This window comes from Paenibacillus sp. FSL R7-0026 (genome assembly GCF_038004485.1).
Lineage (GTDB): Bacteria > Bacillota > Bacilli > Paenibacillales > Paenibacillaceae > Paenibacillus > Paenibacillus xylanexedens_A.
Window position 1 is genome coordinate 3,516,277 of sequence record NZ_JBBORG010000001.1, and the last position, 57,671, is coordinate 3,573,947.

Below are 57,671 nucleotides of genomic sequence, written 5' to 3' on the forward strand. Positions count from 1 at the left end.
CTCTGTCATGATAGCAGCTTTCATGGTCTCGGGCAGTTGATGTTGTCCCATACGGTTCTCCTCCTCATGTATGTCCATGCTGTCTATTCTACATCAAAGAAAACAAGGTATCTTCTTACTTCCTTCCTAATTACCAAGTTCATCTGCATCCGCAATTCCACTCAATAGATTGTTCGACCCTGTTCATCCGCAATGCCGCTCTTGCGATAGAAGTACGTATTGATCATGTCCCGCCATTCCTTCGCATGTTCGGCCTGGTTGTCCTGTAATGAAGCAACTTTACTGAAAATGACCGGGTCGATTTTGCCCTCCAGCCCTCTCCATGTCTCCGCTAACGCCTCCGCCTGCACAACACCTTCAAAGTGTGTATCATAAATATGCTGAATGACCGTTTTACCCGAATGCAGAACATGGGTGTACGGCACATGATGGAAAAATAAGATCAGCTCATCCGGACAGGTGTCTACGGACTCATAGCGATCAGCATTCTCAGGGTGATACTGTGAAGTGTATCCTGTACCGCTGTTCACGGTTCGATCTACACCAATGCCATGACAATCGGCAAAGTGATACGTTCCCCATTTGGAATACTCATACCCATCTACATTCGGCCCATAGTGATGCTCCGGATTAACCATCCAGCCTACACCGAGAGGCGCCGTATAATTCTCATAGATATCTAGTGAAGTCAAAAGCATGCCCGTAACCTGCCGCACAACTTCGTCTTCATGTCCAAATGTGAGTCTCACCCACTCATCGGCAATCTCTTCCGCGGTTAGCTCCGGATTCCACGCAAGTCTTCCGTATCCATATAGATTCGCCTGCGCGAGTGGATGTCCTGTCCAACAGGCATCTGCACCAATATTGGATACTGCGGCGAAGCCACTGTATGGTCGTTTATACAGAGAACCGTCCGCGATCCGCTTGATCTCTGAACCTTCGCCTTTGGCGTATGTGTCAAAGTCCAATACTTCTTTCCACTGGGGAACCAGATAACAGAGATGACGTTGTTGCCCGGTATACTCCTGTGTAATCTGAAATTCAATCACCTGATTTGTATTTTCCATGGCGCCGAACAGCGGGGATACCGCCTCTCTCACCTGAAAGTCCATCGGCCCGTTTTTGATCTGCAAAATGACATTTTCGGCAAAACGCCCGTCCAGCGGCGTAAAGTGGTCATAGGCTGCACGTGCACGGTCTGTGGAACGATCCCGCCAGTCCTGCTTGCAGTTATAGACAAAGCAACGCCAGATGACCAATCCACCGCATGGCCGAAGGGCTTCGGCCAGCATGTTCGCACCATCGGCATGATCACGGTTATACGTGAACGGTCCCGGACGGTTCTCGGAGTCTGCCTTGATCAGGTAACCGCCAAAATCCGGAATCGCTGCGTACACCTTGGCCGTTTGAATGTTCCACCATTCCCGTACTTGCGCATCCAGCGGATCAGCCGTACGCAATCCACCAATCTCAATTGGACTCGCATAGTTGGCGCTCAGGAACAATCGAATACCATACGCTCTAAATTCAGCGGCAACCTTCGCCACATCACTAAGATAACGTTCTGTCAGAAACAGACTCTCACGGCGGTGTACATTAACGTTGTTGATCGATATGGCATTGATGCCCGTGGAAGCGAGTAACCGTGCGTAATCCCGGATGCGTCCCAAGTCCAGCGTGAATTCCCCGTTATCATAGAAAATGGATTCTCCTGCGTAACCACGCTCAATGCTGCCGTCCACGTTATCCCACTGATTAATCATCCGTAGCGCATTGGTTGGCTGCTCTGTAATGAAGCTCCACTTATTCACAGCATCATCTGCCTCATGTGCACTTCCTTGATCCATTGTCAGCTCACGAAGCAGATGGAATGCACCATACAGCACACCTTGGGGAGTCTCTGATCCAATGACCAGCACACCCTCGGTCTCGTTCTCACGAATGATGTACCCTTCCCCTTGAACAGTTGAACGCTCTGTCTCGCTGAACAATCCAGCCACGGAATCGCTCCCTGTCCAAGTGCCGATTCGTATTGCGGGAGCGGAAGCATGATTGTCCCGTTCACTTTCCTGAGCATCAGACAGATGCCTGACCGACGGTTTCACGCCATATAACCTCTCCAGTCCCCGTGAAAGTTCGGTCAGAGCTGTTGTGATCACTCCATGGTTCTCTTCCGCCAGTATCAGTTTGCTCCATGCAGGAGCCGTCTTTTGGGCAAGCCCATTCGCTCCTGGCAATTCAGAGTGATACCCCAGCCACGCATCATATTGTGGACCTGACAAGGCAGCTTGAACGACGGATTGGCTCATTGTACCGCCTCCTTGCTGGCATAGATCTGTGCAAGGCGATTCCCTTTTCCTTCGAGTAACCATAGGATCGACGTTACACCGCGCGGGTAGTACTTGCTGCCAACCGCTACACCAGACAGAATCTGGTCACTCCAGCACCAGTAGGATTCCTCCGGATGCAGCAGCCAGTTGACATGAGCCGCGTCTGCTGCCTTGCCTGTCTCATCCCATTCCACATCCAGCAGCTCTCTAGCGATAAACTGGGACAAATAGATTTTGCTTAACCACGAGTTATTGCTTGTTGAGGACAGTTTCCATCCTCCATCTTCGAACAGGCATGTTCCCGGTACAAGAACCGTCTTCAGATGAGTTTGGAGAGCTTTCAGATAAGGTCCAAAACGACCATTGACATCCAGTGCTGCTTCACAGCCTGTAAAGTACGGGAACACCAAACCTTCAATCGCCGGAATGATTCGAGAATCATTATTTTCTGCAATTACAGCTGGAATGTAGCCGCCATCAGTCAACTGTGCAGCAATGCTGGCAGCGCAGCGATCCGCTTGAAGCCCTGCTTGGTGGGACAGATCGGCCAACTTCTCAGTTGCGAACAGCTTCTCCAATGCAACATAGACCGCCCAACATTTACCCGCCAGATAGATATTATTGCGAGACTGTCCAAGTGACACATCCAGGCTGTCATAGGTTGTAATCTCCGCTCCACCTTGGGTACGGCTGCTATCCAGACCCATCAGACCGTTACGCTGCTCAGCGTCGGGATGGTCACGATTAAGCATGCTTTCGAAGCAATCTTGGATAACAGGCAACATGTTTTTCACAAAAGCTTGATCCTGTGTCTGTTCAATGTATACTGTCGCGCAGCAGAGCCAGTTCACCAGCTCCTCGTGGCTCATCTGTGAGAAACAGTCGTCAATGCCAACCAGTTCATATGCCGAGTGTCCAGGACGTGAGAACACATTGGCAACACCAATATCATGGGTAAAGGTAATTCCTCCCGGATACAACTTCTCTTCCCCCGGGAAACGAACCTGATCCGTATAACTGTATCGTTTCACAAACCACTCCAGCTCATTACGCACCGTCCATGGATTCAAGGCAAGCTCGAAGTACAACTGGTCAGCCGTCAGATCAAGTGTGTTCATCATCCGATACTCCCCTTCGTTCACCACCCAGAGTGGCTCACCATCGGCATCCAGCAGTTGAGTACTGGCATAATAGCTGTGAATGGAATGAGCAAGCATGAATGATTGATCTTCGGTCAAAGCAGCCGATCCAAGGCGTTGTTCAACCTCTCCACAAGATGCGGTCAACTCACTGAAGCGTTGTAGTGCATACTCTCCTGCTGCCTGAATATCGGAGAAGTACCGCGTATACCAATACGTTGTGTCCATTCCGGTCGTCACAATGCCCCCGCGATAGAAACATACTGCGAATTGATACGTACATTTCTCTCCAGCCGGAACCTCCATCAGTAGTGCAGCGGTTGAGCCAAGTCCAAATGCCAGATTCTCCCGATGTTTCTCCTGCAACAGTTTCTCCAGCGTAAATCCGCGTGCGGGCCACAGTCCGTCATTTGCTGACATAATTGCTGTAAGTCGACCTTGTCCCACACCTGTGATCGAGCCACCTTCCGGTCCCCCAATCAGACGCATCGCAGAGTACGGATCATTGCCCTGATAGCCAAAGTAGGCTTTGCGGGGTTGTTGACCTTCCGTATTGTCAATCGTCATCTCAACCAATACGGCAGGTACGAGTGCATCCATTAATTCTTCACGATCCCCATTCGTTGGATCAGGTACTGGACGTACAGGAGAGTAGATACGGAACGTCAGATCTCCAGCAGTCCACGTATCCGTACCTGAAGTAAATTCACGTGTAATATCTTCATCGCGAAAAGCCGTAATAAGAGGTTGTGGAACTTGGGTCGCTGGTGTCGATGCCGGGTCCCCATTCTCCAACTTCTCTACATCATAGCGGCTGCTCTCATCCTCGGAAGCTTCATAAAAAGGAAGCGCCTGATAATTGTCGCCATCGCGAGATTGTAATCCAATATATACATTCTGGTCTGCCGGCTTGCCGAGTTCAAGACCCAGCCCGCCTTTGGCTCCTTTGTATCCCAGTGTAAAACTCGCAAAAGCTCCGATCGGTGCGTGATGTGCATTATAAAAGATGGATTTGGATGTGCTCATGAATCATAACCCCTCTCAGAATGGTTTGCATACGTTTTCATTAGCCCCATCCTAACACGTGGTTCCAACTCAGACCATGATCAAATCAATCGGATATTTACCCAAATCAAGCTGATAGACTATAATAGATTAAAGCGGTTACACAAAACCATGCCATTTGATATACGTGCGTAATCAAAATCACTTTTACTGAACAACCTCTAAATAAAGGGGGATCTTCCATGTCTTCAACGTACTTGCCTCCTACTTTGGGAGAAAGTGTCCATGAAGTTTTTTATCCAGATGTGCAAACAACGGTCAATCTGTTCGCCATTCATTTACGAAGTGTCGGTATGGACTGGGATTATCCGGCGCATGAGCACCCTCAATATGAATTGAATTATGTCACGGAAGGCGAGCAACGCATGATGGTGAATGGTACCCTATACATTCAAAAGGCTGGCGAACTGCTCCTGATTCCTCCGGGAAGCATTCATTCCAGCCAGAGCCATAACGGCAAGGGATTCACGTATTTTTGCATGCATTTTGACATTGATGATCAGTTGTTCTTATCACTACTGGCGCGCATCAAACAAGTGCGATTCAGTGCGGATAGTCCGGTTACACAGCAGATTGAGCCGGTTTTACGCAAATTGATGTCATCTGCGGATGATGAAACAGCCAATACGATGGTACAGCGTATGCAGCTTCAATCTGCGGTATTTGAACTATTTGGCCATCTGTGGGAGGCGGTCTCGCAAGAGGCAGCGCAGTGGTTTACCGACGGACACGAGAAGATCGAACTCGCCCACCAGATTCGTAATCGATTGCAAGGGCTGATGAGTCAGCAATTCAAACAGGGACACGAGTCCAACGGTCACTATGGCATTGATGATATTGCAGCAGAGCTGGGCATCAGTTCTTCTCACTGTAATCGCGTGTTCAAGCAGGTGTTCGGTCAATCTCCACGTGCTGTATTGTCCCAGTTGGTTTTGCATGAAGCGAAGCTTCTTCTGGGCAATCCGAAGCTGTCCGTTCAAAATATTGCTGTCATGCTTGGTTATAAGGATATTGCCCATTTCAGTCGTCAATTCAAGCGCTGGTCCGGCATGTCACCATCCCGTTACCGACAGGAAAAGCCTGCTCTGGAATAAGGTCCAGTAGCAGGCTGTTCATCTTTCTTATTTATTTCAACAAACGCTTAATCAACTTCAGCTTGTTATCATATGGTGGATATAGAATCGGCAGATTCAACTTGGTGCTTTTTTTCAGTACACTTTTGAGATGGGAGAAAGTCTCGAAGCTATACTGCCCATGATACGAGCCAACGCCAGAATGACCAACACCACCAAACGGCAGACGCGGATTCGCTACATGCGTGATGGTATCGTTAATGCAGCCGCCTCCAAAAGAAACTTCGCGCAGTACTTTGTCCTGAACCCGGGTGTCGGAAGTAAACAGATACAAGGCGAGCGGTTTCGGCCGCTTTACGATTTCTACAATGGCTTCATCAATGTTACGGTAGCTAATGATCGGCAGAATCGGTCCAAAAATCTCATCTTCCATCGTTGCTGCATCCCAGGACTCCGCATCAATCAGTGTAGGTTCAATGAAGCGATCTTCCTCATCCGAAGCTCCCCCATATATTACTTTGGCCTGATCCCGCTCAATCAAAGTCGTCAGACGTTTAAAATGTCCCTTATTCACGATTCGCCCATAGTCCTTGTTGTGCTGGATATCCGAACCAAAGAAGGACACAATCGCTGCTTTCATCTCCGTGATTAACGGTTCCTTAACACGCTCATGCACGAGCAAATAATCGGGTGCGATACAGGTCTGTCCTGTATTGAGCAGTTTGCCCCATATAATGCGCTCAGCTGCTACTTTGATATCCGCCTGTTCATCCACGATGACCGGACTTTTGCCTCCCAGTTCTAACGTAACGGGAACGAGATTTTTGGCAGCTGCCTCCATCACAATCTTGCCAACCGGTACACTGCCTGTAAAAAAGATATAGTCGAATGGCGCGTTAATCAGCGCTGTCGTTGTATCTTTTGCACCATCAAGCACTTGTACGTATGCCGGTTCGAACACGCTCGCAATCATCTCACGTACAACAGCCGACACCGCAGGTGTATTCTCTGACGCTTTGAGCACGGCTGTGTTACCTGCCGCAATAGCACCTACCAATGGTTCGATTAAGAGTTGAAAAGGATAATTAAACGGTCCGATAATCAGAACCGCCCCGTATGGTTCGGGTATAATATAACTTTTGGAACCCAGGAGTGCCATTTGCGTTTTTACTTTAACGGGTTTCACCCATTTATTCACTTTACGAATGGTGTGTGTGATGCTGTCCATCATAAATCCGATCTCGGTTGTGTAGGATTCGAACTCACTTTTGCCCAAATCCTGATAGAGAGCTTCTGTCAGTCTGGCTTCGTACTTTTGAATGGCCTGCTTCAGTTGGGTCAGACGTGCAATTCGAGCTTCTGCCGATCTTGTGGCCCCGGAACGAAAGAACTGTCGTTGCTGCTCCAGAATCTGTTCAACTTCCTGACTGGTTACTTCCTGTATAGTCGTTGTCATATATACATACTCCTCTATTTATTATTGATCAAGCGTTTAAACTTACGAACCTATACGGCACATGCAAAAGCATGTTTTATCACGATTAATCTACAGACACTCTTCTTCCAAAGCAGCTACCAGTTCCTTCAACAGTTCCACCGATGCATTCAATGAAGCCGAATAATAGCGCTGTGTGCCCTTCTGTTCCACAGATATAAGCCCCTTCTCTAACAACAACTTGAGATGATGAGATATGGCTGGTCGGGATAGGCTGGACTGTTCGGTAATTTCATTCACTGTCATTCTGCCCTTCTCGGTGAGTGTCAGCAAAATGGATTGACGATGGTTGTCACTTAACACCTGAAATAACGGGATACAGGTTTGAAAAACGCTAATTGCTTTTTGTCCCATGGTTTCACCTCTATACTATTTCTTCAATATTTCTACGTATATTTTCTCTATTTGATGTCTGTTGGTTTAAACATTCGAACCTAATGACTGAATTGTACTCTTTAATCACTTGAACTGCAAGTGAACCATCAACTAAATTTAATATAATACCGATAAAGCGCTTCCATACTACCATACAAGTATGGTAGTATGTCATTGAAGGAGTTGAAGTTGTGGAATATACCCCAAAGTTATCATCCAAAGCCGGTTTGTTGCCTGTTGCGAGCAGTATGTCTTCCATGAATAAGCAGTCTTACTCAACGCGAGATGTCGTTTACTTCACGCTGAAACAACTCATTTTGAGTCTGAAAATGCCTCCGGGAACAGCTATTTCTGAGAAGGAAATTTCGCTGGAGTTTCAGGTCAGCCGGACACCTGTTCGAGAAAGTTTTGTAAGGCTTGCTCAGGAAGGTCTGCTGGAAGTGTATCCACAGCGTGGCACTTACGTCTCTCTGATTCAGGTTGATCTCGTTGAGGAAGCACGGTTCATGCGTGAACAGCTCGAACGAGCCGTCATCAGGCTAGCCTGCGAGAACTTTCCGAACGAACAGATGGTAGCTCTTGAACAGAACCTTGCGTGGCAACAGGAATGCAGGGTCAAACCGGATGATGAACGAATGTTCCAATTGGATGAGGAATTCCATAGCACTCTTTTTGCAGGCTGCAACAAAAGCAACACCTGGACTGTTATCCAGCAGATGAATGTACATTTGAATCGAAGTCGCATGTTACGCCTGTCCTCGGACCACCAGTGGGATCACCTGATTGAACAGCACCGATCTATGGTCAAGGCCATTCAGCAGCATGATGCCGACACAGCAGAGCGACTGATGCAGGAACACTTGCATTTAACTGTCACCGATTTGGCTGTCCTGCAGGATACATATCCGTCCTATTTTCAATGACTGAATTTTTCTTCCTACTATTCATGATGAGGTGAACGTGATGAGAATGGTTTTTCGCTGGTTCGGCGAAGGCAATGATACGGTAACGCTGGATCATATCCGGCAGATTCCGGGTGTTGAAGGTATTGTGTGGGCACTGCATGATGTTCCTGCTGGCGAGGAATGGCCGATGGACAAAATACTCGCTGTCAAAACAGCAGCAGACAAGGCCGGGTTACATCTGGATGTCGTTGAGAGTGTGAACATCCATGAGGATATCAAGTTGGGCCTGCCATCAAGGGATAAATACATTGCGAACTATATTAAAACAATGGAGAAACTGGCTCAAGTTGGTGTTAAGGTCATCTGTTACAACTTTATGCCGATCTTCGACTGGCTTCGCACGGATATGCACAAGGAAATGGAGGATGGCTCAACTGCCCTCTTCTATGAGCACAGTAAACTCGCAGATATAGAACCTCTAGAACTCGTTCGACGCATTACGGAGAACTCCGCACTCACCATGCCAGGTTGGGAACCGGAACGATTGCAGTATTTAACAGGTCTGTTCGAAGCCTACAAGGATGTAACCGAGGATCATATGTGGGAGCACGCACGTTATTTCCTGCAAGAGATTATGCCTACAGCCGAACGGCTGGGGATTCGAATGGCCATCCATCCGGATGACCCGCCATGGCCAATCTTTGGATTACCAAAGATTATTACAAGTCAGGAGAATGTTCGGAAATATTTGAATCTTTATGATAGCCCTTACAACAGCGTGACATTATGCAGTGGCTCTTTGGGAGCGAATGCTGATAATGATATTATCGGGATGATACACGAGTTCAAGGATCGGATTCCATTTGCCCACATTCGTAATGTCAAAATCTACGATAATGGCGATTTTATCGAAACCTCACATCGCAGTCAGGATGGCAGTGTTGATATTGCAGGGGTTGTTGAGGCTTATCACGATATCGGTTATGAAGGTTATGCAAGACCCGACCACGGTCGTCATCTCTGGGGAGAACAGTGCCGACCTGGTTATGGACTCTATGACCGGGCTTTGGGGATCATGTATCTCTGGGGCGTCTGGGATTCCCTGCAAAGGAGGGCAAAAGCATGAGTGAACGTCAATATGAACGCTCATCTCGTCTCGAAGGTAGAACAGCTGTAATCACCGGAGGTGCTGGAGTATTATGCCGCTCCATGGCGGAAGAACTCGCTTGGCACGGTGCAAGTGTAGCCATCCTGAACCGCACTGTGTCCAAGGGGCAGGAAGTTGTATCTGCGATAGAAGCTGCGGGTGGCAGAGCGATTGCTATTGCCTGTGACGTAACCCAGGCCGATAGTGTGCAAGCAGCGGCAGATGCGGTGCTGGAACAGCTCGGACCATGTGATATTCTGATCAATGGCGCCGGTGGCAATAACGCCAGTGCCAACACCACAAATGAAATTTTCAGATTGGAAGATCTGGAACAGCAGAACGTCACGACGTTTTTCGATGTGAGTGTAGAGGGATTTCGTCAGGTGATGGATTTGAATTTTGTCGGTTCTCTCATCCCCACTCAGATCTTTGCAAAACATATGATAGAGCGCGATATTCCCGCCACTGTCATAAACATTTCTTCCATGAGCGCCCCATCGCCCATGACGAAAGTTCCAGCGTACAGCGCTGCAAAGGCAGCCATTAACAACTTCACGCAGTGGCTCGCCGTTCATCTGGCCGAATCCGGAATTCGTGTCAATGCTATTGCACCCGGGTTTTTCCTGACCGAGCAAAACCGTAATCTATTACTGCAACCAGACGGCTCACCTACGGAGCGTTCCAGTAAAATTATTGCTCATACACCCATGCGCCGCTTTGGCAAACCGGAAGACCTGCTTGGCACATTGATGTGGCTTGCGGATGAAAGACAGTCCGGCTTTGTCACAGGTACAGTCATTCCGGTAGATGGCGGATTTATGGCGTATTCTGGTGTTTAATGATTTCTTACACAGACACTCCGATGAAAGACCTCCGTTACGTGCAAATGAATCAGTTCAACTAATATAAAGAATTATAGAGACCGAAGCTTGGGATACATACCTAGGTTTCGGTTTTTTGCGTTCAAGCATAAGATCATCCAGTGTAGGAAAAGCTTGTTATAATACGTGTTCAAAAGCAAACTTTTCAAACTACCTCTTAATACAGCTACGGTGAACTAAAGGAAGGTGATACATATATGATGGAAGAAACATGGGTTGTTGCCGTACGGTCTATTATTGCTTTTCTGACCCTGATCATCTATACAAGGGTGCTGGGCAAACAGCAGATGGGTAACTTGACGTATTTTGATTACATTAACGGCATTACAATCGGTTCCATTGCGGGTACGTTTGCAACCGATCTCTCGTCCAAGGCGTGGATTCATTTTGTGGCCTTAACCATCTTCACAATCATTACGATCATCTTTCAGTATATTACGCTGAAGAATCGCACCATCTCCAAACTGATGGACTCTGATCCCACATTGATCATTCAGAACGGTAAAATTCTCGAACAGAACCTGAGTAAAATGCGAGTCAAATTTGATGAATTGACCATGATGCTACGGCAAAAGGATGTATTTGATATTACGACACTGGATTATGCGATTCTGGAACCGGATGGCAGCCTCTCGGTTGTTTTGAAACCCGAGAATCAACCGGTAACCGCCAAAGACATGCATATGCATCCTCCCAAGAGTAAGCTGATGACCGAGATTATCATTGATGGCCTGCTGATTAAGCAAAATTTGGAGGAAAGAAACAAAGATACTAACTGGCTCAGTGAACAGCTGAAAAAGCAAAACATTACGATACAGGATATCGCTTTTGCCGCCATATTACCCAATGACAAATTGTATGTGGATCTGTTCAAGGATAAGATCACCGAAAAAATCGATATGGGCGATTATGAGGGGCCTTTCTAAACTCTTTACATCAAGGAGGCGGTTGAATGAAAACGCGTTTCTGGCTGTTATATGTGCTTCCGATCTTCCTCATTCTTGTATTTGTTGCGATTATGGCTAGCGGATCCTTTCTCAAAAAGCCCTTTGGTACCGATGATCGCTTGCTTGAATCTGTACAGATGTTGGAGAAACAAGTCGAGGGAAAACAATGGACTGAAGCCAAGTCCCAAATCAATTATGCAATGCAAGCTTGGGATAAAGTCGTCAACCGCATTCAGTTCAGTGTGGAGCGTGAATCAATTTATGATATTCTGGGGACCCTTGCTCGGATGAAGGGCGGCGTTGCGGCAGAGGATGATAAGGCGATTATGGAAGAGATTTATTACTTTTATGTGTTATGGGATAATCTTGGAGATTAGGTTCAATATCTTTAATATCAGGCTTGAATATCAGAAGTAAGTCCATAAACAAAAGGCACTTTCCTTTTATGAAGAAAGGAAGTGCCTTCTTTGCTTTGATATAACTTTATATCCGTTACGCTCTTCGTAATCCCCGAGACCGTGACGATCGCGAAGTGCCTTCTTTGCGGAAAAAGAGAGTGAGTGCTCTGTTCGCACACCACAGTGCAAATAGAGCAAACAGCGTGCCCCAGAATAGCGCGGGAAGGAATGTCTGCTGAGCGAGATTCGCTGCATCCCCTGCCCGTGAAGGCTGAGTCCAGGACATAAATCCAACGTATACCGCACTAACAACCGACTCTTCAAGCGTAAGAAACGCCAGTAACAGATAATAGAACTTCACGATCTTGGCACCAAAAATCATAATAACAACATTCAGTACGATGAACCCGGTCAGCCATAACATGCCGAACTCCCCTCTTACATATAACAGGAGTGACACCAGAGCTACAGCCGTCATAATTCCAAGTCCCCACATATGCAAGCCTTTGCGGTATAAGTAGAACAATAGCCAGGCGAACAGTGATGCACTGATATATCCCGCCAGAGAAACCAGGATCGATCTGCCTGGCGTCAGCATGGAAGAGTAAGTTACACCACTATGATCAGCGTACAATTCAATGCGCAGCACTTTGCCCGACAATACCAGTGTCATTAGTGCATGACCGAATTCGTGAATCATCGTATCCAGGTTACGGAACAAGGACGAAAATGGGATGAATCGTGTAAGAAAGACGGAGCCTAGTAGAAAAAGTATCGTTTTGACCCACTTATTCAATCGTGCCATACCTCCTTTACCTTCAAATAAACAATCAAGTAAACAAGCCTATCCTTTATACTACGCTTTTTTCACTCGATTCGTTTCGGCTTCCAAACTGTAGGGCACAGTGCTCCATCCACCAGCAGAAGCTCCGATTGTGTCCAATGAAAAAAGAAGATAGATCATAGCGGCCCTTTTCGGCCTCTAGCGTAACGAGCAGTCGATTCCGCATCCGACGGAGAGCATAGTGCACGAATTGATCTGCAACCTCACTTTGTATCAGGGTAACATAAGCATAAAGGGAATGATCGACAGGTTCATCAAGCGGACTCACCCCTGCACATGAAAATTCCGTCCTCACGCCCGCACTCTGAAGTATGGACAATGCGTTCACGAGTTCGGCATCAACTTCAACACCGTTCCAAATCTCTGTTTTCTTCGCGGATACTGTATGTTTATCACGTTCCGTCCAGTGCATCAGCTCCAGCTTACGCCGTCTCCACAGATGGGCAGGCTGTTCACTTAACAGCACTTCAGGTTCCTCATTTAAACTCATGCAATGTGTCCTCCTGTTCTCCTCGATCCGGTCACCTTATCAACAAAGAGAGAGCACATCACTGTACTCTCTGCTTTGCAAAAAGGCAAAGGAATGGCGATCCATTCCTCAGCATGTTGTATTATTGTACCTTTTTCGGTGATAGGCATCAAACTGATTTTTAATTATTCGTTCAGCGCCAGTTTCAGTGCCTCCAGATTCTGTCTCATCACGCTAATGTAGTCCATTCCCGCCGCAATTTCTTCCTCGGTGAGTCCCTCAATCGGATTTAATACAGCCGTCTTGGCCCCCACTTCACTTGCGATCGTCTCAGACACTTTGGATGAAACCAGTGTTTCGAAGAAAATCGTTTTCACCTGATGCTCTTTCGCAAAATCAATGACAGATGCCATCTGCGCTGCTGAAGGTTCTTGCTCAGGAGACAATCCTGCGATTGGAACCTGTTGCAATCCATATTCCTGTGCAAGGTAGCCAAATGCAGCGTGTTGTGTGATGAAATCCTTGCGTTTGCTATCCGCCACAGCCGCCTTGAAGTCTTGATCCAGTGACTCCAGTTGAGCAACGTAAGCATCTGCATTCTTCTTGAACTGTTCAGCATGTTCCGGGGCAGCCTGTGCCAATCCCGCTTCAATATTGCGCACTTCTTTTACAGCCAATGCAGGTGACAGCCATACGTGGGGATCGAGTCCACCGTGATCGTGATTATGTGCTTCTGTAGTCGCTTCATTCGCATGCTCATGATCGTGGTCATGTTCTGTTGCCTCTGAATCTTCTTGATGGTGTTCATGCTCTCCACCTTCAAGAAGGTTAATTCCTTTGCTCGCTTCCACCTGAATGAGTGAAGTATTGCTCAGACTTCCGGTGACCTGATCCATCCAAGATTCCATGCCCGCACCGTTGTATACAAGCACATCTGCTTTTTCAATGCTGGCAATATCTTGTGGTGTTGGCTCCCAATCATGAGGCTCCATTCCTGCTGGAACGAGTGTATGCACCTCGACCAGATCACCTGCCACATTTTTGGTGAACTCATACATCGGGTAGAAGCTGACCTGCACGTTTAATTTAGATGCTTCACTCTCTACGGGTAACGTATTACCGGCACCCGTAGAACTTGTATTTGCATCAGAAGCGGATTTTTGTCCGCAGCCTGCAACGATAAGTGTGAGACTGAACAACAATCCAAGCGTAGCTTTTTTACTGAATTTCATTTGATGTATTCCTCCTAGAATGGTTGACCAGAATGACGTGCTGTGATTTCGTTTCTTTGCGGTGACACTTGCGGTTATATCGTGCAATCAGCTTTTGCGCTGATATTCCAGTCAATAGGATGACCAACAGGATAAGTGCAATTGTTCCTCCCGGTGGTGTATTTAGATGATAAGATGTGGTGAGTCCGCTAAAAATACCGATTAGACCTGTAATTACCGCGACAATAATTGCTGCCGTAAAACTGCGAGACACTCTTAGTGCCAAGGCAGCAGGCAATACAATGAGAGCAGAAACCAGCAACACACCGACGATCGGCATGGCTGAAGCTACAGTCATTCCTGTCAGAATGGCAAAGGCAAACGATAAACCTCTTACCTGAACGCCTCCAATGGAAGCAGTCTCTTCATCAAACGTAAAGCTATACAACGGTCTTCGGAGCAGGATGAAAAAAAGTAAACCCATGAAACATACTCCTGCCATCATCCACAACTGTATATCGCTAACCGCGACAATAGATCCAAATAAGTATGAGCTGAATGTTTTGGACAGATTGGTTTTGAGACTCATCAACACTACAGCAAGAGCCAGCCCCGAAGTCATGATGATTGCCACAGGTATCTCGCTGTAGGTTCGGTAACTTCGCCGCAGTTGTTCAACCAGTAATGCACCGATAATTGCAATGGCGAATCCGCAGATCACCGGGTTAAGATTCATGACCGAACCGAGCGCAACCCCTGCGAGTGAGACATGGGATAACGTGTCTGCCATTAATACCTGCCGCCTGAGCATCAGATAGACCCCGAGAATTGAAGCGATGACTCCAATCAGTCCACCTGCCCAGAAGGCACGTTGCATGAATTCGTACTCAAACACTGCCATTCCTCACTTTCTTGCCGCTCCAGAGTAATCGTTCGGTCCAATCGATCCCCCATCTCTTCCAGTCCATGAGTAACCATAATAATCGCTATCCCATGAGCATCAACATAGTGGCGCATCAGATTGTAAAATCCTTCACGGCTGTGGCGGTCCATTCCCGTTGTTGGCTCATCCAGTACCAAAACCTGCGGTTGCCCAGCCATAGCTCTTGCAATACAGATCCGCTGCTTCTGTCCACCAGACAGCTCACCGACTCGTGTATTCCGATATTCCCACATGCCAACTTCACGCAGACTGCGTTCAACGATGGCATCCTGCTCCAATGTAAATCTGCGGAATAGTCCTAGTCTGGTATAACATCCCGATCGGACCAGCTCATTCACCGTGCTGGGAAATCCACTATTGAACGATGCCACCTGCTGGGGCACATAACCGATATTGGACTTGTTCCCACGTTTCAACTGCGGATTCATATGTATGGTGCCGCTCCAGGGCTTCAACAGCCCGAGCAGCAGCTTTAACAGGGTCGTTTTGGCAGAACCATTGGGGCCAGTAATGCCTATGAACTCTCCCACATGGATATCCAGCGACAGTTGATCAATGACCGGCTCTTTGCCATATCCAAATACAACATCACGCATGGAGGATAGTAACATGTCTTTCCCTCTTTTCGTAAATATTACGATTTAAAATGAACAAAAAAATTTATCGTGTTTCCCGGTGGATCGTCATTTTCTTCAAACGTGGGGAGTACTTCTTCATCTCAAGTCTCTCTGGATGGTTACGTTTGTTCTTGGTTGTTGTGTAATTGCGGTCCCCGCACTCGGTGCAGGCTAAAGTTACAATGACTCTCATCGTTGTTGCCTCCTCTTATTTAATCGTAATAATTACTATTTAATGATATTAGCCTATGCTTTTTCGTTTGTCAACTCCATCTCTGCGAAAGTAAAATTTTGTATCCATAATATAATTTCATATGATATACTGCTTTGGTACCATTATACTTTACCTACGGAGGAACTAGATGAAGATCAAAAAATCAACTTTTATTGGGTCATTGGTAGCATGCAGTTTGGCTTTCGGTGCCCTGGGTGTAGCAGCTTCAAACGGAATTCAAGATATTGAAGCAGCACTCGACAGCAACATTAGCTTTAAAGTAAACGGTCTGTCTTGGACACCCAAGAATGAAGCTGGAGACAAACTGAATGCACTGGTATATGACGGTGATGTATACTTGCCTGTAAGTACCACAGCAGAAGCACTCGGAGCCAACGTATCTCTGAATGTTAGCAACAAAGTTGTAAGTATCACTAATTCAGGTAGCGGTAAGTCAAGCAGTTCGAGTAGTAATAACAGCAGTACAGGTACCAAAGGTTCTGAAGATTCAAGTAAACCAAGTAGTTCAAGTAACTCAAGCACTTCTGGCTCAATCAAGATGACTGGAACTGACGCTCAGATGATAGTCAAATTGCAGAAAGAATCTTTAACATTGATCAAAATGTATGGTAAAGCACTTAAAACAGGTAGCACTAGTGAATTTGATAAATACATAGATGCTAAAGTTATTGAAAATCCCGAGATCGACATTTTTGATCTGGGTAAGCAATCCCAGAAAGATAAATTTAAGACTACAGTCAAAGGTATCATTGCAGCAAATGATAAAAAAACGCTAACTAAATATGCAGATCAGTTGATTAATGTGAAATCAGCTGATGTTAAAGTGATTGCAATGAATGATAAAACCAAAACAAGACACAGTTACAAAGCCATTTATTATCCACAAGGATGGACGGGTTCCTATGGAGTGTACCTTACCTTTGTGTTTAGTCCGCAAAAAAGTGGCAACGGTGATTTTTATCTTGGCGATTTGTACTTTAGCTAAAACCCTTAATACAATATCAGCATTGATCTTCAGGGGCACTATTGCACTTGAAGATCTTTTCTTTTCACTTCAACTCCACGCGGGAAAAGGATCTTTCAGTTCACGCCAGTTGATCAACATCTCTTCCTCCGTAAGAAGGGTCTCATCCAATGTACGTTCAATTTCCGCCCGGTCCATATCAATGCCGATAAATACTAATTTGGTTACGCGATCACCCCACTCATCATCCCAGTCCGGTATGCTTGGCAATGTATCGCCAAAATGAAGTTGCCTTTCCTCCTCACTCATCGCACCTACCCATATTCCTGCTGGCGCAAGCTGCTTTGATGTACCTGCGTGACTGAAAGAGATCGCCATATGGTTCCTTGTCGCTAGCCACATCAAGCCTTTGGATCGCACGACGTTATCTGGCCATTTCGCAATCCAACGCAGCAACCGCTCCGGGTGAAATGGACGTTTACGATGATAGACAAATGAATGAATTCCATATTCTTCAGTCTCCGGGATATGTTCCTCTTTCATTAATTCGCGGATCCAACCCGCGGACTGGCTTGCTTTTTCAAAATCAAAACGTCCCGTATTCAATATCTCTCTCGGATCAATCTGACCATGTGTCGTGCGAATCAACTTAGCTTCCGGTTGCATGGCATGTAGTGCCTTCTCAAGCTTCGAAAGTTCTTCCTCCGATACCAAATCACATTTGTTCAGAATCAGCACATCACAGAATTCCACCTGATCCGTCAGCAGATGAACGATTCCGCGAACATCGTCCTCCCCCGCTTCCTGTCTGCGATCCTTCAGTGTTTCTTTGGAATAAAAATCACGCCAGAACTGGGCAGCATCGACAACTGTAACCATCGTGTCGAGACGAGTGAATTTCGTCAAATCAATGCCGAGTTCCTCGTCGATATACGTAAACGTCTGCGCAACAGGTACTGGCTCACCAATCCCAGTGGATTCAATCAATATGTAGTCAAAAGAACCATCCAAAGCCAGCCGCTCGACTTCTTTCAGCAGATCCTCCCGCAATGTGCAGCAGATGCAACCATTGGACATCTCTACCAGCTTCTCATCAATGCGCGATAACCCTCCACCATCTCGTATTAAACCTGCATCGATGTTAACCTCACTGAGATCATTGACGATAACAGCAACCCGCATCCCCTCGCGGTTATGAAGCACATGATGATGAAAAATCTTGATTAATCGTAAAAATGTTGATTAGAACATAGGAATGATGTATGTTGCCGCACGTACAAGCATATATTTTAGCAAAGTCCTAGTTGTGGAGGTCTGTTTCATGAAAATGGCAGCCAATCTGAAGCTCCTGTCCTTCCTGATCCCTTGTGCATTTCTTGTTCCCGTGTTGATCACAATGGCTCCAGACTTGAAGGAAGCATGGAACAGTGAAGCTTTGCAAAATATGAAAACCGTATTCATAGGTATTTTCCTTGAAGCCGCACCTTTTCTGCTCATGGGTGTGTTATTATCCTCGCTCATGCAGTGGTTCGTATCCGAAGAAATGGTCCGCAAACTCACGCCCAAGAATCCGATCGGTGGTGTGCTGGTTGCTGGGCTACTCGGTATTATTTTTCCCATCTGCGAATGTGGCATGATCCCCGTAGTGAGAAGGTTGATGCACAAAGGCATGCCAGCCTATATCGCAGTTACGTTCATCTTGAGTGGTCCCGTAGTCAATCCCATCGTATTTACGGCAACTTTGCTTGCCTTTCCCTCCCATCCTGAGATTACCATTGCCCGCATGGGACTGGCCTTTGCTGTAGCAGCTTCCATAGGCATGCTTGTGTATGTGTTTGTTCGTCGAAATCCCCTTCGGATGCCAAAAGTCGCAGCGACAGAGGTTAAGACACATCCTGGGTTTAAAATGGCGCAACCTCACGCACACGCAAATGCACATGATCACAACCATGTGAAAAACTGGCGCAGCTTCTTCATTCATGCCGGAGATGAATTTGTCGATATGAGCAAATATCTGGTGATCGGTGCCTTGATTACAGCCTGCATCCAGACATTCATTAGCCGCAGCGATCTGATCTCACTTGGCAATGGTCCTGTTGCCTCCTATGTGTTCATGATGGGATTTGCTTATGTACTGTCTCTCTGCTCCACGTCCGATGCTTTTGTGGCTTCTGCGTTCTCACATACGTTTGCACTGGGGCCGCTGGTATCCTTCCTTGTGCTTGGTCCAATGCTGGATTTCAAAAGCACACTCATGTTGCTCTCCACCTTCCGTACCCGGTTTGTTATAGGTCTGAGTTTAGCGATTATCACACTCGTCTTCGCCGGCTCATGGTTGATCAACCTACTGGTATAAAGGTTGAACAACATACTTCATGACCTGAATGGTTAATCACATGAATTTTCATCCTGACGATTAATAGAAATGAGGTGATGTTATGAACCACACTGTCTATACGATGAGCAAACCTCCCGTTCCAAAATCACACTTCATTCAATGGCATAACCTGATACGTGCGGTATGGATCGGCGGGCTGGCCGTATACATTATTCAGTTGAATTCAAGTGATTCGCTTCATTATTATTTGGCGCCGACCATGCAAAAACTGCTATTATGCTGCCCTGTTCCCTTATTGTTCATTGCCGTTATCATGGCCTGGCATGGACTGTTCGGTAGAAATGAGGTTCATTGCGACTGTGAGCATCCACCGCCCTCAGGGTTCCTTCGCAGCTCAATGGTATATGGTTTGATTGCCATACCCTTGTTGCTGGGATTTCTGTTACCTGATCGGGCTCTCGGCAGTTCCATGGCCAGTCAGAAAGGAATGTCTCTCACTTATGCCCCTCCCGAAATTCGTCGCAAAGAGCCTTTACCTGATCCGGCAACGCAATTGAAAGTACAAGATCTCACGCAAAAACCAACGACCGTTCAGCCTGCATCGGCCACCAAAGTACAGTTCATTCCCCCAGACGAGTATAGCCGCGAATTCGCTGAACTGGCGGAGAAGTTGTATGCAGAACAGGTCATTCGAGTCTATCCTGAAATTTTCTCTGAAACCCTCGGCACGATTGATATGTTCCAGCGACAATTTGCAAACAAAGATATCTCCTTAACCGGGTTCGTTTATCGGGACAAAAGCATGGATCATGAATCACATTTTGCGCTGGGACGATTTCTCGTCATGTGTTGCCCTGCTGATGCGGCTCCCTTTGGCGTGATGATTCACATCCCAGAAGCAGATAGCTTCCCTACAGATAGTTGGGTGCAAATCGATGGCAGCATCGGCTCTGCACAGGTGAACGGTAAGGATACGATTGAGATTCGGGCAACAAAGGTGACACCTGTAGCCGAGCCATCCACGCCTTATATTTACACCAATGCAAACTCGGTGATGGCGTATGAGAAAATAAAGAGCCCGTAGTTGCTCGTAATAACTAACAGCGTACTTTTCAACGATAAAAAGCCCCAAAGCTATGGATTACATAGCTTCGGGGCTTTCATGTTCAGTCAGGCATGAGATTACATCTCGTCTGCTCCGATTGTATTATTCTGTTACGATATCATGAACTAATACAGGAGCATCAGCATGATCCGCAATCGTAATGTTTTCTTTGATCTTCGCGATGACGTCTGCTACGTCTTCGCGATTGGCATGGATCGTTACGAGGGACTCACCAGCTTTGACTGGGTCACCCACTTTTTTGTTCAGCATCAGACCAACCGCGAGATCGATCTCGGACTCTTTTGTTGCACGGCCTGCGCCGAGCAGCATTGCTGCAGTTCCGATTTCGTCAGCGACGATTCCGGCAACATAGCCGTCTTTATCTGCTGGGACTTCAACCAGATATTGTGCTTGTGGCAAACGATCTGGATGATCCACAACCGAAGCGTCTCCGCCTTGGTTTGCCAGGAAATCTTTGAATTTCTCCAGTGCTTTACCGTTCTGGATCACTTCTTTCAATTTCTCCTCAGCGTGTTCCAAGGAATCTGCCTTGCCAGCAAGGAATACCATCTGACGTCCAAGTGCCAGACACAGTTCTTCCAGATCTTTTGGACCTTTACCTTGCAGGGTGAGGATGGCTTCTTTCACTTCAAGTGCGTTACCAATCGCCAGACCCAGTGGTTGGGACATATCGGAGATAACAGCCATCGTTTTACGTCCAACATTGTTACCGATGCTTACCATGGCATGTGCCAATTCTTTTGCATCTTCTGTTGTTTTCATGAATGCACCAGCACCCGTTTTAACATCCAACACGATCGCATCTGCACCTGCTGCAATTTTCTTGCTCATGATGGAACTAGCGATCAGTGGTATGGAGTTAACGGTAGCTGTTACGTCACGCAGTGCATAGAGCTTTTTGTCTGCAGGCGTAAGGTTACCACTTTGTCCAATTACTGCAACCTTATGTTCGTTTACGAGACGAATGAATTCTTCTTTTTCAAGCTCTACGTGGAAACCAGCAACGGATTCCAGCTTGTCTGTTGTACCACCCGTGTGACCAAGTCCACGTCCGGACATTTTGGCAACAGGTACATCCAGCGCAGCAACAAGCGGAGCGAGTACCAGTGTTGTTGTATCGCCCACTCCTCCCGTGGAGTGCTTGTCTACTTTGATGCCTTCGATAGCGGACAGGTCAATCGTTTCACCGGAATTTACCATCGACATCGTCAAATCAGCGCGTTCCTTGTCTGTCATATCTTTGAAGAATACCGCCATCGCCCATGCGCTGACTTGATAGTCCGGGATCTCTCCTTGTGTGTATCCTTGAACAACAAAATCAATCTCAGCTGTTGTCAGTTCTTTTCCGTCGCGTTTCTTAGCAATAATGTCTACCATTCTCATGATGATCTCTCCTTGTGTGTGTATTGATTGTAAAGAACACTTTGTTGTTAGACCGTTGACCGTTCCGGCTCCGGATCGTTCCTCCGATCGCTGTTGTCTCCAAGTTTTTCTGATTCCATTTGCAATGGAGAAAACTCGGAGACAAAGGCGAACGCTCTGCTTCTTCAGAATCGATTCCGGTTCCTTCACTCTGTGCTTAAAACAAAAGTTTCGATCCAAATCAAATGATTATGAATATAATATGCAACAACATCTTGTTGTCATCCTACAAAACACTTTGTGCAGCATTCGTTCCGGCTCCGGATCGTTCCTCCGATCGCTGTTGTCTCCAAGTTTTTTGATCCATTTTGCAATGGGGAAAACTCGGAGACAAAGGCGAACGCTAACGCTTCTTCAGAATCGATTCCGGGTCCTTCACTCCGTGCTTAAAACAAAAGTTTCGATTAAAATCAAATGATTATCAGTATAAAATGCAACAATTACAGTGTGATTGCTGTGTCCAGAGCAACTACCATCATGTCGTTGAACGTTTTTTGACGTTCTTCGGCAGATGTTTCTTCGCCTGTCAGCAAGTGGTCACTTACCGTCAGGATGGTCAGTGCGTTAACACCAAACTTGGCAGCGATGGTGTACAATGCTGTTGTTTCCATCTCTACGCCGAGTACGCCATGTTTCATCAACTTCTCGGTTACGGAACGGTCATCGCGGTAGAAAGAATCGGAGCTGAACACGTTACCTACGTGAATCTTCATACCTTTAGCTGTTGCACGGTCATATGCTTCTTTTAGCAGGGAGAACGTAGCGATTGGTGAGAAGTCATAACCACCGAATACGTGTTTGTTCATGCTGGAATCTGTACATGCTGCTTGTGCAAGGATAACGTCACGTACACGTACATGCTCCTGCATACCGCCACAAGTACCCACACGAATCAGGTTTTTTACGCCATATTCGCTGATCAATTCGTTAGCATAGATTGCGAAGGACGGAATTCCCATCCCTGAACCTTGCACCGAAATCCGGTGTCCTTGATATGTACCTGTGTAACCGAGCATTCCACGAACTTCGTTGTAACATACAACGTCTTCGAGGTACGTATCTGCGATATATTTCGCGCGCAAAGGGTCTCCTGGCAATAGAATCGTTTCTGCGATATCCCCGGGTTTTGCTCCAATATGTGTACTCATGAATGAATCTCCTCCAGTTATACAAATTAGTCTATTTTGATGGCAGGACCGGAGCAGCCCAAGCTACTCCGACCTCCCCTATCCAGTTTTTTGAGAAACTTATTTCAAATCCTTCAGGAAGCTGGTGCCGTGTTCCGGCATTTTCACTCCAAAGTTCTCGGCTACGGTTGCGCCAAGGTCAGCAAATGTGCTGCGCAGATCAAGCTTTTTGCCCTCGCTGAAGCGCGGAGAGTAGGCAAGCAGTGGTACATATTCACGTGTATGGTCTGTACCACGGTAAGTTGGATCATTACCATGGTCAGCTGTGATCAGCAGCAGATCATCATTGGTCATTTTGGCAAAAATCTCTGGCAGCCGTGCATCATAGTCTTCAAGTGCCTGAGCATAACCTTGCGGATCACGACGGTGACCGTACAGGGCATCAAAATCAACCAGGTTCAGGAAGCTGAGTCCAGTGAACTCTTCATCCATCGTTTCAGACAACTTGTCCATGCCATCCATGTTAGAGACGGTACGAACAGCCTTGGTTACACCTTCGCCATCATAGATATCTGCGATTTTACCCAAAGCAATCACATCAAATCCACCATCTTGCAGTTCATTCATAACAGTACGACCAAAAGGTTTGAGCGCATAGTCATGACGATTCGCAGTACGTTTCCAGTTACCCGCTTCACCTACAAATGGACGTGCAATAATGCGGCCGAGCATATACGGATCTTCAAGTGTAATTTCACGGCAGAACTCACAGATCTCATACAGCTCTTTCAGTGGAACAACGTCCTCATGTGCTGCAATTTGCAGAACCGAATCGGCGGATGTATAAACGATGAGCGCGCCAGTTTCAACATGCTCTGCACCCAGCTCATCCAGAATTTCCGTGCCGCTGGCCGGTTTGTTACCAATCACCTTGCGGCCCGTTTTCTCTTCAATGCGCTGAATCAACTCATCGGGGAAACCATTCTCGAACACACGGAAAGGTGTATCAATGTAAAGACCCATCAGCTCCCAGTGACCTGTCATTGTGTCTTTGCCTCTGGATGCTTCCTGCATCTTAGTGTAATACGCTTTAGGTGCATCCGCTACAGGAACACCCTCGATTTCTTTGATGTTGGACAGTCCGAGACTGGCCATGTGAGGCATTTTCAGACCTCCGCGTTCACGTGCAATGTGACCAAAGGTATCTACATCAAAATCATCAAATTCTGCTGCATCCGGCGCTTCGCCGATCCCTACAGAATCCATAACGATCAGATGTACTCTTTTGAATGTTGACATAACCTAAGCACTCCTTCCAAATAATCCAGCTTACAAGAACAGTCCAGTAATGATCGCTGACAGCACGCTGACAAGCGAAGCACCGTAAAGCAGCTTCAGACCGAAGCGGGCGACCACATTACCTTGCTTCTCATGGAGTCCCTTCACCGCACCAGCAATGATACCGATGGAGGAGAAGTTGGCGAACGACACGAGGAAGACAGATACGATACCCGTTGTTCTGGCAGACATTGCAGTCTCCTTCAAATTAAGCATAGCGACGAATTCGTTGGATACCATTTTGGTTGCCATAATACTTCCTGCCTGAATCGCTTCTTTCCATGGAACACCCATGATGAAGGCAAATGGTGCAAACACATAACCAAGTAGCTCTTGGAACGAAATGCCAAGCACCGCGCTGAAAATTCCGTTAACAAGTGCAATCAAGGCAACAAAACCGATTAACATCGCAGCTACGATGATGGCAACTTTGAATCCATCCAGGATGTATTCGCCGAGCATTTCGAAGAAGGACTGTTTCTCCTCTTCCTGTACTTCCAATATATCTTCTTCCTCTGTAACCTCATAAGGATTCACAATCGAAGCAATGATAAAACCGCCAAACAGGTTCAGTACAAGAGCTGTAACCACATATTTCGGCTCGATCATGGTCATATAAGCACCAACAATCGACATCGATACCGTGGACATCGCCGAAGCACACAAGGTGTACAGCCGATGTTTTGGCAACAACCCAATTTGTTTTTTCACAGAAATGAACACTTCAGATTGCCCCAATACAGCCGAAGCAACCGCGTTATATGATTCCAGTCTGCCCATTCCGTTGATTTTGCTTAATACCAGACCAATATATTTTATAACAAAAGGCAAGATTCGGATATACTGCAATATACCGATAAGGGCGGAGATGACAACAATCGGCATCAATACGCTGAGGAAGAACGGTGCCCCCCCGCTTTCGGCACCTACAGTAGTCAAACCCCCAAATACAAATGCGATACCTTCATTCGCATAGTCGAGTAAACTTTTAAATACGGTCGCGAAACCGCCAATTAAAAAAGTACCCACTCCTGTATTCAACAGAGCATAAGCTAGTATAACTTGCAAAACAATCATGATAGCCAGCGGCCGGTAACGAATCTGCTTTTTGCCGTTGCTTGCGATATAAGCCAGTCCAAAAACAACGAGTAAGCCGATAATGGCAATTAGAAATTTCATTTGATTTCTCCTTTGAAGGTAGTTAAGCCGGATGTGAAAATCAGCTCAAAGGTTTTTCATGCGTGTAATGAAATAAACCTTTCAGAAAACAAGTAAAGCGCTTACAACAAATTCGTTTTATATCAATTTTCAGGTTAAAAAAATAAAGAGGCTTTTTCAGGCTTGAATCTTGTTCTCCATATTAATGATTAACATGAAGAACAAGTTCAATCCCGTGAGGCAAAGCCTAGATGTTATCTAACGAGTCAGATTCCAACGAATTAGTAAGACGATGAAGACTGTTCGCCCTGCATGATCTTCACGCCAGAACTAGCACCAATACGAGTTGCACCCGCTTCGATCATTTTCTGCATATCTTCCAAGCTACGTACGCCACCGGAAGCTTTAACGCCAACATCAGGACCTACAGTACGACGCATCAAAGCGATATCTTCTGGCGTTGCTCCACCTGTGGAGAAACCTGTAGAAGTTTTAACAAAATCAGCTCCAGCTCGCACAGCTGCCTGACAAGCACGTACTTTCTCTTCATCCGTCAACAGACAAGTTTCAATAATAACTTTCACCAAAGCCTTACCCGCAGCCGCTTCAACAACAGCACGAATATCTTGTTCAACGAAATCATCTTTGCCATCTTTCAAAGCACTGATGTTGATGACCATATCGACTTCAGTTGCACCTTTAGCAATCGCATCTTTCGTTTCGAAAGCTTTTGTCTCCGATGTAGATGCTCCCAGAGGGAAACCAATAACGGTGCAGATATCTACGCCAGAACCCTGCAACTGCTCAGCAGCATAAGCAACCCAGCCTGGGTTAACACATACGGAAGCAAACTGATATTGCTTCGCTTCTTCGGTTAACTTGGCCATTTCACTTTGCGTTGCGTCCGCACGAAGCAACGTATGGTCGATCATTTTAGCTAATTGTGGTGTAGTCAATTGAATCTCTCCCTTATCTGAACTAGTTATTTTCTATACCCTTACACTAACATGAACATATGTAAAAATCAACTTGAACTTTTGTTCACAGTTACACTTACATTTCTTCTTCGTTATATTTTCTTCCTAAAAAAGCAAAACATCCGCCCTTTTTGCGTGGCAGATGTTGTCATCCATATCCATTTGAAATTAAAATCGAAGTAATGCCTGCGCTGTGTACTGGTCCGTGACCAGAATATTTGCGTAATGACCTTTGAGCGCGGCGTGAATGGCTTCAATTTTGCGTTGTCCCCCGGCAACAAGGATTGATTTTTCCTTATTTCTCAACTCGGCTAGATCAATTCCAACGGTTCTGCTGTTAATTTCTTCACTGATCAACTGACCTTCCGCGTCGAAAAAGCGTGAACAAATGTCACCTGCACCGGAGTTCATCAGCAATTGTTGCTCTTCTTCATTGAAGTAACCGAGCCTGAACAATAATGCATCTTCTTTCACAGTACCCACGGTAAACAAAGCAATGTTGGCCTGTCTGCCAAGTTCCACGATTCTGCCGATATGTCGATCCGCTTCCACCATGTTTTTTACTTCAATGTTGTCGAAAATCACAGGCAGCGGCAGATACCTTGGTACCGTATGGAATGCCTCAGCGAACAAATGAACAATCTCAGCGGCATACGTATTGACATGGGAGTGGCTTACGCCCCCCTTCAATTGCACGACTTCGACACCTTTGACCTGCTTGGGACGAAGTTGGCGTGCTACAGCATGCATGGTTGTTCCCCAAGTCACCCCGATAATATCTGCATCCTGAACCGTCTCTTGAAGATAATCCGCTGCTCGTTTACTGATATGCTTCTGTATTTCCTCATCACTCTTCAACGGGGCAAAACACACAAGTGCCGTATCCAGATCATATTTCGACTTGAGTTCTCCGGCAATGATGTCGATATCCTCCAACGGGTCCATAATTTCAATCCGCACGTATCCACGATCTTTGGCGTACTGAAGTAATCTTGACACCGTTGGACGCGACACGCCCAACCTTGCGGCAATATCCTGCTGGCTATAATCGGATTGATAATACAATTTCGCTGCTTCAATGCTTAATCGTTGCTTCTCCAGGTCCATTCCCATGTGCGCTCATCTCACTCATCCTATTGTCTTTGGAAAATAAATACTCGTCCTGTATATTATACATGGATTGAGTATCTGGTCACTATATAGCATCCAATTCAGTATCATGATCAATCCATTCATATCCCTTTCTGACGTATAAAATGGGGGAAACGATGCATACTACTGCGGTCGCTTCATCATTGCCAAGATTGCTTCACCCCATTAATCGCACAGAGAGGAAGAACTACATGTCTACCTTATTGTATATTACTGCCCATCCTCATGATCATGAAACCTCCTTCAGCATGGCAACAGGCAAAGCGTTTATTGATGCTTATCGTGAAAGTCACCCTTCTGATGAGGTTGTTCACCTCGATCTGTATCGTTCGGATATTCCGCATATCGATGCGGATGTCTTCAGTGGTTGGGGCAAACTGCAATCGGGTAGTGATCTGACTTCCGAAGAGCAGACCAAAGTAAGCCGTTTGAATGAACTGTCGGATCAATTTGCCGCAGCAGATAAATATGTTTTTGTAACCCCAATGTGGAACTTCTCGTTCCCTCCTATTCTGAAGGCTTATGTGGACTCGATCTGCGTAGCTGGCAAAACTTTTCGTTATACCGAACAAGGTCCTGTTGGACTGTTGTCTGACAAAAAAGCACTGCATATTCAGGCTCGCGGTGGCATTTATTCCGAAGGACCAGCGGCTCAGATGGAATCCGGTCATCGTTACTTAGGCATTATCATGTCATTCCTCGGTGTGCCGAAGCTTGATGGCATTTTTGTTGAGGGGCACAATCAGTATAAAGATCGTGCGGATGAGATCAAGCAACAAGCTATCGAGCAAGCACGCACTTTCGCAAAACAATTTTAAGAGAAGTAGTTCAAAAAGTCCGCTTTTGATTACGAATGATGCCTAGTGGCATCATCAGCATCGAATATGGGATTCACTCGAAATAAGCGGGAGGCTTACGAAGTATGTTTCCTTTGGAAACATTGTAGTTGCTCACGTAGTTTCCCTACGCTCCGCTACTCCTTTTCTAGCTTCATCCCATCTTCTCGGTACTGAAAATCGACCTTTTTGAACAATCACTTAAAGTGTAGTAACACTCAAAACAAAAACAAAACCCGCGTGCGTCCCAGGGATCTTCCCAGGAAACACGCGGGTTTTCAATGTATAATCAACCTAGAGCTTATTGATGTCCAGCGCTGGCACGGCTCATGGTTTCAAGTTTACGTGTGATCGCATGACGGTCTACTTTCAATCCCCAGATCATTTCAATAATCTGCTCTTTCTCCTCAGGACTGTCGGCATGCTTCAATTGCATTAACAGATCATGCATTTGTTCATTAATGCCTTCAAATTGAATCCATAAATCCTGTCTTACCTCTTTAGAATCCAGATGATGATTCGCATCGACTTCTTCCTTCAATGCTTGCAGAATAGCATCTTTCCATTCGTCATCACCTAGCTGTTTCGCAATGTTCAGGAGATCCAGATAATCGTCAACAAGAAGTGAGTTCAATTCAGCATGTGTTTTCATCGTTTATTGCATCCCCTTTTCGTCTATTTACCAAGTATTATACTCGGTATTTCAGGATATGCAATAGCTGTCGGAAAAAGTTGATTTATGTAGCCTGTCCCTTCAACCTGTGGACAAGCAAATTACACAACACAAAACCGATCAAAACGTACACACCGATCATCCCCACAATGCCTATCCATCCAAGATGACTGTAAAGCAGTCCACCTCCTGTTCCACTTACGCTTGAACCAAGATAGTAGAAAAATAAATATAACGCATTGGCCTGGGATTTGTGTTGATTGGCCACGAGTCCAACCCAGCTGCTTGCGATGGAATGACCGCCAAAGAAACCAAAGGCAAACAGGGCGAGTCCGATAATTTTGACCCAAAGCGCTGGATGAACGGTACAGACTGCACCAGCCAGAATAATTCCCAGCGCGATCCCAAGCACATGTGATCTGCCGTACCGATCTGCCAGCCTACCCATCCAGGTGCTGCTAAGTGTGCCCATCAGATACACCACAAAAAGACTTCCAACGATAGACTGGCTAAGATGATAGGGTTCACCCGTTAATTCAAAACCGATATAGTTGAACAGGGTCACGAATCCCCCCATCAGGAGAAAACCGAGTCCATACAGGCATAACAGCCTTGGATTGCGACATTGTGACCACAAAAGAGGTATTGGATTTTTGAATCCAGGTGCAGCTTTGACAAAATGACGGGATGGCGGGATAACAAGCCAAAAAATAACGGCTGCACACAGTCCAAGAATACCAATGAAACCCACAGCAGCGCGCCAACTGAACCAATCTGTCACCACACCGCTGATGAAACGGCCGGCCATGCCTCCTATCGAATTGCCACTGATATATAGGCCCATAGCATAACCAAGACTTCTAGGTTCAATTTCTTCTGACAAATATGTCATGGCTATCGCTGGCAACCCCGCGATTGCCACACCCTGGAGAATACGAAGCAGAAGAAGCTCCGTATATCCCGGGCTGAATGCACTTAGCAAAGCAATAACAGAAGATATTACCAGTGCTGCTGTCATAATAAAGCGTCGGCCCACTGAATCAGATAAGGACCCGATGAACAGCATCGTCAGCGCCATGGCGATCGTTGTAACCGATAACGTAAGACTGGCGTGTGTCGGCGTAATGGAGAATGCGTCGCTAATCTCAGGCATCAGGGGCTGGAGGCTGTAGAGCAAAGCAAAAGTGACAAAACCTCCGGCGAACAGTGCAAGGCTAATGTTACGAAACGTCTTAGTTCCCTGCTGAATCATGGATGTTCCAACTTTCTCAGTAAGAAAGCTTCTTGGATCGACTGTGGTCTGATCGCCGGTCAGTGAAGCCTTCCGTTTATCGTTATTTGGTAAACAGTTTCCGCTCCATATGGGTCAGAAACTCATAACCATCTGGCGTTACAACAATTGTATCTTCGATTTGGAACCCACCAGCACCTAGCTCGTAATATGGCACCTCAACACATAACACCATACCGGGCTCCAGTATCCGCTGGTCACCCGGGGAGAGGGTTATATCATCGTACAGTTCCAACCCGATGGCATGTCCGACATGCTGACGTCGGTAATGCGGAATCCCTTCACGTTGTACACGAGATACTGCCGCATGGAATACTTCCGACGCCTTGACGCCAGGGCGCACGGTTTCAAGTGCCGTCTCCCATCCACTTTTGACCGCAGCAAAATGTTTTTTCATCCAAGCAGTAGGCTCCCCTGCAACAACCGTGCGGCCCGTATCTCCCCAGTACCCTTCCAGCTGTAGGCAAAGATCGAAACGGATCTGATCTCCGGTCTCAATCGTATGAAAATAATTTTCGATGAGTGGTAATGCGCTGCGTGGCCCTGCCCCTACCGCTGTCATTGCCGAAGTTCCACCTGCTCTCATCACAGCCAGACGATAATGATCGGCAAGTTGCTTCTCATGAACACCTGCTGCAATCAGGTCAATCAGCTCCTGCTCAATCCGTTCATTTAATTGAGCAGCCTGACGCAGTTGCTCGATTTCAAAAGGTGTCTTGACCAGACGGATTTCTCGGAACAGCTTATATGCAGGAATTACCGGTCTGTCAGGAACCTCCTCCTTGATTCTCGTCAGAATATCGGGAGCGATCCGCATCTCATCGATGCCAATCGGCTGATCTTCGATCTCAAGCTGTTTTAATGCTGCCTTGAGTGCTTCAACAGGACCTGGATGAATAACCGTCGTTTGCAGGAGAGAATAAAAGAGATCAATGTCGTCAGTGGAAGGTTTGCCTTCAATTGAACCTTCCACGAAGAAATCACTGTAAGCAAATATATCTACCCCTGTAATACCGAACTGAGCTACAACGCCCAACCGATTCGTCGGAATGACGATACAAGGCTTTGCAGATCTGTCGGCAGGTAAAACCGCATAAATCTGCATAGTCCAGTTGCTTGCACGCAGCTGGGACCCGATGACATAGTGAATGTTCTCTGGAGTAGTTGCAATCAGGGCACTTAGCCCCTGCGCTTTCATCACTTCTTCCGCCCGATCCCGATTCAGACCTGAGCTATGGGATAGATGCTGTGAATTATTCATTTTGATCCAGACCTCCTTTTGTTTTCCTGCGACCAAATAAACTCTCAAGTCCTGGTACAGAGCGCAAAACTAGTTTTATCGTCATAAATAGAGCCAGCGCAAACGCGATCAGAACTACAGACACAACAGCAATCGTTGGGTCCTGCCATTTCTCCATATATAGGAATAGCTGTATTGGCAACGTGTAGCTGTCCTGACGAAGCAGCAGCAGAGCAGCCTCTACCTGATCAAAAGTGAAGACAAAAGCAATTGACCCTGACAGAAGCAGGGATAGTCGGAGCTGTGGCAGCGTAATTGCGAAAAAGATACGCATCGGCCCTGCGCCAAGGTCCGCGGCGGCTTCCCGGTGAGCCGGGTGCAAATTGGCTAATGCACTGCCCACAAGAGTGAGCACGAATGGAAGTACAATGACCGCTTCACCCAAAATAAGTGCAAACAATCCGCCAGCAATATGCATTTTCGAGAATAAAATCAAATATGCGATACCCAGCGTAATTTTCGGCATAACCATCGGAGATACAAAAAATGCCCTTAAGATGCCAGAACCCGGGAAGGGATACTGCACGATCGCTAGTGCAGCAAGTGTACCCGTAGTTAAAGCCAGCAGAACTGCTCCTGTCGAAGCAATGAGGCTGTTCTTGAATGCATCGAGAAACTGGGTTTGCTCACTAAGATTGGCATACCATTTCAAGGTTAGACCTTCTGGCGGGAATTTGCTGGCTGAACCCGAGCCTACAGATGTCAACATAATCATCAGCAGTGGCAACAGCAAATAAATCGCTACGGCGCCCACAAAGATATAGAGCAGCAGTTTGATGCCCCTGTTCGACTTAACCATATGCCTGACCTCCCTTACGGGAACGACGGAACATCAACATTTCCGCCCCTTTATTCACAAGCAACGAGACAACGATGGAAGACACAAGCAAAAACAGACTGGCAACCGCAGCCATTGGCCAGTTGGTGTCCAAGGTACGCTGATATATAAATACCGGAAGTGTCATGACTCTTCCCCCACCGATTAGTTGAGGAGTGGTGAAGGCGGTGAGACATAGCGTGAACACAATCTGTACCCCGCTTGCAATGCCTCTTGCCGATAAAGGCAGGGTAATGGTCAGGAACGTTCGCCAGCTGCCCGCCCCCAGATCCTGAGCAGCTGCCTTTAAGGAAGCGTCACTTTGGGACAGTACATTTAAGATCGGAAAGACCATAAATGGCAGGAAAATATGGACAAGTGCGACAACAACACCTGTCTCGTTGTAAATCATGCTGAATCCTTCATCGGTAAGTCCCAGCCGGATGAACAACCAGTTCATGAAGCCCTGTTTGGACAGCAACAGCTGCCATCCGTAAGAACGCACGACCGCGCTGACCAGTAGCGGAAGAAACGTGAGCAGTAACAACAATTGCTTCATGCCAGGCTTCTTTAGACCCCCGATGCAATACGCCAGTGGATAGGCAAGCAGAAGACTCCATAGCGTAACCTTGAAGGCAATGCGAAACGTTGTACCAATCAGCTTCCAATAGTAGGGGTCGGACAGAAACGCACGATAAGCTCCTAAATCCCAGCCCCGAATAAGCTTTCCATTCTCATACATATCAAAGCTATATCTGCCAAAGATCAGCAACCCGCCCAGATACACGATGCCCATCAGTACAAGAGCAGGCAACAGAAGCAGCAACCGGGTTACCCATGTGCGGTTTCCAAAGGAATACAGATTCACGATCCGTTCCGTGATCCGGTTCATATTCCTGCCCTCTGTACACAGTCATGCATGGGTTCGGATAACAAGAGCGCGTCCTCCGGTTCAAAGCCAATTTGTATTGGCTCACCTGGACTATAACGTGAGGCTCCCCGCTGATGCAGCACACTGGCCTGAACCAGAAAACCTTCAGCAATCTGCACGCTGTATCGAATATTTGCTCCGCCATACACCGCTTCAATCACGTGTCCATCCAACTTGTTCAGGCAATGAGTTGCATCTTCTCCGAGTCGAATATACTCATTGCGGATCGATAAGGAATGTCGTGCTCCCGCTTTCGGTATGACATTGCCATCACTGACTTTCACCAACAATGGCTTGCCGAAGCAATCCACCCGAATTCCATTCACATCATGTCCCAACACTTCCGTCTCAAAGAGATTGGTATCTCCAATAAACTTGGCCACGAAGCTATCGGCCGGTCTTTCATAGATTTCATCAGGGGTTGCGTATTGCAAAAGCTTTCCGGCGCGCATGACGCCGATTCGGTCAGACATATTCATGGCTTCGCTCTGATCATGCGTTACAAAGATAAACGTTCCTCCGAACTCGCGCTGTATGCGTTTCAGTTCACGCTGCATATCGAGACGTAGCTGCATGTCCAATGCCGAGAGAGGTTCGTCAAGCAGAAGCACTTCGGGTCTGTTGATCAATGCACGAGCAATGGCGACACGTTGGGCCTGACCACCGGACAGTTCGGATACAGCACGCCTGCCATAGTCTCCGAGCTGGACCAGATCAAGCATTTCACCTACCTGCCGTTTGATATCGGCTTTTGGTAACTTCTTCACCTTTAGCCCGTAGGCAATGTTGTTGAATACATCCATATGAGGGAACAGCGCAAGCTGCTGAAAAATCATATTGCTATTGCGTCCATAGGCCGGAATGCCGGTAACATCCCGACCTCCCAGCATAATGGTGCCCCGATCCGGTTGCTCAAGTCCGCCAAGCATGCGCAGCAGTGTTGTTTTGCCACAGCCACTCGGACCAAGCAAGGAAACGAATTCTCCCTTTTTCACTTGGAGTGTTACTTGATCAACGGCGGCTCGCTCACCATAAGTCTTCGTGACTTCCCTTGTTTCAATGGATATGGTCTCTTGTCCGCTGCTCATCTCTGATTCCCTCCCATCCATTCCGGATTCAGAACAGAACCCGGAATCGTTGTATGCCTGGCAACAATCGTTTTATTGAAGTTTTGTTTTCACGAGTCGGTCCCATAGTTCTTTCCAGGAAGAACTGTTCTGTGCAAGCACATCCCAGTCTGGATTAATGCCGTTACTTTGCGTTTCGACGGAGAATGAAGGATCTTCCTTGTACTTGTCTGGAACTGCAGCTGTCGTACTGGTTACTGGCGTACCCGTTGCTTCCGCGTATTGTGACAGCGCCTCTGCGCTCAACAATTCGTTAATAATTTCGTTTGCAACACGTGCCTGCTCAGGTGTCGAGCCCTTCACGACCTGAAGTGTGTACGGGAAGGAGATGGCACCTTCGCTCGGATATGCTACAGCCAGTGGAGAACCGTCATCAATCCATGTCTGTGCAACCTGTGCACTGAATGGGGCAATGAGAGCATCACCTGACTCCAGAAGTGCCTTCAACTGATCATTGGATGAAACCAATGTGCCAATCTGGTCACTGCGATCTGCCCAGAACTGGAAGGCTGGCTCGGGATTTTCATAGGATGCGCCAATCTCTTGACCTTTGGCAGCAATCAGCGGAGAGATATAGGAATAGAACATATAGTCCCAGAGCGCAGTTTTTCCTTTGAACTCCTCGTTATCCCAAAGATCGTTCCAGCTGGTAGGCGGCGTTTTCACAAGGTCTTTGTTATACACTAGGGCGAAGCTCGACACGCCCCAAACCACACCTTTATTGTCTGGCTTGTGAAAGGACTCTGGAATATCTTTGATATTGGTCACGATGCTGGTATCAAGTGGCTCCCACATGTCATCATTCAAGCCTTTTGCCGTTGCATCTGCATTAAAGTAACCAAAGTTAACGACCGGATTGTTGGCATCAGCCTGCTTGCCAGCGACCATCTTGGGGTACATTACCGAATTGGAGGATTCCTCAAAGGTGACTTCAACGTTGGGATGTTCTTTCACATACTCGGCAACCACTTCTTTCGGAACAACATCCTGATTGGAGCCAGCCCAGATAAACATCGTCAGCTTAACTTTGTCTCCGCTTGCTCCTGAAGAGTTGGTCTCTCCGGCAGTATTACTTGAGCTGCCTGCTCCACCGCAGGCGGAAAGCACCAATGTACCGGCCAGTGTTAGAGAGGCGAGGCTGAGAAAACGTTTTTTATTGGATTTGAACATACAAATTCCCCCATCCATGTAGTTGGTTTTACCGATAAGACAGAACTAGATAGTTTCCATATACTTGATCAATGCAACCCTATTTGCTGGCGTAACCCTTCCATAATGTCGGATATCTCCCGTGGATCTACAGATAGGGAATCCTTATACTTCTCCTCGACAACGCCCATGGTCTGACGCTTCAGGTAGTCTCTTAGTGCAAGCGGAGCATTCAGCAACGCCTGATTCAGCGTTACCTGCATCTCATCGCTCCATATGTCTTCAAATTGCTCCCGCGCCTTGCCATAGGCGAATTCCTCCTGCTGCCGCGTTCGCTTGGCTCGCATTTGTTCCGTATCGCTCTCGTTCAGCTCCAGGCCGTCAATCACAACACCGTATAACTCAAGGGCTTTCTCCGGGGATACCAGCCCACTTCTTACATCCTCCAGAACTAGGCTTGGGTCACGTTCAAGTGGATCACCATATCCGCCTCCGCCTTGCGACAAGAACGTAACCGTTTCTCCAGGTTGAAGCAGCAGCTCATCAATTCTTCCCAGATGATGCTCACTTGCTCGCCCAGCATTAAGAATCGCTTCTCCATGTGAACCTACGCCGCCACCGAGCCTGCCCCAAGGCTGGAACTCCATACGCTCCATGTTTCTGGCCGTCATCACCGTATCCGGTGTTAGAATTCTGACACATAAATCAATTCCGCTTCCGCCACGGAAAGTTCCTGCACCTGCCGAGTCAGCACGAAGGCCGTAATGCTCGATCAACACAGGCATCTCGGATTCCACCGTTTCCGCAGGAATATTCCGAAGATGACCGACCGCAAAATCCATGCCATCAATGCCGTCTTTCATCGGCCTAGCTCCCGAACCTCCGCAGATCGGCTGAATTACGCCCACCTTTTTCTTGCCATCGGATGCATCTGTCATCGCCATCATGACGATGCAGGCTTGTCCAGCTCCTGCCGCGGGAACCATACTTCCCTGAGCTTTCCCCAAAGCACCCGTGATAACGTCCATCAGCCGAATAAAGGTCGCGGCGCGTGCCCCAACTGCTGCCATCGGCTCCGGGTTAAGTACGGAAGCAGGCGGCGCGTAATTTCGCACCATACGAATCATGCCCGAATTCCAAGGAATCGTCGGATCGAGCGTACGGAAATAACGAATAAGTGCGGGCACCAGCATGTAATGCCCCTGTTGGTTGTGGGTAGGAATGTTGAATGAAGCTCTGACCTGAGGATCGGTTCCGCTAAAGTCCAGATGAATCTCACTGCCTGCAATCGTCATTTTGCAGCGCAACCGGATAGGATATCCCCCTGGTCCTTTCTCCAGATAGTCCCAGAAGTCATAGGAACCGTCCGGGATATCCTGCACGATAACACGTGCCTTCAGCTCGGCATATTCCAGCAAGTGTTCGATGCCCTGCTGAATTTTTTCCACGCCATAACGTGCAATGAGTTCCTCCAGCCGCTGCTCTCCCCGATTCAATGCAGCCATAAGCGCTTTGAGATCACCGAGATTTTGCTCCGGAATTCGGCTGTTGTCCAGAAACATACGCAGGATCTGCTCGTTCAGAACACCAGCTTCATACAGCTTGACTGGTGCAATTCGAATGCCTTCCATATGAATATCGTAGGCGCTGGGAGATACGCTCCCCGGTACCTTGCCGCCCACATCGGATGAATGAACAAAGCACATGCCGTAAGCGATGATTCGCCCTTCGTGAAAATAAGGCTTGATGAGATGAATGTCTGGAAGGTGTGTGACCATGCCTTTAGTGGAATAAGGATCATTACATATGACGAGATCCCCTTCTTTCCAGTCTTCAATGCTGTTAATGGTCTCAGCAGCAGGGATGCCCAGAGACAGATTGTACCCCGTCTCCAGCGGTGACCCGAACGTTTCCCCGGATGGAGATAAGAGGTAGGTTCCAAAATCGCCCGTTTCTTTGACAAAAGCGGTGAATCCTGTGCGCAGAACAACATTCGCCATTTCTTCCACGGCAGCTTGAATTCGGTTGTTAAAAATCTCAAGAAAGACCTTGTCGCCGATCATGCTTCCACCTCCCCGATCACGTTCCCGTGGCCATCCCGGTATACCTTATATCCAGGCGGGATAAAGATCGTTGTATCATATTCCTCCACAATAATGGGCCCGGGGATGGGTGCATCCACCGATGGAATCTGTCTCCTTTTCAGTACCTTGGCTGTCTGCTGTACATGGTCAAAGGTTATGATCCTTTCTTCTGCTGTGCTCTCATCGAATGGCAAATCTGCCGGAGCTACCGTGTTATGGGTAGGTAAAACACCAACAATGGTCGCTCTGAGACTTACAAACATAACCTCTGCCTCTGGCTGACTGATGCCAAACACGTTTTGGTAAGACGTATGGAATTTAATCCCTGCCTTCTTGGGATCTTCAATTTCTTCCAATGTCAGCGTGACCTCGAGATCAAAGGCCTGTCCCTCATATCGCATATCCGCACTGTATAAGCAATAAATATTGTCCAGCTTGACACCACCACGGGCTTCCTCATCGACCCAGTTACGTCCCTGGTTTTCCAATTCAGTGAAAAGAGAGCTTAATTCGCCAGACTCCAGAGTCTGGGTGCTTTTGTGTAACGTATGAACGAAATCATTGCGAAGATTGGCGACCGTGCAGCCCATGGCACACAGTGTTCCCGGAGATGGCGGGATCAGCACTCTGCCGATGCCTACCTCGCGTGCCATCAGAAAAGCATGCATTGGGCCAGCTCCACCATATGCGAGCAACGTAAAATCGCGGGGATCAACGCCCTTGCGAGCCATGAGGGGAGAAAACTGGGCATACATATTGGCGGTTGCCACATCAAGAATGGCTTGCGCAGTCTGTTCGGCATTCAGTCCAAGCTTCTGTCCCAGATTGCCCAGAGTACGCTCTGCAAGTTCGGGATACAGACACATTTGTCCGCCAAGGAAACGGTCAGCATGCAGGATACCGAGCTGTAGATAGGCATCTGTGGTTGTCGGCTCTTCTCCCCCGCGCTGATAACATGCCGGACCGGGGTTGGCTCCCGCGCTGCGTGGCCCCACCTTGAGTACGCCTACGGAATCAAGCCAGGCAATTGAACCACCACCTGCTCCTATAGCCGTTACATCAACAGCAGGAATGATGACAGGAAAATCTCCAACTTTGTTCTCGGATGAATAGGCAGGTTCTTTGTCAATAAGGGCGACATCAACACTTGTCCCACCCATGTCAAATGTGATGACCTGATGAATGCCCGCTCGTTCAGCAATATGGGTCGCGGCGATTACACCGGAAGCAGGCCCGGACAGAAGCGTACGTACCGGCTCATTAGCCGCTCTGGCAGCCGTCATAATTCCACCGTTGGACATGGTCGACAGCAAGTTAGCTTTGAGGCCGTACGCCTGAATCCCTTCTTGCAGACGCAGGAAGTAAGACCCCATCCGGTCACCTACATAAGCGTTCATGGCCGTTGCGAGTGTTCGTTCGAACTCTCGCTGTTGTGGCCAGATGGCGCTGCTTCGGCAGATGAACAGTTGCGGATAACGCTCCCTGATCAGATCTTCCGCAAGCTGCTCATGAGTAGGATTCACATAAGCATGTAAAAAACTGATCGCCAAAGCGGTAACGCCATCCTCCACCAGCTCATCCACAGCTTTTAACAGTTGTTCCTCATTCAGTGGCTGGAGTATGCCTCCACTCGCAATGACCCGTTCATCGACTTCCTTAACGCGATGTCTCGGTACCAGCGCATCGGTCTTGTCACCATACAGATTGGTTGTATCCTCAAGTCGCAACCGGCGGATTTCAAGAATGTCACGGAATCCTTTAGTGACCAGCAGACCTGTAACTGCGCCATTTCGCTCAATCAACGTGTTGACGCCAAGCGTTGTTCCATGCACAAACAGATCAATCTCATGAATATTCACGCCACTAGCCTTCAACTGATCAAGTGCGTTAAAAATCGCCTGTTCCGGAGCTACTGCAATCGATGGCGTCTTCAGCGCCGCAATCACCCTGCCCTGATGGTCCATCACCAGCGCATCCGTGAAAGTACCTCCGATATCTATGCCTAGACGGTAGATTGTGTCCACAAGCTCAACTCCTTTATCACCGGGTCTCATTCTGGGAATGTTATTGGTTTTGCATGGCGAAATAACGTTTGACATCATCGATCATTTGGTTAATATGATTCACCATTGCCGCTTCAGCCTGCTCCGGAGAGCCCGCTACAATAGCATCCAGAATCTGCTGATGATCCACAACTAATTCACTTCCTACTCTCCGGCGAATATACGCTGTTTCCAGAAAATCGCGGCTTGTCTCCCATACCAGTTCAACCGCATGCAGAAGAATTTGGTTTTGCGCAGCATAAGCCAGCAATCTGTGAAACTCCCGGTCCTCCTCGTATGGTATAATATTCTTGGAAAGCAATTCATGCTGGTTGTTAATCGATGCTTGCAACAGTACTATGTATTCTTTCGAGGCACGCTGTGCTGCCAGGGAAGCGATTTCTCGCTCAAGTGCCCTTCTGGCAACGAGAACATCTAGCAGAGCCTTTTCCCCGGAATGGTTCAGCATCTGAATTAACTGTGAGTTCACGCTTTGTTGCTGCAAATCTTTTTCCAACGTCTTCATTCGATCCAGACCCTGTTCGGTCAAAGTTCTTCCCTTGCGACCTTCCAGAACTGTAAAACCTTCAACATCCATCTCCATAAGTCTTCTTCCGATGGTTGCCTGACTCAGACCATACGTTTTGCCCAAAGTATGAACCAACGTACTGGCCCCGATGGGAGCGTTAGCGTCTCGAAGCTGCTTCAGCAGTTCGTATTCCAACTCCATTTCGTTTAGCTCAGGACCCACTGATTTCACCCCTCTTAGATACTTAATTGTTTTTAATCTTCTTCGTAGTTGTTACTCACTGATGATTAACGTTAGTATACCTTGCAGACATCACAATTTCAACAATTCTCATCAAAATAGTGCGAATTATTTCTTCAGCTATACTCTGCGCCTTTTCAATTCAAAATCAAAATTAAAAAAGAGCATTTCACATCCTTTATTCCAGCGTTTATCTGGAGGATGCAATCTGCCCTTAACGTAGGAATATTTTCAGGACTTGAGTTGTTGCAGCAACTGCACACGGTAGGCTTCACTTTCAAGGGATTGAATTTCCTTATATTCTTCAGCAGTTAACACTTTGGGTTCCCCCGCTGCCTTGGCGATCATATATACCTTCGCGCTTTCTTCCACCACTTGGGTGCGGTAATAGGCTTCGCGGAGGTTTTTACCCGTTGTGACCAATCCGTGATTGACGAGAATGAGTGCCGTATGTTCTGCTACCTTTGCTGAGACTGCATCGGCAAGTTGTTTCGTCGTTGGCAGAACGTATGGAACAAATCCGATATCGCCCACCAAAGCGGACTGATCAGGGAACAAGTGTGGCAATTCATCGAAAACGAGACTAAGTGCGATCGTATATGCCGGATGCGTATGCACAATGGCTTGGATATCAGGGTTCACACGATAACTGTACAGATGCATCAATACTTCGGAAGAAGGACGTGTTGTTCCCGCACGAGTCTCTCCTGTCTCGATATCAATGGCGATCCATTCGTCAGGCTCCAGATCCTCAAGTGCATAACCGCTCGGAGACAACAACATCGTTCCCCCAGAACGAGCGCTCAAATTCCCACCGGGTCCTACAACCAACCCTTGGGCAACTGCTCTACGTGCATACTTCGTCAACTCTTCCCTTACTTGCTCTTCAGACATGCTGCTCTCCACTCCTCATACTTTTCTTTGTAGCATTTTCGTCAATGCTTATTGCATTGAATCTGTTCATTACCTTTTGATTTGATTCAGACTTTGGTAGCTTTCATAAGCTTCCTGCCACAGCTCTGTATCCTCAGGCTCATAGGTCTCGGGGGAAAAGGAAGCAGCCATGACCTCCCGTACCTCGGCCAAGCTACTCACTTCTCCATGCGCAAGGAATTGCAGCATGCAATTCCCGGCTGAAGTCGCCTCTGCCGGGCCTGCCACCACCGGGACACCGGCTGCATTGGCTGTAAACTGGCATAGTAGTCGATTGTGCACACCGCCACCAACCATATGAATGACACGAGGTCTTGTACCTGTAATCAACTGCAATTCATCCAGCGTCTGTCTGAATTCCAGTGCAAGACTTTCCAGAATGCAGCGCACAATCGCTCCAGTCGTTTCGGGTACAATCTGTCCGGTGAGACTGCATTGTTGCCGTATTCGTTCAGCCATATTCCCTGGAGCCAAATATACGCCATCTCCCGGCGATACATAACTCTGATGCGGCGTTGCCAAGGTAGCCAGTTGAATCAGCTCTTCATGTGTAAAAAGTTGATTCTCCCGCTCCCATTGCCGTTTGCATTCCTGTAGCAGCCACAGGCCTGAACGATTTTTCAGGGTACGTACTTTGCCACTTACCGTCCCTTCATTGGTGAATCCCAATGCACGACTTCGGTCATCCAATACAGGTGTATCACGCTCCACCCCCATAAGAGACCAAGTACCACAGCTGATAAAAGCAAAATCCGAATCCATTGCAGGAATCGCTGCCAAGGCAGATGCCGTATCATGTGATCCCACAGAGACTACCTGCATCGGTCCAGTCCGTAACTCGGCGCACAACTCATTTGTTAGATCGCCCAGCACGGTACCGGGTTGAACGAGTTTTGGAAATAATGTTTCCGGTATACCGAGACGTTCGATCAGATTTTCATTCCAACGCGCCTCGCCTGCATGCAACAGCCCGCTAGTACTTGCAATCGTATACTCACAAGCCTGCTGATCAGATAGATAATAGTGAAATAAATCCGGCATAAATAACATGCGTACATCCGGACGCAAACCTTCGGCCTGCTCTCGTACACTGCCTAGCAGTTGAAATACTGTATTGATCTGCTGCGGCAGAACGCCAGACATGGCATACAGTTCTTCTTCTTTCACTATGTGCAGAACTTCTTCCATCCACTGTGCGTTGCGTGCTTCCCGATAGTGACGTGGGTTCGAGCACAACCTTCCCGCACCATCCACCAATCCATAGTCCACTCCCCACGTATCCACTGCTATAGAACGGACCGATGGAGAGATGCCTTGTGTCCCTTTCACAATGCCTTGTTTTAATTCATGAAAAAGTCGCAAGAAATCCCAATACAATCCGTCCCCCAGCTGCACGGGTTCGTTGTTGAATCGATGCACTTCTTGTAACGAGAGTCTGTTTCCATCAAAAGAACCCCGGACTACACGTCCACTCCCAGCGCCGTAATCGGCAGCAAGCACATGTGTTGCTTGATTGCACATTCTACCAAGCCTCCTTAACTCTACCCGATAAGCCGTATTCGAGTTTTGAACACAGCTTTCAAGAGAACGCCATGTTACCTCATTTCACAGGGAACATGGCGTTTGACAGGAATGGAACTTTATTTTAACGATACAACGGACCAAATACACTGCAAGCACGGTAATCTGCACTCTCCGGCTCACTTGTGCCGAACAATCCCCATGCACGCGGACGGAAAATTTCCGTTTCAGGTACATTATGCATATTTACCGGAATGCGAAGCATGGAAGCAAGCGTAATCAGATCAGCACCGATATGTCCATACGAGATGGAGCCATGGTTAGCGCCCCATTGATTCATGACCTCGTATACGGAAGTAAACGCTCCCGATCCGGTTAGAACAGGTGCAAACCAGGTGGATGGCCAGGTTGGGTCTGTCCGTTGATCCAGCGTATCATGCACATCTTCAGGCAGATCGACCGTGTAACCCTGAGCAATTTGCAACACTGGTCCCAGTCCTTTGACCAGATTCAGACGTGTCATCGTTACAGGCATTCCACCTTTGGTCAGGAAATCCGCTGAATAGCCGCCCCCGCGGAAATATTCTACGGATGCCGGTCTCCAGGATGTTGCTATTAGGCAGTCCTGAACTTCCTCATCTGTAATTTCCCAGAATGGCTTGAGTACAGGCTTACCCTCTCTGGACTGTTGCCCAGTGCCATCCAAGGCTGCGGAACCGGAGTTGATCAGATGCAGGATGCCATCCTTCGCGTTTCCTTCCAACTGATGTCCCGTCACACGCTGTACCGAATCCGGACTCCAATACGTACGCACATCAGCAAAGATCTGTGCCGTATGTGTCAGCATCGAACCGAACAACATGGACACTCCATTCAAGCTATCATTCTCTGTTGCAACCAGATAAGGTGCACGTTTGCCATTCCAGTCAAAGGAAGAGTTTAATATCGACTCCAGAAAATCTCCATTCGGAGAATGATCCGTCCACTGCCGTTGTCCCTGGAAGCCGGATACAATCGCGTGGTGACCCATCGACTCCTCTGTATAACCAAGCTCTGCCAATCTTGGGTTGCCCGCCATCAAGTCACGCACGATTTGGGTCATTTTCACAACGGTTTCCCATTCGTACTCTTTGCGTTTGCGATCCGTTTGCAGATGGGCAACGTTGTTGTCCGGACCTTCGTTACAATTCTCCTTCACCCAGGCCAATGCGAGCTTATACTCCTCGGGGTCGTAGATTTCTTCTTCGATACGACGAGTCAATTCGCTCATATCCACATATTCATTGCGCATGCCCAGATACTCCTGGAAAAATGAATCGTTCACAATCGAACCTGCAATCCCCATGGATACCGATCCAATGGACAGATAGGCTTGCCCTTTCAAGGTTGCGGCTGCAAGACCTGCACGGCTGAACCGGAGCAATTTCTCACGCACGTCATCGGGAATCGTAGTATCCCCGCCGTCCTGCACATCCTCTCCATAGATCCCAAAGGCCGGAATCCCCTTCTGGGCATGGGCAGAGAGTACCGCTGCCAGATATACTGCACCCGGACGCTCAGTCCCGTTAAAACCCCAGATGGCTGTAGGAATGGATGGCGACATATCCATCGTTTCCGTACCATAACACCAGCAGGGTGTCACGGTGATCGTTACACCAACGTTCGAACGGCTGAACAATTCTGCTGCTGCGGCCGCCTCGGCCACACCGCCAATACAGGTCTCAGCCACAACACACTCCACTGCGGACCCATCAGGATAACGTAGTTCTGCTGCAAGTAGTTCCGCAACGGATGTCGCCATCCGCATCGTTTGCTCTTCCAATGACTCCCGAACACCTTTGCGTCTTCCATCAATCGTGGGACGAATACCAATCTTGGGGAAAGCCTGTTTATAACGATAATCCTGATGTGTCATACTGGAATGTCCTCCTTCAATTCGTTTCATAGAATTTGGGTTGAATTGAGAAACCTTCTGTCTGATCCATGTGCAGTGATTGGAATAAGATAATGACGGAGATATAACCAATACCCGAGTTGCACGCAAGAGCTGCATACACTGATTGTCAAGAGCCTTTCTTGAGGTTGAATACGTTTACATATTTAAAAAAACAATAAACCACTTCATTAATTAGCTATGTATGTAGTTCCTCTATTCAAGAAAACGGAACGTGCATGAGCAAATTTAACGAAATGATTTATGTAGTAAATACGTTCATTACCCTTTAGGGTTATCGGTAACCCTAACATAGCACGAGCCTATCTTGCTGTCAATTGGCATTATCCTATAGAATGGTAAGACTATGTTGCGGAAAGGTTAGATTCTAATGATTACCATTTACGATATTGCCAAAAAAGCAAACGTCTCCGCCATGACGGTCTCCAAGGTCATTAACCATACAGGCCGCATAAGTTCCGCGACACGTGAACGTGTGCAACAGGTGATCGAAGAACTGGGCTACATCCCGAACTCTAATGCGCGCAGCCTTGTGCTTCAACGAACTCAAATGCTTTCATTGCTCATTACGGATATTACCAACCCTTTTTATACAACCCTGGCCCGTGGTGCTGAAGATGCAGCCCATCTTCGTGGGTACCGTCTTTTATTTGGCAATAGTGACGAGGATTACAATAAGGAAAAGGATTACGTGGATGCAATTCTGTCTACTCGTGTGGATGGTGTACTCTTTGCCCCAGCGGGAGATCGTTCTCTCCAACATCTGAAACAGCTGCAGGAACGTCACATTCCGTTTGTCTTTCTGGACCGCACCGTACCTGGCATTACGTCAGATATCATTGCCGGAGATAGCCGGGAAGGCGCGATTGAGCTGATCCGATATCTGGTGCAATTGGGTCACTGGCGCATTGCACTGGTCAATGGTTCTTCGGAGGTTTCTACCGCCAGACTGCGGGAGGAAGGTTATATAGCGGGTTTACGTGAGGCCGGAGCTGATATTGATCCCGAGCTTGTGCTTCGAACAGGGTACCGGGATTTCAGCGATGAAGAAGGACTGGATCGACTACTCTCTCAACCGGATCAACCAACAGCCATTTTTGCCGCCAACAACATGCTGGCGATTGGGGTCATTCGGCTTTTGCGCAAACGAGGACTGCGTGTGCCAGAAGACATTTCCGTTGTGTGTTTCGACGATCTGGATCTGGCTTCTGCTTTTGATCCTTTCCTAACTGTAGCTGCACAGCCAGCATATGAATTTGGGTTTCAGGGCGTACAGATGCTGATTGACCGAATTGAGGGTAAGGCCCCTTCCGAAGCCCAAACCGTCATTCTACCGTCAGAACTGCGCATACGTGCTTCAGCTGCTGCTCCACGTGAGCAAAAATAGAGTTAAGCGCGTGAGTTGACTAAATAATTGGACCAAAAATTATTTACACTGACACTACGATAACAGAACAACCTTCCAATCGCTGTTATCCCCAGATTTTTTCATTCCCTTTTAAAGGGGAAATCCGGAGATAGCGTATGCTTCCGATGTAGCTTTCTTGCAGAAAGCTTGTAGGCGAACGCTTCGCTTTTTCAGGTTTTTTCTGTCCTCTCCGTTATCGTGTAAATGATTAGTCCCACTTATCTAAATTAGGTTCAATTCAGATTTAAAAAATGTAAAACATGAACAGGGTGCACCGGAGATTACGCTCTGGTTGCACCCTGTTTGATGTTCATTCGCTGAAATAATCCGTCGTTCGAGCCGTTTGGTTGGTCTGTTTCATTCAGGCTTGTCGTTTCCTTCAGTTCCATCCGAGCCGATATTCTACCGCTCAGACTGTAATGCTAAAGCGACCTCACGAACGAGTCCCGGGAACCATTCCATCAGAGGTTCGAACGTATATCCCGCTTGTTCAGCCTTGGTCGTCTCCATCGTCCATGATTGCTCGATTCCAAATGGTGACATGTCCTCTTTTACAGTTTCCGTAAGGATCTGGGACTGCATGCCCGTGACCGTCTCGATCAGATGTATCATGGCTGACAGCGTAATTGATCCCTTGGAAGCTGCATTCACCGGACCAGTAATGGACGAATGTCCAAGCCAAGCGAGAAATCTTGCCGCTTCGGTCGAATTGATAAATCCAATCTCCGCATCCGGATTTGGCATGCCAATCGGTTTTCCTTTTTGCACATGTTCGATATGAAAATGAAGTCTTCTCGTATAATCATCAATTCCGAGAACAATTGGAATGCGCATCGCCACAACCGGGAAATCCGCTTCCTGGAAAAATACAGCCTCGGCAAGCCGTTTGCCTTCTCCATACGAAAAATCCTCTGCACTCCCATACTGTAATGGATATGTATACGGGTCAAAATCCGTTTCCTTAAATCCAGGTCTTGGATCACCGTACACCGAGAGTGTGGATGTCAAAACGTATTTTTTGGTACGCCCTGCGAATGCCTCACATGCCGCTTTCGCCGCATCTGGAGAATAACAGATATTATCGTACACAACATCCCACATGTCTGTCTGCGCAACCTCTGCCAGAGATTCCGGGTCTTCACGATCCATCTTGATTCGGTTTACTTCGGGTCCGAAGTCAACATCCGTTTTACCACGAGTTGCGACTGTGATCTGAGACTTCCCTTCCCACAGCAAGTGATCCACGAGACGTTTGCCAAAAAAACGTGTACCCCCAAGTATAAGAACTTTATTCATCCAAAAACCCTCCTATCTTGTTCGATTATATTTAACAATTTGAAGCATGGTGTGAGCGTTCCGTTGAAACTCATATGCTGTTGGTTCTTCGGATACCGTGCACCCACGCTCTTCGAGTATTAATTTTAATTCATCCATGTGCTTGTAACGTTCGCCAGACAGATCCACTGTTGGAAAAATTCGAACCTCTCGTTTGCTCACACGCAGCAGCTCCATTACGGTTGCAACATGAGAATCAACATCCAATCGATCCGCATACGTAAACAGGAAATGGGCGGATAACGTCAGATCGAATTGTTCATCGGCAAAAGGAAGATCCGGGAGCACAGATGCCACATAACGGTCAGGGAACTTTCTCATATCTGCGATGCAATCTGTAATAGCACGAGTTCGCTCTTCCTTTAACTCCTGGATTGATCCAAATTGATCCCACACATATATGCCTTGCACCGGTTCCATCTGTTTCATCGTATGTTCAATGTCCTGAAATCCCTTTACTTCAAGCTCGTCGATCTCGTATTCGTAGGCAATATCCACGGCCATGGGGTCTGCACCCAACTTGCGAGCCTGGCTACTGAACGAACACGCTCCACCTGGACAATCCAGAATCGACTTGCCAGTAATCTCCCCTACCGTTAAGTTGAACATCTTCATATATTCCTCGAAGGTTCTTCCTATGAAAACAATCTGTGACAGTTCCAAACCACCAGAATCTTTGGAACGGTTATCTGCTCTGCTGTTCTTCTGATCATCTCTATTGTTGCTCTGCTCATCTCTTCTCATCTCGTCTCAGCTTCCTTTCCTGTTCTTGAATCAATCGTTAGGGAACACAAGCCCAATCTGTTTCCGAATCTGATCCATGACCTGCATCGTAACATAGGAGCGTTCATACGTGTTCATGTCAGACTCCTTTTTGCCTTCCTGAACCAGATTCACGAACTCCTCCACTTCATAATACATCGCCGGATGGTTTTGTTCGACTGTGAGCTGCTCCACCGTACCGTCATTGTATCGTATCTCTGCATGTTCTGGTGAACCAATCTTGTCAATGATGATGCTGCCCAGTTCTCCCATAATTTCGCTTGGTACATGAGAATTGGAGATTTTGGAGTATGTAACAACCGCATCGATCCCATCATAATCCAGCAACACACTGCCTTGTCCATCCACACCAGATTCCAGCATCATCGCTTGGGATTGAACTCGGTTAGGTGCACCGAACAACGTAATCAATGGGTAGAGACAATACACACCGAGATCCATTAACGCCCCATTAGCGAGTTCAGGCTTGAACGCGTTCAGGACAATCCCCTCTTTGTACTTGTCGTAACGCGAAGAATACTGAGAGTATCCTGCTACATATTTGCGGACAGGACCGATTTTATGCAGGCTCTTCTGCACCATTTTGAACTGGGGTACAAGAGTCGATTTCATCGCTTCCATGAGCAGAACCTCGTGTTCTCGTGCTGTATCGATCATACTCCGAACTTCGGCGCTATTTGCAGCCAGAGGTTTCTCGCACAATACATGTTTACCGTTTCTCAGAAAAAGCTCAGCCTGCTCCGCATGAACCGTATTCGGTGTTGCGATGTAGACTGCATCAATCACATCACTTGCTGCCAACTCTTCCAGATCGGTGAAGCGGTGTTCCACATCATATTTATCTGCAAATGCATTAGCCTTATCTTCAGTTCTTGAATACACGGCGGTTAATTTGAATCCATCAACCTGTACTGCGGCTTCAAGAAGCCTTTCCGTAATCCAGTTGGTACCCACTACGCCAAAACGAACCATGCCTATCTACCTCTTTCATCTATAAATTTCATTAGAGATATAACCTTTATACCATCCTGTATATTGTAGCTCATATTTCGTTCAGATTGAAGGAAGGGTACTGTATCCCAGATATTGATATCTTGCTTTTTAAGTTGAAACTTCGTCAATCCCATGGAATCAGGGGTATAATTAGAGATGAGGTGATCACCATGGAAAGTCCAGATCAAGATCGCATACTGCCCCAATCTATTGATGAAAAATACTGGCATGCCATCATCCACAACGATAATTCTTATGATGGAACGTTCTTTTACGGCGTGCAGACAACGGGCATTTTCTGCCGACCTTCCTGTAAGTCCAGAGCACCCAAAGCTGAAAATGTGCTGATATTTCAACATGTTGAAGAAGCGTTGGCACGAAAGTTCAGACCCTGCAAACGTTGCAAACCTACAGGAGAGCGGGTACCTGATCAAGAGTGGATATATGGGATCACCGATTACATTGAACATCATTACGCCGAACCTCTAACCTTGGAGGTCCTTGCCACTGTAAGTCATGGCAGTCCTTATCATCTGCATCGTGTGTTCAAGCGGATCACAGGCCGCACACCGGTTCAATATATTCAGGATAAACGAATCACCGAAGCCCGGAAGTTGCTTGAACATACCGGACTTACCGTCACCGATATTGGCCGCCAGGTCGGTATACCTAACTCAGCTTATTTCATTACTGTATTTCGCAAACACACAGGTCTCACACCTGCACACTACCGCGAAAGGCATGAGAACTTATGAAGACGAATCTTACTTACAAAGTACCCAAAACGTTACTCAACAAGGGGACAGGGTTCCTTGAAGGCTATACACATACGCTGAATCCTTACACAGGCTGCGCCTTCGGTTGTTCCTATTGTTATGTCAGACAGATGCCAGTCTCTTTATTTCGTAAAGAGGATTGGGGTAGCTGGGTTGATGTGAAACAGGAGGCCTCCCGAGTATTCGCCAAAGAATTGCAACGTGCCCTGGCCAAAGGGAAAGTCACTCTGTTCATGTCATCCAGTACAGACCCGTATCAACCCGCTGAGTACAAGGAATGTATCACGCGTTCATTGCTTGAAACGATGGTACAGTATCCGCCCGATTTTGTATTAGTCCAAACCCGCAGTCCACTCGTTACCCGGGATATAGATCTCTTACTGCAGTTAGGTGACCGGGTTCGTGTCAGCATGACCGTGGAGACGGATCTGGACGAAATGCGCAAGCATTTCAGTCCTTCTGCTCCTCCGATCGCGGGCCGATTACGTGCACTGGAACAATTGAGGGATGCCGGAATACCTACACAGGTTGCGATTGCTCCAGTATTACCCAGCAGTGAACAGTTTGCAGCCATCTTGAGACCTCTGGTTGAGCGCGTATGCATTGACGATTATTTCATGGGCGATGGCAGTGAGGGCAAGCGCACCCGGCGACTCGGCATGGAGTCGCTCTATCAAGAAGTGGGGATGGAGCACTGGTATCATCCAGATGCGTATCAGACTGTTGTTCAGCGGATGAAAAACGTTTTTGCCGAGGATGAGATTTGGATCAGTCAGGCGGGATTTGAGCCCTAAATGGCTATCTAAGTTGAACCAAAGAATATTTACACTGGACACTTCGATGACAGAACAACCTTCCGATCGCCCAATAACAAATAGCCCCTTTCCTGGTTTGGAGGAAAAGAGGCTATTCGTCATAACGTAAACGTTAATAGTTGTCTTATTTATCCAATGTATACAATGGCAGATCCACTGGCAATGCAGCCGGGCGCTGACAAGAGCTTTTCATCTGGTAGAACGTCTGCTCATCTGATGAATCGTGGAATGCCCACATGGCCTCAAGTACGTGGTATGCCAGTTCCCCACTCGCCCGGTGTGCACGTCCACTTTGGGCTGCATAGGCCATATCTGCCACACCAATGCCGCGAGTATTTTCCTGATATCCTGGGAGAAGCGGAACTTCCGTCCATTCATGTTCACCCAGCAAGCGGTAACGAACTGGACCGCCGAAAGTATTGGGATCAGGTACCTGCAATGTGCCGTGCGTGCCATATATCTCAATCGGTGGCAGTGCACTTCCGCCAAATACGTCAAAGCTCGTAATCAGCGTGCCAATGGCTCCCTGTTCAAACTGCAACAGACCCGTAACGTGAGTTGGAATTTCGACGGGAACCACCTGGCCTCTCTTTTTCTCACTCGTAATCGTCCGCTCTTCCATGGCTTTACCCGTCATGCCTGCAATCGATTTGATCGGTCCCATTAGTTGAACCAATGCGGTGAGATAGTACGGACCCATGTCAAACATTGGCCCACCGCCTGACGCGTAGTAAAACTCCGGATCTGGGTGCCAGTGCTCATGACCACGACTCATCATAAATGCGGTCGCCGCCACCGGCTTGCCGATTACTCCTTCCTCCACCAATTGAAGTGAAGTCTGGATGCCTGAACCGAAGAACGTTTCTGGTGCACAACCCACGAGCAATCCTTTACGCTTTGCTGTTTCGAGCACGGCCTGCCCTTCTTCACGGGTAACAGCCAGCGGTTTTTCTACATAAACATGTTTGCCAGATTCAAGCGCACGCAAGCATACATCAGCATGAACTGAAGGAATGGTCAGGTTGATAATCAGCTCAATCTCGGGATCAGCCAAGATTTCGTCGACGCTGTATACGTTAGGCACGTTATAGGCTGCTGCCTGCTCCTCGGCACGTTTCCGGTCGAGATCCGCAACAGCAACAAGTTCCAGCACCTCGAACCGGTGACAGTTTTCCATATAAATACCGCTGATTTTACCGCAGCCAATAATGCCTACTTTCATTGTTTTCATACCTGGGGCTCCCTTCGCCGTGGATCAGAAATGGTTTATCCATTGAGGATGAATGGTTAACACTGAAGTTACGTTTGCAATTCAACTACAATCTCATTAGTTCTGGTTGTCCGCCATACCTGTGTACACTTCGGTTGCTGAACTTACTCGACTCTTGGCAAGCTCTTTGCCTGCTGCTGTCCATTTGAATCCACTGCGCATCATTTCTGTCACGGGTTTCATGTCTACAATGTCTGCATGATGTCCCAGTGAGTTGTAGAATACCCGCCCTGCGCCCCAGCGTTTCGTCCAGACAACAGGCATATCTACGGGGCCATTCGCTGCATGCGGACCAGTCACCACTGGAAAACGAGTTGTTGCCAGCACTTCCACTGCCGGGTCTACGTGCAGGTAGTACTGTTCACTTTTCACCTGAAAATCTTCAATATGATCCAATAACGGGCTAGAGCCACGCTTCATGTTTACCATATACTCCACACCATCATTGCCTGGATGAGCAACCCATTGTCCACCCGTCATAAACTGCCAGTCTACGTTATTTCGGAAGGCATCACACATCCCGCCATGAAGACCAGCCAAGCCCACACCGCTCTGGACAGCCGCTGATACGTTGTTGACCAGTTCCTGCTCAATCTGTCCCATCGTCCACAAAGGCACGATCAGATCCAGACCCATCAGCTTCTCTGCATCCGCATAAGAATCCAACGTATTCGAGACTTCAACCTCAAACTGCTCTTCCTTCAAAATACGCTCAAAAATCGCTGCTACCTGCTCCGGTTCATGTCCATCCCAGCCGCCCCATACAATCAGTGCTTTACTCATCGTTTATTCACTCGCTTTCGCTTAGTTTTATGTGTTCAACCTTATTTCTGACGTCACTGTCTTGCTTGCTCACATCTCTTCAAGCGTCACCCAGCGCCGTTCTGTTACCGAACGTTCTACCGCTTCGAGTACAGCCTGACAAGCGACCCCATCGTGGAAACTCGGTGATGGTTGGCGTCCTTCAGAGATCGCTGTCACCAGCTCCAGCATTTCATGGGTGAACGTGTGCTCGAATCCAATCGTATGTCCGGCAGGCCACCAGGCTTCAGCATATTTATGTGCCGGATCGGTTGCCAGTACACGGCGGAATCCCTGTACGTCCTCTTCATCCTTTGTGAAATAGACTTCCAGTTCGTTCATCCGTTCAAAATCAAATCGTACACTGCCGAGACTGCCGTTAATCTCAAACGAGTTCGTACTGCGATGCCCCGCTGCAAAACGTGTAGCCTCGAAGCTGCCCAGCGCCCCTCCTGCGAATCGTGCCAGGAACAACGTAGCGTCGTCGACGGTCACTTCTCCTTTGGGTGCATCCGCATTCGAACTGCCCTTGGCACTCAGACCGGTCATCTCGGCTGCAAGTGGTCGTTCTTTGATGAAGGTTTCGCTCATGCCGATGACTTCCTGGAATTCACCGACAAGGAAACGAGCCAGATCGATTAAATGCGCGCCCAGATCACCATGGGAACCGGAGCCAGCCACTTCTTTTTGCAAACGCCATACCAGCGGGAACGAAGGGTCCATGATCCAGTCCTGAAGGAAAAACGCACGGAAATGATAGATTTTACCCAGTCGTCCACTCTCCACCAGATCTTTGGCCAACTGCACCGCTGGTGAGAAACGATAATTGAACCCGACCATATGTGCGACTCCAGCATCCTCTGCTGCCTGAAGCATCTCGCGCGAATCCGCAAGCGACAGGGCAAGTGGTTTCTCACAAAACAGATGTTTGCCCTGACGAGCCGCTTCCAACGCAATTTCCTTATGGGCATCACTTGGTGCGTTAATATCAATCAGATCGATATCATCCCGCTTCACTAGTTCACGCCAATCAGTCACACTTTCGGACCAGCCGAACTGATTCGCTGCCTCCTGCACTCCCTGCTCGTTACGTCCACAGATCACAGACATCTCAGGCTGCAGCGGGGCAGACGGGAAAAACATCGGCAGACTGCGATAGGCATTACTGTGGGCCTTCCCCATAAACTTGTATCCAACCATTCCGACACGAAGACGATTTGACATGGTCATTTCCTCCTTTGGAATAATAAAAAGTCTTTCAATATGTGTACCAATAAACTATTGACGGATAGAAGAAGCACGGATGATCAGTTCGGTAGGCAGCAACGCTCTCGCTGATTCGGTTACCGCTACAACAGAGTTATTCGCTTTATGTGTGTCACCCACAGACCCATGCATAAGCTTCGATGCTGCAAGTTCACCCATTTCAAAAAATGGAACCCTGACGCTGCTCAGCGGCGGAACCGCCATCTCGGCGGCATCGGAATCGTCATAACCCACAAATGCCGGAAAATCCTCCACCCGGATTCCCCGCTCACGCAAACCATGCATTACCCCAATAGCCATCCGGTCATTGGCCGCAAATACAGCATCAATCTCATGTAGGCGATCTGCTACAATCGCTGCCGCCTCAATGCCACTTCTTCTACTATAATTCCCTTCAAGCAGTAGACTCGGGTCCAGCTCCATACCTACTTCTTGTAAGCCAAGACGGACACCTTCCATTCGCTCCTGGCTGTTGGAATAGCTGTCCGGACCATTGAGAAAAGCGATTTTGCGATATCCCTGATCCGTAAGATGACGTATGGCAAGCCTGCTTCCTTCCACATGATCCGCATCCACTTCCGTGAATGATTGGCCCTCAAAATGCTGATTCATGACACAGAATGGGTGTCCTTCCTGATGAAGTTGCTGCATGGCCGCCAGTTCTTCATGATCATCTCTGGCACCAAGAATAATGCAAGCGTCCACTTTCTGACGCCGGAACAGATCCGTATAATTCATCACTTCACCAGGTGTCCGGAACATAACCAGCAGGTCCATGCCATTGTCTCTGGCTTTGCTTCCAATCCCACTCAGCATTTCCGAGAAAAAATACGCCGAGAACAGATGTGCCTTCGGAACATAAGGTAATACCACGCCAAGGTTCCCGCTTTTACTTCTGGCAAAACTGCGAGCAAGAGCGCTGGGCACATAGCCTAACTGTTCGGAAGCTTCAAGAACCTTGCGGCGTGTCTCTTCTTTAATAGGACCTACCCCATTAAGCACCCGGGAGACCGTTGCCTCGGAAACACCCGCAAGATCAGCCACTTCTTTACGAGATGCCATGAATTTCACCCCCTTTTAGCTCACCTATAAATGACGTAATGGTTAAAAATCGATATTTATGTACGCGCGTACATTTTCTCATGCCATGTAACCGTTGTCAATGCTTTTAACACAAAAAAATAATGAGGGTTTGGGTTAATCCAAGCCCTCATTATTATCTTGCCAGAGATGGTACTTTCATTAACTCCATGCCCTGTAACCTTAGGGGTTCAAGTTACTTATCAAACTCACTACAAGGATTTCAATTGATCCTGTTTGTTCAATTATGGGGAGTGCAGCTCACAACGTCGTTGTAACGCCAAGATCAACGGAGGATTGACTAAACTCAGCCTGCTCCATCGTTTTCGCATGACTCGGAATTCGATCCGAGGGTTCTGGCGTGGATTGGAGCTGTCTTACTTTGTGCAGCACTTCTTTGTTAGGCAGGAAGTGTTGGGAACGAATGAATCGAATTGTTTTGGTTTTGGCACGCATAACTATCGAATCCGTCTCGGCGCGATCATCCGCAAGATACCGTACCCCTCCCAGAATCTCACCTGGTGTCACACCTGTTGCGGCAAAAATGACATCCTCTGTGCCGATCATATCCTGCATCGTTAACACTTTGTAAGGATTATCAATTCCCATCTGCAAGCAGCGCTGGAATTCATCTGCGTTGGCAGGCATCAGACGACCTTGAATCTCACCCCCAAGGCAAGATAGCGCTGCGGCAGCCAGCACACCTTCTGGCGCTCCTCCAGATCCGACATACAGATCAATGCCTGCCTCCGGGAAGGCCGGTGCCATCGCCCCAGCAACATCACCGTCACTGAGGAACTTGATCCGCACTCCGACCTTGCGTAGCGTCTTAATTGTGCTTTCATGTCGCACACGATCCAGAATCATCACTGTCAGATCCGAGATGTTTTTGTTCAATGCGGCAGCGGCTTTCTCCAGTGTGACTTCAACCGGGTCTTCAATGCTGACCTTGCCTACAAGCGCAGGCCCTACCGCCAGTTTCTCCATATACATGTCCGGTGCGTGGAGCAGGTTACCTTTTCCCGCCACTGCAATAACCGATAGAGCGTTGTTTAGTCCTTTGGCCACGATTTCTGTACCTTCGAGCGGGTCTACAGCCACGTCAACCTCAGGCCCCTCAGCGTTGCCCACTTCCTCGCCGATGTACAACATGGGTGCTTCATCCATTTCTCCTTCACCGATTACCACCGTGCCGCGAATGGACACGGAATCGAACATGGCGCGCATGGCCAAAGTAGCCGCTTCATCTGCACTGTTCTTGTCGCCTCGTCCCATCCAGGGTGCTGAAGCTAACGCAGCCAATTCTGTTACTCTGACAATTTCCAACGCCAGTTCGCGTTCCATTTTTCCCACTTCCTTTCCAATTTCCAAAAGCATAACGTGAAAGCGGTACTAAATCCATCGCAAATCCATATGAAATTGATCTATAATCGGCGTAGTAGCGCCTTTTTAACGATATATACCTTATTTATCCAATTAATATATTGATCGATTTTGCTCCTTTTTTCGGCTGGTTTTAAGAGTCCAATCCTCCTGATTTCTCACCTGAAATATTAATTTTAATTTCCATTTTCCGCTCTAAAACTAAATAATTCAACATGGTGGATTAACACATCCGTTTCATGCGTAAAAAGTTCTTTTAACATGAGGTATATACAACTTATATCGTGATTTTTAAGAACATAACGCTATCTAATAGGCTACAAACGAAAACGATTTTCGGCTGGCTGTCCAAACGTAGAAATAAACTAATAAACTGTAATTATAATCCTTGAGATCAGCCTGTTACCTTCACGATTATTGAGCAAAATTATACTGCTAATTATGTATTAATCAGGCCTTTAACTTTTGCTAAAGCCATAGATGCAGCTTATGAAGGTCATCGAAAATAATAAGTTTACATAATATTTGTTATGTTTTATCCCCCTTCAATTTCTTCATTTTATGATTCAACGGTTGTGGCAAAACATAAAAAAAGCCCGAAAGAATTCTGCTGAATAGCATTTTTCTCCCAAGCTTTTCCCTCGATGATCCCGTTACA

At 47.5% G+C, this 57,671-nt stretch carries 52 protein-coding genes and 1 pseudogene (2 of these 53 only partly in view); 13 read left to right on the forward strand and 40 right to left on the reverse strand.

What is annotated here, in order from left to right:
• The 3 genes from MKY44_RS15470 to MKY44_RS15480 all read right to left on the reverse strand — a co-directional run.
• Positions 1-51 carry the 5' end (the start) of an NAD(P)-dependent alcohol dehydrogenase gene (locus tag MKY44_RS15470; RefSeq protein ID WP_100527485.1) on the reverse strand. The gene continues 1,017 nt to the left of window position 1, outside the view, so the window shows 51 of its 1,068 coding nt (coding positions 1-51); its start codon is at positions 49-51; the stop codon falls past the left edge of the window.
• 110 nt (positions 52-161) lie between these two features.
• Positions 162-2,309: an alpha-glucuronidase family glycosyl hydrolase gene (locus tag MKY44_RS15475; protein WP_341007783.1), complete on the reverse strand. Its 2,148-nt coding sequence runs from the start codon at positions 2,307-2,309 to the stop codon at positions 162-164.
• Positions 2,306-4,495: a glycoside hydrolase family 52 protein gene (locus tag MKY44_RS15480; RefSeq protein ID WP_341007784.1), complete on the reverse strand. Its 2,190-nt coding sequence runs from the start codon at positions 4,493-4,495 to the stop codon at positions 2,306-2,308. Before MKY44_RS15480 ends, MKY44_RS15475 begins: the two co-directional genes overlap by 4 nt.
• 221 nt (positions 4,496-4,716) lie before the next feature.
• Here MKY44_RS15480 and MKY44_RS15485 point away from each other — a divergent pair, with 221 nt between their 5' ends.
• Positions 4,717-5,628, forward strand: a complete 912-nt coding sequence (locus MKY44_RS15485) for an AraC family transcriptional regulator (protein WP_221821501.1) — start codon at positions 4,717-4,719, stop codon at positions 5,626-5,628.
• Between the two features lie 31 nt (positions 5,629-5,659).
• Here MKY44_RS15485 and MKY44_RS15490 read toward each other — a convergent pair whose 3' ends face one another.
• Together MKY44_RS15490 and MKY44_RS15495 are read right to left on the reverse strand one after the other, a co-directional pair.
• Positions 5,660-7,063 carry an aldehyde dehydrogenase gene (locus MKY44_RS15490; protein WP_341007785.1) on the reverse strand — a complete coding sequence of 468 codons (1,404 nt, stop codon included), beginning with the start codon at positions 7,061-7,063 and terminating at the stop codon, positions 5,660-5,662.
• A gap of 90 nt (positions 7,064-7,153) precedes the next feature.
• Positions 7,154-7,456: an ArsR/SmtB family transcription factor gene (locus tag MKY44_RS15495; RefSeq protein WP_017688208.1), complete on the reverse strand. Its 303-nt coding sequence runs from the start codon at positions 7,454-7,456 to the stop codon at positions 7,154-7,156.
• A 269-nt stretch (positions 7,457-7,725) separates the two neighbouring features.
• On the opposite strand from MKY44_RS15495, the gene MKY44_RS15500 reads away from it, so the two are divergent.
• From MKY44_RS15500 to MKY44_RS15520, 5 genes are all read left to right on the forward strand, one after another.
• Complete coding sequence (locus MKY44_RS15500; protein ID WP_339191551.1) at positions 7,726-8,400, forward strand: GntR family transcriptional regulator; 675 nt, start codon at positions 7,726-7,728, stop codon at positions 8,398-8,400.
• Between the two features lie 40 nt (positions 8,401-8,440).
• Positions 8,441-9,508: a mannonate dehydratase gene (uxuA, locus tag MKY44_RS15505; RefSeq protein ID WP_036673719.1), complete on the forward strand. Its 1,068-nt coding sequence runs from the start codon at positions 8,441-8,443 to the stop codon at positions 9,506-9,508.
• On the forward strand, positions 9,505-10,368 hold the full coding sequence (locus tag MKY44_RS15510) for an SDR family oxidoreductase (RefSeq protein WP_341007786.1): 864 nt from the start codon (positions 9,505-9,507) through the stop codon (positions 10,366-10,368). Before uxuA ends, MKY44_RS15510 begins: the two co-directional genes overlap by 4 nt.
• A 239-nt stretch (positions 10,369-10,607) precedes the next feature.
• On the forward strand, positions 10,608-11,336 hold the full coding sequence (locus MKY44_RS15515; RefSeq protein ID WP_062834765.1) for a DUF421 domain-containing protein: 729 nt from the start codon (positions 10,608-10,610) through the stop codon (positions 11,334-11,336).
• Between the two features lie 26 nt (positions 11,337-11,362).
• On the forward strand, positions 11,363-11,734 hold the full coding sequence (locus tag MKY44_RS15520; protein ID WP_341007787.1) for a DUF4363 family protein: 372 nt from the start codon (positions 11,363-11,365) through the stop codon (positions 11,732-11,734).
• 115 nt (positions 11,735-11,849) lie between these two features.
• Here MKY44_RS15520 and MKY44_RS15525 read toward each other — a convergent pair whose 3' ends face one another.
• From MKY44_RS15525 to rpmG, 6 genes are all read right to left on the reverse strand, one after another.
• Positions 11,850-12,551, reverse strand: a complete 702-nt coding sequence (locus MKY44_RS15525) for a M50 family metallopeptidase (protein ID WP_062834767.1) — start codon at positions 12,549-12,551, stop codon at positions 11,850-11,852.
• Between the two features lie 55 nt (positions 12,552-12,606).
• A complete protein-coding gene (locus MKY44_RS15530) occupies positions 12,607-13,089 on the reverse strand; it encodes a hypothetical protein (protein ID WP_341007788.1) in 483 nt (160 codons plus the stop codon).
• 164 nt (positions 13,090-13,253) lie between these two features.
• Positions 13,254-14,300, reverse strand: coding sequence for a metal ABC transporter substrate-binding protein (locus MKY44_RS15535; protein WP_341007789.1), 1,047 nt, complete (start codon positions 14,298-14,300; stop codon positions 13,254-13,256).
• Positions 14,287-15,180 carry a metal ABC transporter permease gene (locus MKY44_RS15540; protein ID WP_341007790.1) on the reverse strand — a complete coding sequence of 298 codons (894 nt, stop codon included), beginning with the start codon at positions 15,178-15,180 and terminating at the stop codon, positions 14,287-14,289. Before MKY44_RS15540 ends, MKY44_RS15535 begins: the two co-directional genes overlap by 14 nt.
• The gene (locus MKY44_RS15545; protein ID WP_341007791.1) at positions 15,126-15,833 is read right to left on the reverse strand and encodes a metal ABC transporter ATP-binding protein; all 708 of its coding nucleotides are present in this window, start codon (positions 15,831-15,833) and stop codon (positions 15,126-15,128) included. Before MKY44_RS15545 ends, MKY44_RS15540 begins: the two co-directional genes overlap by 55 nt.
• Before the next feature lie 49 nt (positions 15,834-15,882).
• Positions 15,883-16,032, reverse strand: a complete 150-nt coding sequence (gene rpmG, locus MKY44_RS15550) for a 50S ribosomal protein L33 (RefSeq protein ID WP_036613813.1) — start codon at positions 16,030-16,032, stop codon at positions 15,883-15,885.
• A gap of 169 nt (positions 16,033-16,201) precedes the next feature.
• On the opposite strand from rpmG, the gene MKY44_RS15555 reads away from it, so the two are divergent.
• Positions 16,202-17,059, forward strand: a complete 858-nt coding sequence (locus MKY44_RS15555) for a stalk domain-containing protein (protein ID WP_074095366.1) — start codon at positions 16,202-16,204, stop codon at positions 17,057-17,059.
• A 69-nt stretch (positions 17,060-17,128) separates the two neighbouring features.
• Here MKY44_RS15555 and MKY44_RS15560 read toward each other — a convergent pair.
• A pseudogene (locus MKY44_RS15560) lies at positions 17,129-18,247 on the reverse strand (GTP-binding protein); the annotation flags it as partial.
• A 112-nt stretch (positions 18,248-18,359) separates the two neighbouring features.
• Here MKY44_RS15560 and MKY44_RS15565 point away from each other — a divergent pair.
• Both MKY44_RS15565 and MKY44_RS15570 read left to right on the forward strand, forming a co-directional pair.
• Positions 18,360-19,394, forward strand: a complete 1,035-nt coding sequence (locus MKY44_RS15565) for a permease (protein WP_340029248.1) — start codon at positions 18,360-18,362, stop codon at positions 19,392-19,394.
• 82 nt (positions 19,395-19,476) lie between these two features.
• A complete protein-coding gene (locus tag MKY44_RS15570; RefSeq protein WP_341007792.1) occupies positions 19,477-20,460 on the forward strand; it encodes a TIGR03943 family putative permease subunit in 984 nt (327 codons plus the stop codon).
• Between the two features lie 123 nt (positions 20,461-20,583).
• Here the strand turns inward: MKY44_RS15570 and MKY44_RS15575 are convergent, their stop codons facing one another.
• The 6 genes from MKY44_RS15575 to MKY44_RS15600 all read right to left on the reverse strand — a co-directional run bounded on the left by MKY44_RS15575 (position 20,584) and on the right by MKY44_RS15600 (position 27,631).
• Positions 20,584-21,885, reverse strand: a complete 1,302-nt coding sequence (locus tag MKY44_RS15575) for a pyrimidine-nucleoside phosphorylase (RefSeq protein WP_036613808.1) — start codon at positions 21,883-21,885, stop codon at positions 20,584-20,586.
• Positions 21,886-22,364: 479 nt separating this feature from the next.
• Entirely contained in the window at positions 22,365-23,072 is a 708-nt protein-coding gene (deoD, locus tag MKY44_RS15580; protein ID WP_017688193.1) for a purine-nucleoside phosphorylase, read from the reverse strand.
• 99 nt (positions 23,073-23,171) lie between these two features.
• Positions 23,172-24,350 (reverse strand): phosphopentomutase, encoded by a 1,179-nt coding sequence (gene deoB, locus MKY44_RS15585; protein ID WP_341007793.1) that lies wholly within the window; start codon positions 24,348-24,350, stop codon positions 23,172-23,174.
• 30 nt (positions 24,351-24,380) lie between these two features.
• On the reverse strand, positions 24,381-25,568 hold the full coding sequence (locus MKY44_RS15590) for a NupC/NupG family nucleoside CNT transporter (RefSeq protein WP_036613804.1): 1,188 nt from the start codon (positions 25,566-25,568) through the stop codon (positions 24,381-24,383).
• A gap of 260 nt (positions 25,569-25,828) precedes the next feature.
• Positions 25,829-26,479: a deoxyribose-phosphate aldolase gene (gene deoC, locus MKY44_RS15595; RefSeq protein ID WP_076250397.1), complete on the reverse strand. Its 651-nt coding sequence runs from the start codon at positions 26,477-26,479 to the stop codon at positions 25,829-25,831.
• Positions 26,480-26,692: 213 nt separating this feature from the next.
• The gene (locus MKY44_RS15600) at positions 26,693-27,631 is read right to left on the reverse strand and encodes a sugar-binding transcriptional regulator (RefSeq protein ID WP_062836066.1); all 939 of its coding nucleotides are present in this window, start codon (positions 27,629-27,631) and stop codon (positions 26,693-26,695) included.
• Between the two features lie 236 nt (positions 27,632-27,867).
• Between MKY44_RS15600 and MKY44_RS15605 the strand changes: the two genes are divergently transcribed.
• Complete coding sequence (locus MKY44_RS15605) at positions 27,868-28,494, forward strand: FMN-dependent NADH-azoreductase (protein WP_341007794.1); 627 nt, start codon at positions 27,868-27,870, stop codon at positions 28,492-28,494.
• A gap of 319 nt (positions 28,495-28,813) precedes the next feature.
• Here the strand turns inward: MKY44_RS15605 and MKY44_RS15610 are convergent, their stop codons facing one another.
• The 13 genes from MKY44_RS15610 to MKY44_RS15670 form a co-directional block, all read right to left on the reverse strand.
• Positions 28,814-29,164 carry a hypothetical protein gene (locus MKY44_RS15610; RefSeq protein WP_036613800.1) on the reverse strand — a complete coding sequence of 117 codons (351 nt, stop codon included), beginning with the start codon at positions 29,162-29,164 and terminating at the stop codon, positions 28,814-28,816.
• An 85-nt stretch (positions 29,165-29,249) separates the two neighbouring features.
• Positions 29,250-30,437, reverse strand: a complete 1,188-nt coding sequence (locus MKY44_RS15615; protein WP_341007795.1) for an MFS transporter — start codon at positions 30,435-30,437, stop codon at positions 29,250-29,252.
• A gap of 82 nt (positions 30,438-30,519) precedes the next feature.
• A complete protein-coding gene (locus MKY44_RS15620) occupies positions 30,520-31,737 on the reverse strand; it encodes a Xaa-Pro peptidase family protein (RefSeq protein WP_341007796.1) in 1,218 nt (405 codons plus the stop codon).
• Positions 31,730-32,575 carry an ABC transporter permease gene (locus MKY44_RS15625; RefSeq protein WP_341007797.1) on the reverse strand — a complete coding sequence of 282 codons (846 nt, stop codon included), beginning with the start codon at positions 32,573-32,575 and terminating at the stop codon, positions 31,730-31,732. Before MKY44_RS15625 ends, MKY44_RS15620 begins: the two co-directional genes overlap by 8 nt.
• The gene (locus MKY44_RS15630) at positions 32,568-33,485 is read right to left on the reverse strand and encodes an ABC transporter permease (RefSeq protein WP_341007798.1); all 918 of its coding nucleotides are present in this window, start codon (positions 33,483-33,485) and stop codon (positions 32,568-32,570) included. Before MKY44_RS15630 ends, MKY44_RS15625 begins: the two co-directional genes overlap by 8 nt.
• Positions 33,482-34,612, reverse strand: coding sequence for an ABC transporter ATP-binding protein (locus MKY44_RS15635; protein WP_341007799.1), 1,131 nt, complete (start codon positions 34,610-34,612; stop codon positions 33,482-33,484). The genes MKY44_RS15630 and MKY44_RS15635 overlap by 4 nt, the downstream gene beginning before the upstream one ends.
• Before the next feature lie 72 nt (positions 34,613-34,684).
• Positions 34,685-35,821: an ABC transporter substrate-binding protein gene (locus MKY44_RS15640; RefSeq protein WP_341007800.1), complete on the reverse strand. Its 1,137-nt coding sequence runs from the start codon at positions 35,819-35,821 to the stop codon at positions 34,685-34,687.
• Positions 35,822-35,889: 68 nt separating this feature from the next.
• Positions 35,890-37,863 carry a hydantoinase B/oxoprolinase family protein gene (locus tag MKY44_RS15645; protein ID WP_341007801.1) on the reverse strand — a complete coding sequence of 658 codons (1,974 nt, stop codon included), beginning with the start codon at positions 37,861-37,863 and terminating at the stop codon, positions 35,890-35,892.
• Entirely contained in the window at positions 37,860-39,908 is a 2,049-nt protein-coding gene (locus tag MKY44_RS15650) for a hydantoinase/oxoprolinase family protein (protein ID WP_341007802.1), read from the reverse strand. Before MKY44_RS15650 ends, MKY44_RS15645 begins: the two co-directional genes overlap by 4 nt.
• Before the next feature lie 40 nt (positions 39,909-39,948).
• Positions 39,949-40,677 (reverse strand): FCD domain-containing protein, encoded by a 729-nt coding sequence (locus MKY44_RS15655; RefSeq protein WP_235193939.1) that lies wholly within the window; start codon positions 40,675-40,677, stop codon positions 39,949-39,951.
• 249 nt (positions 40,678-40,926) lie between these two features.
• Complete coding sequence (locus tag MKY44_RS15660; RefSeq protein ID WP_074095378.1) at positions 40,927-41,589, reverse strand: class II aldolase/adducin family protein; 663 nt, start codon at positions 41,587-41,589, stop codon at positions 40,927-40,929.
• 69 nt (positions 41,590-41,658) lie between these two features.
• The gene (locus tag MKY44_RS15665) at positions 41,659-43,149 is read right to left on the reverse strand and encodes a rhamnulokinase (RefSeq protein ID WP_341007803.1); all 1,491 of its coding nucleotides are present in this window, start codon (positions 43,147-43,149) and stop codon (positions 41,659-41,661) included.
• 124 nt (positions 43,150-43,273) lie between these two features.
• Complete coding sequence (locus tag MKY44_RS15670) at positions 43,274-45,064, reverse strand: L-fucose isomerase (protein ID WP_341007804.1); 1,791 nt, start codon at positions 45,062-45,064, stop codon at positions 43,274-43,276.
• Between the two features lie 409 nt (positions 45,065-45,473).
• Here MKY44_RS15670 and MKY44_RS15675 point away from each other — a divergent pair, with 409 nt between their 5' ends.
• Entirely contained in the window at positions 45,474-46,490 is a 1,017-nt protein-coding gene (locus tag MKY44_RS15675; protein WP_341007805.1) for a LacI family DNA-binding transcriptional regulator, read from the forward strand.
• Between the two features lie 423 nt (positions 46,491-46,913).
• On the opposite strand, the gene MKY44_RS15680 is transcribed toward MKY44_RS15675, so the two are convergent.
• Genes MKY44_RS15680 through MKY44_RS15690 form a run of 3 tightly spaced genes read right to left on the reverse strand, consistent with a single transcriptional unit; the run spans position 46,914 to position 49,601 of the window.
• Positions 46,914-47,807, reverse strand: coding sequence for an NAD-dependent epimerase/dehydratase family protein (locus tag MKY44_RS15680; RefSeq protein WP_341007806.1), 894 nt, complete (start codon positions 47,805-47,807; stop codon positions 46,914-46,916).
• A gap of 12 nt (positions 47,808-47,819) precedes the next feature.
• Entirely contained in the window at positions 47,820-48,590 is a 771-nt protein-coding gene (locus MKY44_RS15685; RefSeq protein WP_341007807.1) for an SAM-dependent methyltransferase, read from the reverse strand.
• Between the two features lie 30 nt (positions 48,591-48,620).
• Positions 48,621-49,601: a Gfo/Idh/MocA family protein gene (locus MKY44_RS15690; protein WP_341007808.1), complete on the reverse strand. Its 981-nt coding sequence runs from the start codon at positions 49,599-49,601 to the stop codon at positions 48,621-48,623.
• Positions 49,602-49,792: 191 nt separating this feature from the next.
• Between MKY44_RS15690 and MKY44_RS15695 the strand changes: the two genes are divergently transcribed.
• Together MKY44_RS15695 and MKY44_RS15700 are read left to right on the forward strand one after the other, a co-directional pair.
• A complete protein-coding gene (locus tag MKY44_RS15695; protein WP_341007809.1) occupies positions 49,793-50,377 on the forward strand; it encodes a bifunctional transcriptional activator/DNA repair enzyme AdaA in 585 nt (194 codons plus the stop codon).
• A complete protein-coding gene (locus tag MKY44_RS15700) occupies positions 50,374-51,192 on the forward strand; it encodes an SPL family radical SAM protein (protein ID WP_341007810.1) in 819 nt (272 codons plus the stop codon). Before MKY44_RS15695 ends, MKY44_RS15700 begins: the two co-directional genes overlap by 4 nt.
• 145 nt (positions 51,193-51,337) lie before the next feature.
• Here the strand turns inward: MKY44_RS15700 and MKY44_RS15705 are convergent, their stop codons facing one another.
• The 6 genes from MKY44_RS15705 to MKY44_RS15730 all read right to left on the reverse strand — a co-directional run.
• Entirely contained in the window at positions 51,338-52,444 is a 1,107-nt protein-coding gene (locus tag MKY44_RS15705) for a Gfo/Idh/MocA family protein (RefSeq protein ID WP_341007811.1), read from the reverse strand.
• 96 nt (positions 52,445-52,540) lie between these two features.
• The gene (locus tag MKY44_RS15710) at positions 52,541-53,266 is read right to left on the reverse strand and encodes a ThuA domain-containing protein (RefSeq protein ID WP_249912529.1); all 726 of its coding nucleotides are present in this window, start codon (positions 53,264-53,266) and stop codon (positions 52,541-52,543) included.
• A gap of 69 nt (positions 53,267-53,335) precedes the next feature.
• On the reverse strand, positions 53,336-54,508 hold the full coding sequence (locus MKY44_RS15715) for a Gfo/Idh/MocA family protein (protein WP_036613779.1): 1,173 nt from the start codon (positions 54,506-54,508) through the stop codon (positions 53,336-53,338).
• Positions 54,509-54,562: 54 nt separating this feature from the next.
• Positions 54,563-55,612 carry a LacI family DNA-binding transcriptional regulator gene (locus tag MKY44_RS15720; RefSeq protein WP_341007812.1) on the reverse strand — a complete coding sequence of 350 codons (1,050 nt, stop codon included), beginning with the start codon at positions 55,610-55,612 and terminating at the stop codon, positions 54,563-54,565.
• Between the two features lie 279 nt (positions 55,613-55,891).
• Positions 55,892-56,974 (reverse strand): class II fructose-bisphosphatase, encoded by a 1,083-nt coding sequence (gene glpX / locus MKY44_RS15725; protein ID WP_036613775.1) that lies wholly within the window; start codon positions 56,972-56,974, stop codon positions 55,892-55,894.
• A gap of 692 nt (positions 56,975-57,666) precedes the next feature.
• Positions 57,667-57,671, reverse strand: the 3' portion of a protein-coding gene (locus tag MKY44_RS15730) for a GNAT family N-acetyltransferase (protein WP_341007813.1). It continues 514 nt past the right edge of the window; only the last 5 of its 519 coding nucleotides appear in the window; its start codon lies off the right edge, out of view — the gene reads right to left on this strand; the stop codon is at positions 57,667-57,669.

What these genes read in the sequence shown, in the direction of transcription:
- MKY44_RS15495 (WP_017688208.1), bottom strand. Translation starts at nt 7,456, where the DNA reads ATGGGACAAAAAGCAATTAGCGTTTTTCAAACCTGTATCCCGTTATTT.
- deoB (WP_341007793.1), bottom strand. Translation starts at nt 24,350, where the DNA reads ATGTCAACATTCAAAAGAGTACATCTGATCGTTATGGATTCTGTAGGG.
- MKY44_RS15565 (WP_340029248.1), top strand. Translation starts at nt 18,360, where the DNA reads ATGAAAATGGCAGCCAATCTGAAGCTCCTGTCCTTCCTGATCCCTTGT.
- rpmG (WP_036613813.1), bottom strand. Translation starts at nt 16,032, where the DNA reads ATGAGAGTCATTGTAACTTTAGCCTGCACCGAGTGCGGGGACCGCAAT.
- MKY44_RS15590 (WP_036613804.1), bottom strand. Translation starts at nt 25,568, where the DNA reads ATGAAATTTCTAATTGCCATTATCGGCTTACTCGTTGTTTTTGGACTG.
- MKY44_RS15660 (WP_074095378.1), bottom strand. Translation starts at nt 41,589, where the DNA reads ATGTCTGAAGAGCAAGTAAGGGAAGAGTTGACGAAGTATGCACGTAGA.
- MKY44_RS15685 (WP_341007807.1), bottom strand. Translation starts at nt 48,590, where the DNA reads ATGAGAAGAGATGAGCAGAGCAACAATAGAGATGATCAGAAGAACAGC.
- MKY44_RS15540 (WP_341007790.1), bottom strand. Translation starts at nt 15,180, where the DNA reads ATGGCAGTGTTTGAGTACGAATTCATGCAACGTGCCTTCTGGGCAGGT.
- MKY44_RS15630 (WP_341007798.1), bottom strand. Translation starts at nt 33,485, where the DNA reads ATGAACCGGATCACGGAACGGATCGTGAATCTGTATTCCTTTGGAAAC.
- MKY44_RS15675 (WP_341007805.1), top strand. Translation starts at nt 45,474, where the DNA reads ATGATTACCATTTACGATATTGCCAAAAAAGCAAACGTCTCCGCCATG.
- MKY44_RS15645 (WP_341007801.1), bottom strand. Translation starts at nt 37,863, where the DNA reads ATGATCGGCGACAAGGTCTTTCTTGAGATTTTTAACAACCGAATTCAA.
- deoD (WP_017688193.1), bottom strand. Translation starts at nt 23,072, where the DNA reads ATGAGTACACATATTGGAGCAAAACCCGGGGATATCGCAGAAACGATT.
- MKY44_RS15520 (WP_341007787.1), top strand. Translation starts at nt 11,363, where the DNA reads ATGAAAACGCGTTTCTGGCTGTTATATGTGCTTCCGATCTTCCTCATT.
- MKY44_RS15670 (WP_341007804.1), bottom strand. Translation starts at nt 45,064, where the DNA reads ATGACACATCAGGATTATCGTTATAAACAGGCTTTCCCCAAGATTGGT.
- MKY44_RS15510 (WP_341007786.1), top strand. Translation starts at nt 9,505, where the DNA reads ATGAGTGAACGTCAATATGAACGCTCATCTCGTCTCGAAGGTAGAACA.
- MKY44_RS15620 (WP_341007796.1), bottom strand. Translation starts at nt 31,737, where the DNA reads ATGAATAATTCACAGCATCTATCCCATAGCTCAGGTCTGAATCGGGAT.
- uxuA (WP_036673719.1), top strand. Translation starts at nt 8,441, where the DNA reads ATGAGAATGGTTTTTCGCTGGTTCGGCGAAGGCAATGATACGGTAACG.
- MKY44_RS15600 (WP_062836066.1), bottom strand. Translation starts at nt 27,631, where the DNA reads ATGGACCTGGAGAAGCAACGATTAAGCATTGAAGCAGCGAAATTGTAT.
- MKY44_RS15575 (WP_036613808.1), bottom strand. Translation starts at nt 21,885, where the DNA reads ATGAGAATGGTAGACATTATTGCTAAGAAACGCGACGGAAAAGAACTG.
- MKY44_RS15665 (WP_341007803.1), bottom strand. Translation starts at nt 43,149, where the DNA reads ATGTGCAATCAAGCAACACATGTGCTTGCTGCCGATTACGGCGCTGGG.
- MKY44_RS15700 (WP_341007810.1), top strand. Translation starts at nt 50,374, where the DNA reads ATGAAGACGAATCTTACTTACAAAGTACCCAAAACGTTACTCAACAAG.
- MKY44_RS15680 (WP_341007806.1), bottom strand. Translation starts at nt 47,807, where the DNA reads ATGAATAAAGTTCTTATACTTGGGGGTACACGTTTTTTTGGCAAACGT.
- glpX (WP_036613775.1), bottom strand. Translation starts at nt 56,974, where the DNA reads ATGGAACGCGAACTGGCGTTGGAAATTGTCAGAGTAACAGAATTGGCT.
- MKY44_RS15625 (WP_341007797.1), bottom strand. Translation starts at nt 32,575, where the DNA reads ATGGTTAAGTCGAACAGGGGCATCAAACTGCTGCTCTATATCTTTGTG.
- MKY44_RS15695 (WP_341007809.1), top strand. Translation starts at nt 49,793, where the DNA reads ATGGAAAGTCCAGATCAAGATCGCATACTGCCCCAATCTATTGATGAA.
- MKY44_RS15715 (WP_036613779.1), bottom strand. Translation starts at nt 54,508, where the DNA reads ATGTCAAATCGTCTTCGTGTCGGAATGGTTGGATACAAGTTTATGGGG.
- MKY44_RS15500 (WP_339191551.1), top strand. Translation starts at nt 7,726, where the DNA reads ATGTCTTCCATGAATAAGCAGTCTTACTCAACGCGAGATGTCGTTTAC.
- MKY44_RS15535 (WP_341007789.1), bottom strand. Translation starts at nt 14,300, where the DNA reads ATGAAATTCAGTAAAAAAGCTACGCTTGGATTGTTGTTCAGTCTCACA.
- MKY44_RS15615 (WP_341007795.1), bottom strand. Translation starts at nt 30,437, where the DNA reads ATGATTCAGCAGGGAACTAAGACGTTTCGTAACATTAGCCTTGCACTG.
- MKY44_RS15635 (WP_341007799.1), bottom strand. Translation starts at nt 34,612, where the DNA reads ATGAGCAGCGGACAAGAGACCATATCCATTGAAACAAGGGAAGTCACG.
- MKY44_RS15605 (WP_341007794.1), top strand. Translation starts at nt 27,868, where the DNA reads ATGTCTACCTTATTGTATATTACTGCCCATCCTCATGATCATGAAACC.
- MKY44_RS15690 (WP_341007808.1), bottom strand. Translation starts at nt 49,601, where the DNA reads ATGGTTCGTTTTGGCGTAGTGGGTACCAACTGGATTACGGAAAGGCTT.
- MKY44_RS15515 (WP_062834765.1), top strand. Translation starts at nt 10,608, where the DNA reads ATGATGGAAGAAACATGGGTTGTTGCCGTACGGTCTATTATTGCTTTT.
- MKY44_RS15710 (WP_249912529.1), bottom strand. Translation starts at nt 53,266, where the DNA reads ATGAGTAAAGCACTGATTGTATGGGGCGGCTGGGATGGACATGAACCG.
- MKY44_RS15555 (WP_074095366.1), top strand. Translation starts at nt 16,202, where the DNA reads ATGAAGATCAAAAAATCAACTTTTATTGGGTCATTGGTAGCATGCAGT.
- MKY44_RS15640 (WP_341007800.1), bottom strand. Translation starts at nt 35,821, where the DNA reads ATGTTCAAATCCAATAAAAAACGTTTTCTCAGCCTCGCCTCTCTAACA.
- MKY44_RS15610 (WP_036613800.1), bottom strand. Translation starts at nt 29,164, where the DNA reads ATGAAAACACATGCTGAATTGAACTCACTTCTTGTTGACGATTATCTG.
- MKY44_RS15720 (WP_341007812.1), bottom strand. Translation starts at nt 55,612, where the DNA reads ATGGCATCTCGTAAAGAAGTGGCTGATCTTGCGGGTGTTTCCGAGGCA.
- MKY44_RS15545 (WP_341007791.1), bottom strand. Translation starts at nt 15,833, where the DNA reads ATGTTACTATCCTCCATGCGTGATGTTGTATTTGGATATGGCAAAGAG.
- MKY44_RS15530 (WP_341007788.1), bottom strand. Translation starts at nt 13,089, where the DNA reads ATGAGTTTAAATGAGGAACCTGAAGTGCTGTTAAGTGAACAGCCTGCC.
- MKY44_RS15485 (WP_221821501.1), top strand. Translation starts at nt 4,717, where the DNA reads ATGTCTTCAACGTACTTGCCTCCTACTTTGGGAGAAAGTGTCCATGAA.
- MKY44_RS15490 (WP_341007785.1), bottom strand. Translation starts at nt 7,063, where the DNA reads ATGACAACGACTATACAGGAAGTAACCAGTCAGGAAGTTGAACAGATT.
- MKY44_RS15570 (WP_341007792.1), top strand. Translation starts at nt 19,477, where the DNA reads ATGAACCACACTGTCTATACGATGAGCAAACCTCCCGTTCCAAAATCA.
- MKY44_RS15475 (WP_341007783.1), bottom strand. Translation starts at nt 2,309, where the DNA reads ATGAGCCAATCCGTCGTTCAAGCTGCCTTGTCAGGTCCACAATATGAT.
- MKY44_RS15480 (WP_341007784.1), bottom strand. Translation starts at nt 4,495, where the DNA reads ATGAGCACATCCAAATCCATCTTTTATAATGCACATCACGCACCGATC.
- MKY44_RS15705 (WP_341007811.1), bottom strand. Translation starts at nt 52,444, where the DNA reads ATGAAAACAATGAAAGTAGGCATTATTGGCTGCGGTAAAATCAGCGGT.
- deoC (WP_076250397.1), bottom strand. Translation starts at nt 26,479, where the DNA reads ATGATCGACCATACGTTGCTTCGTGCGGACGCAACGCAAAGTGAAATG.